Below are 56,463 nucleotides of genomic sequence, written 5' to 3' on the forward strand. Positions count from 1 at the left end.
TGGCGCCCCAGTGGCTGCGCGACCTCCCGAAGGACTTCAGTGCGCTGCTGGACAATTCGGGACTGCCCGAGGTCATCGGACCGTTCGGCCGGACGCCGGTCACCAATGTCGGCCCACCCGACCCGACGTTGCTGCAACTGCCGGTGGTCAATCAGGTCAAGCCGAGCGTCGTCAAGGTCGAGGGGACCGCGCCGAGCTGCCGGCAGGCCCTGGAGGGCAGCGGATTCGTGGTGTCGCCGGAGCGGGTGATGACCAACGCGCACGTCGTCGCGGGTACCCGGCGGCTGAGCGTGTCGTCGCCGAACGGCCAGCAACTGCCGGCGCGGGTCGTCCTGTTCGACAGCGCCAACGACATCGCCGTGCTCGACGTCCCCGGATTGACCGCTCCCGCATTGAAATTCGCCGACCAGGAGGCGCAGACCGGCGACGATGCGATCGTGCTGGGCTACCCGGAGGCCGGGCCGTTCAACGTGAGCGCGGTGCGGGTCCGTGAGGTGATCAACCTGTCCGGCCCCGACATCTACCGGGCCGGCCGGATCCTGCGTGAGGTGTACACGGTGCGCGGCCTGATCCGGCAGGGCAATTCCGGCGGTCCGATGATCAACTCCGACGGCGAGGTCGTCGGGGTGGTGTTCGGCGCGGCCGAGGACACCACAGACCAGACCGGATTCGTGTTGACCGCCAAGCAGGTTCAGTCCAACTTCACCGATTCGGAGCAGCGATCGTCGCGGGTCAGCACGCAGGAGTGCGTGCACGCCTGAGCGGTGTCAGACGGGATCGCGGGCCAGCAGTTCGAGCAGCCGCTCGTTGACCCGGTCGGGTTGCTCCTGGTGGGCGAAATGGCCGCTGCCCTCGATCTGCCAGTAGTCCATGTGATCGGCCCATCGGTGACTCGCGGCCATCAGATGGTCGAGGATGTACGGGTCGTCGCGGCCGCGGAGGGCGAGCACCGGTATGTGCAGTTGCTGGTTCATCAACTCCATGAACCGAGCCCCGTCCGGGCGGAACTGCGAGCGGAACGCCCATCGCTGGTACTCCAGGCTGCAGTGCGCGACGTACGGGATCTGGATGGCCGACCGGTTCCGCTCCACGGCCTCGGTGAAGTCGGCGGTGCCCTGCCAGCCCGCCGAAGCTCGTTCGGTGAAGTACTGCTCGATGAACACGCCGTCACGGCGGGTCAGGTGCCGCTCACCGATCCTGGGTGCCTGATTGCGCAGGAACCCGGTCAGGAATGCCGACCGCTGCCCGCGGTCGCGGAGCACCTCGCGCCGCAGCGCCCGGGGATGTGGTGAGGCGATGACCGCGATGCGATTGACGACGCGTGGATGGAGAGTCGCCGTCGCCCAGCAGACGAGGCCGCCGTCCGCGTGGCCGATGAGCGTCGCCTCGGTGTGTCCGAGTGAACGGATGAGGCCATTCGTGTCGCCGGCCAGGGTCCAGCCGTCGTAGCCGCGCGGCGGCTTGTCGGTGTCGCCGTACCCGCGCAGGTCGACGGCGACGGCTCGATAGCCGGCCTCGGTCAGCGCGGTGATCTGATGTCGCCAGCTCCACCAGAACTCGCCGAAGCCGTGCAGGAGCAGCACGAGGGGGCGGTCGAGCCACTGACCGTCGGCTTCCACCGCATGGAATCGGACGCCGTTGGCGCGGACGTCGAAGTGATGCCAGTTGCCGGGAATCCGGACGCTCGATGGGTCAGGCGGCCCCGCCAAGGGTCACCCCCGCGCGGGGTCGTGCGCTCGGGGTAGCTCCGGGTGGTCACCCGATCGCGGGGACGTGGGTGACGACGGTGACGTCGAGGGGGTCGAACCCGGGTGCTTGCCGGGCAGGACGGTCGAGACCTCCTTGACGCTCTCGATCGTCTTCTCCGGCCCGCGGATCTTGCGGAAGAGGATGTATCCGACGAAGCCCATGATCACGGTGATCAGCACCAGGATCAGGAAGACGATGAGGAACGCGAGCCACCGCGGCATCCAGTTGTCCAACAGTTCGGCGAGGAAGAAGAAGAAGAAAAAGCTCGAGTAGAGCGCCATCACCCCGGCGACGACCAGCAGCCCGGTACCGGCACCCGCCTTCTTCGCCTCGCCGACGAGTTCGGCCTTCGCCAGCGCGACCTCCGACCGGAACAGCGTGGACACGCTGGCCGAGGCGTCCTTCACCAGGTTGCCGATCGTCGGCTCGCCGTCGCGGCCGAGGGTCGGATCCGACAGCGGGATGGACGGGACGGATCCGGGGTCCTGCGTGGTCTGGCCGTGCTCGTTGCGGCTCACTGCATCCTCCGTAGCTCGGGTCTCCGGCTTATGTTGCCATGTGGGGTCACGCCAGGTGTCCCCGCATCGCCGCGATCGCCGAGACCGCGGGATCGTCGTCGCCGACGGAACGTCGGAGGATGTCGGCGGCCACCTCGCCGGGGAGCTCCACGAGGGCCTGTGCCAGGCGGCTGCGCGCCGCCGGGGGCGTCGACTCGTCGTCGAGCAGCCGCCCGAGATCGGTGGCCGTGCGGTCGGCGGTGTCGCCGGCGACGGCCAGGTCGCGCAGCAGGTCTGCGGCGTCGACGTCGTTGGTCCCGGTGACGACCATGTCGATGAGCGTCGGGACGGCCTCGGCATGCCCGCGCGCCCCGAGCGCCGTTGCCGCGCGGCCGCGCACGATGGCGTCGGGATCCGGGAGTGCCCGGCGCAGGACGTCGACCACCTCGGGACCGGCGAGTTCGGCGATCGCGGAGACGGCCCGGCGGCGTCTGTCGACGTCGTCGGACTGCAGTCCGATGGCCAGGACCTGCACACCGGCGTCGCTGCCGGATGCGGCCAGTGCCCAGGTCAGGGCGCCGGACACGTTGGGCTCCGACTCGGCCAGGACGGCGTCGGCGATGGCCTCCGGCGAGAGTGGATGACCGGACGTTGCCATGGCGGCGCGGTGGCGGACCATGGCGGAATCCGAACCGAGGTCGCTCATCAACCGCACCGACCGCAGCACGTCCGCCCAGTCGAGCGGGGTCGTCTGCCCGATGCGCTCGAGCAGCGCGAGCAGTTCCTGTTCGCGGGCGATACGCCGGCGCGAACCGTCGATGAGCTCGCCGATCAGCGATGACGGGTCGGACGATCCGGGCGTGTCCAACACCCGCCGGACCTCGGCCAGCGTCAGTCCCAGCGACCGCAGGCCCTGGACCCGGAACAGCCGGCCAATGTCGTCCGCCGAGTACTCGCGGTACCCGCCGGACGTGCGTCCGGCGGGTGTCACGAGTCCCAGTCGGTCGTAGTGCCGCAACATCCGGGTGCTGACCCCGGAGCGCTCCGCGACCTCACCGATCAGCATCGGCAGCCACCGCGGGCGCTCCCTGCAGCGACAGGACCCGCCGGGCGTGATTCACGGCCGCCGAGAAATCGCCGTCCGGATCGTCCGCCAGATGCTCGGTGGCCAGGGCATGCTCGCGCCGAGCCGCGCTCGGGCCGGACCGGGCCGCCGCGAGGGCGGGTGTCGCCGCGTCTCCGAGGGCGACGAGCGCGCGGCTGAGACTACGCTGCACGTCGCGATCTCCGCGTCCGAGTTCGCTCGCCAACTCTGTTGCGAGAGTGGGCTTCTGGTTCTCGGGAACCAGCACCACGGCGGCGCGCCAGGCGCTGCGGGCAACCTCGTCGTCGGGGTCGTGCAACAGTTCCGTCGGGATCTCGCCCCAGACGCTGCCGTCACCGATCTTCGACAGCGTGTGCAGCGCCTGACTGCGGGCCTGCGGTGCCGACGCGGTGAGCTCCCCGACCAATCGCGGGATCGTGACATCGTCACGGCACCGGGTCAGCGCCCAGGTCAGCATGTCGCGCACGAAGAAGTCCGGCTCGATGGCGCAGCGTGCCACCAGCACGTCGACGAGCGTGTCGTCCGGGTGGGTCCCGGCGGCGAGCGCCGCCTGGAGTCGTGTCGACGGTTGCGTCGCGGACAGGGCCGCGATCAGTTTCGCGTTCATCGCGATCACCTCCTCGAGACCAGTCAAGACCTTGTCACCGTGTCAAGGTCAAGGAACTCGCCGGACGAACGCGCGCCGCCCCCGCCGGGCGGAACCCGGCGGGGGCGGCGAGGTGGTGCTGTGCGCGATGTCAGGACCGGCTCAGGCCTTCCGCTGCCGGATGGCCTCGAAGACGGACGGATCGACCAGCGTCGAGGTGTCGCCGAGTTCGCGTCCTTCGGCGACGTCCTTGAGGAGGCGGCGCATGATCTTGCCCGAGCGGGTCTTCGGCAGTTCGGGCACGACGTTGATCTCGCGGGGTTTGGCGATGGGCGAGATCTCGATGGAGACCTGTTCGCGCAGTTCCTTGATCAACTGGTCGCCGGAGTCCTCGACACCTTCGCGCAGGATGACGAATGCGACGATGCCCTGTCCGGTGGTCTCGTCGGCGGCGCCGATGACGGCGGCCTCGGCGACGCCGGAGTGTCCGACGAGCGCACTCTCGACCTCGGCGGTCGAGATGCGGTGGCCCGAGATGTTCATGACGTCGTCGACGCGGCCGAGCACCCAGAGCGCGTGGTCGTCGTCGTAGCGGGCGCCGTCGCCGGCGAAGTACCAGCCCTGCTCGGCGAAGCGGGACCAGTAGGTCTCGCGGAAGCGCTCCTCGTCGCCCCAGATGCCGCGCAGCATCGACGGCCACGGCTGGTCCAGCACCAGGTAACCCTGCTCGCCTGCACCGACCGGGTTGCCCTGATCGTCGACGATGTTGGCCGAGATGCCGGGCAGCGGTGCCATGGCCGAGCCGGGTTTGGTGGTGGTCACCCCGGGCAGCGGACTGATCATGATGGCGCCGGTCTCGGTCTGCCACCAGGTGTCGACGATCGGTGCCTTGTCGCCGCCGATGACCTCGCGGTACCACTTCCAGGCCTCGGGGTTGATCGGCTCACCGACGCTGCCGAGCAGCCGCACCGACGACAGGTCGTGCGCGTCGGGGATCTCGCGGCCCCACTTCATGAAGGTGCGGACGAGTGTGGGCGCGATGTAATAGATGGTGACGCCGTACTTTTCGATGATCTCGAAGTGACGGTGCTCGTTGGGCGAGTTGGGGGTGCCCTCGTAGATGACCTCGGTGGCTCCGTTCGACAGCGGCCCGTACACGAGGTAGGAGTGTCCGGTCACCCAGCCGATGTCGGCGCCGCACCAGAAGATGTCGCGGCCCTCTTTGTGGTCGAAGACGTAGTGGAAGGTGTAGGACGCCTGGGTGAGGTAGCCGCCCGAGGAGTGCACGATGCCCTTGGGTTTGCCGGTGGTGCCGGAGGTGTAGAGCAGGAAGAGCGGGTGTTCGGCGTCGAAGGCCTCGGGTTCGTGCGTGGTCGACTGCTCGTCGACGGTGTCCTCCCACCACACGTCACGGCCGTCGACCCAGGGCAGGTCGGGATCGTGGTTGGTGCGGCGCACCACCAGGACCTTCTCGATCGATTTCGCGGCGTCGTCACCGCTGCCGAGCGCCTCGTCGACGGCGGCCTTGAGCGGGGCGGGCTTGCCGCGGCGGTATTGGCCGTCGGTGGTGATGACCAACTTCGCCTCGGCGTCATCGACACGCGAACGCAGTGCGCCGGAGGAGAATCCGGCGAACACCACCGAGTGGGTCAGGCCCAGGCGGGCGCAGGCCAGCATCGAGACGATGGCCTCGGGGACCATCGGCATGTAGATGGCCACGCGGTCACCGGCGACCAGGCCGATGGAGGCGAACCAGTTGGCGGCCTTGGACACCTCGTCCTGCAGTTGGGCGTAGGTGAGGTCGCGGGTGTCGCCGGGCTCGCCGACCCAGTGGATCGCGACCCGATCGCCCTTGCCTGCGGCGACATGGCGGTCCACGCAGTTGTAGGCGACGTTGAGCTTGCCGCCGACGAACCATTTCGCGAACGGTGCATCCGACCAGTCCAGGGTGTCGGTGAAATCGGTGGCCCAGTCCAGACGGCGCGCCTGCTCGGCCCAGAACTCCAGACGATCGGCATCGGCACGGTCATAGAGTTCGGCACCGGCGTTGGCCTGTGCGACGAACTCCTCCGACGGTGGATACCCCTGGGCGGACGACGTGGTGGCGGGAGACATCGGTCAGGTGAGCCTTTCACTATCGACGGACATAACGGCGTGACGTGCATGATTGCCGGGTTCTCATTGTGAGGGTAGTCACGTTGGAAGCCCGTTGCAGGTGCCGATCTGCCGGACTACCGCAGATCCGCGACGAATGGTCCCATGGGCACGACGAGCGGTGCAGCGCGTCCCGGCCGGTCCGGTCGCTGCGCCCGATCACTATCGTGAGGAGGCGTGAGAACTGATCCCCTCGCGCCGCTGCTCGAGCTACCCGGCGTCGCCGCCGCTGCCGACCGGGCGCGCGATGCGTTGAGCGCGGTCCATCGGCATCCGGCGAATCTGCGCGGCTGGGACAAGACGTCGACCGAGGCGTCCTGGCGGGCGGGTCGGTCGTCGGCCGCGATCGACGGTGGCAGCGTGGAGTTGCGCCGCGACGGCGACTTCGACGATCCGCTGCTGGCCGGCGCGATGCGGGTGGCCCAGGCCCTCGACGGCGATGCCCTCGATCAGCTCACCGCGGTGTTCCGGCGGGCGCCCGCGCAGGCGTTCGCGCGGCTGCACATGCTGGCCGCCGCCGACCTCGTCACCGATCCGGACGACCTCGGCCGGCCGAGCGCGCAAGAGGGCGTCGCCGGGCGCCTCGATCTGCTCGCGCAACTGATCACCGGCGCGACGTCGGTGCCCGCGCCCGTGCTCGCGGCGGTCGTGCACGGCGAACTGCTCGGCGTGGGCGCTTTCCCCACCGCGAACGGCGTCGTGGCCCGGGCGGCATCACGGCTGGTGTGCACGTCGTCGGGGCTCGACCCGCACAATCTCGGTGTGCCCGAGGTGACGTGGCTGCGCCGCCTCGACGACTACCGGACGTTGTCGGCGGGATTCGCCGAGGGGAGTCCGGACGGGGTCGGCGGATGGATCGTGCTGTGTTGCGAGGCGCTCGAGGCCGGCGCCGCCGAGGCCCGGTCCATCGCGGACGCCGCGCGAGCGGGTTAGCCGGCGGTGCAAGGACTTTCGAGCTCCCGATGAGCCCCCACAACGCACTGCGGGCGGCCTCTCGGCCAGTGAACTGGCCGGGTTGCCGCCCGCGTAGCACGGACTCAAGTTACCAAGCGTGCTTGGTGGGTTGTGTGGACCGCCTCGGCGAGGGACCGCGTGCTGGTCGGTTCGCCCCGGTGTGACCCATGTTCGAATGACGGTACCGTGCAGTCGAATCGAGCTTGTTCGGATCGATTCTTTCCGTCTGGCGAACCTTGCGGTTCGGGTTGATCGGATCGATTCGTCCGGCCCGACGGGGAACTCCTCTTGTTCCCGTCTACGGCCCGTGATGGTCACCGGTTTGTTCCGTGCCAGCCGACGATGTCGCAGGCGCACAACGCTTTTGCCTTATGCGGCTTGCTCCGCGTGGGTGCTTGCCGCCCGTGCTGGGAAGTGCTCGGCGTGGGGGTCCGTTCCTTCTCTTCCGGAGCGAACTTTGCCTTCCGAGATTCCGTAATCCCTTTTGTACACCGTGACCGCGGTCACATCAAGGGTCATTCGGACCAACATTCGGTGGTGTCGTTGTGCTCGACTCAGGCACTGCGATCGCGGTGCCGGCGGGCGAGCAGGGTGTGCACGCCCAGTCCGCTCGCAGCGGCCACGCCGGCCCCGAGCGCCAGTGCCGCGGCCATCCGCGACGACGGCGTGGGGATGCGGGTGCGCAGCGGCACGGGGCGGTTGAAGCTCAGCACCGGCCAGCCCTCGTCGGCCGCCCGCTTGCGCAGTTGCCGGTCCGGATTGACCGCCACCGGATGGCCGACCGCCGACAGCATCGGAAGGTCGGTGATGGAATCCGAGTAGGCATAACACTCGGCGAGGTCATAGCCGTGGATCTCTGCGCGGGTCGCCATCGCGGCGGCCTTGTTCGCTCCGTAGCAATAGAATTCGAGCTCGCCGGTGTAGTGGCCGTCGACGACTTTCATGTCGCTCGCATCGACATGATCGACGCCGAGCATCTCGCCGATCGGCTCCACCATCTCGCGCCCGGACGCCGAGATCAGCACGACGTCATGGCCGCGTGCCCGATGGTCGGTGATGAGGTCGGCGGCCTCGGCGAACACGAGCGGGTTGACGATGTCGTCGAGCGTTTCGTTGACGATGGTCCGGACCTGTTCGACATCCCATCCGCGACACATGTCGGTGACGTGGCGACGGAGATTCTCGACCTGATCGTGGTCGGCCGCGGTCACCAGGAACAGGAACTGGGCGTAGCTGGACTTCAGCACGGACCGCCGGTTGATGAGGCCCTCGTCGAAGAACGGACGGGAGAACGCCAGGGCGCTCGACTTCGCGATGACCGTCTTGTCGAGGTCGAAGAACGCGGCGACCCGGCGTGGCTGATCGGCCGAAGGCATCGACATCGGCCCCTTCGGCGAGGTGTCGGTCACGGAGTCAGACTACGGTCCGCGCACCCTCGGCGGTAGCCCCTCATGCAACGTCATTGCAGCGTGAATCCGCAGGCAGCGATATGAAAATGTGACCTCCGCGGCCGGTTCGTTGTGGTTGCAATGATCGAAAATCGGTGTGTATAGTCGGCCGTAACCGGTTAACCCCGGTGCCTTTCAGCCCGACCCCCGGGGCTGAAACGCGATGACCCCGGCCTCCTCCCCCCCTGGCCGGGGTCGTCCTCTGTTCAGGGCCTTTTTCGCCCACGAGCACCTGGTCTCCCGCCGAGTACGCCCGGTCGGCTGGCGTGGGTTCTGGCGGTCCCGCCAAAACCGGGACACTTGACCAAGCAGTTGCTAGGTTCCCTCGATACGGCGAAGTCGGGGAGGACTCTCATGTCGATCATTCGAAGCACAGGTGTCACCAGTCGTGCGGTCCGGGCAGGTGCGACGATCGCGATGGTCATCGCATGTGCACTGGCGGTCCTTGGTGCCGGTCCGGCGTCCGCGGCGCCCCGCGCGCCGCTGCCCGAGTCGTACAACTTCTTCTCCGGCATCCCGCCCGAGCTCGCGCACCCCGGCGGTTCTCTCCCCGGCTCCAACGACTTCACCTGCCGACCGTCGGCCCGACACCCCCGGCCGGTGGTCCTCGTCCATGGCACCGGCGGTTCGCAGCAGACCAACTGGGGAGCCTATGTCGCGATGCTCGCGAACCGCGGCTACTGCGTGTTCGCCCTGACCTACGGTGCGCTGCCGGGTGCCCCCTGGCCGGTGTCGGCCATCGGCGGCATGACCCGCATGGAGCCGAGCGCGGCTGCGCTGTCGCGGTTCGTCGACCGTGTGCTCGCGTCGACCGGCGCGAAGACCGTTGATCTGGTCGGCCACTCGCAGGGCACTTACATGCCGACCTACTACCTGAAATACCTCGGCGGGGCGCCCAAGGTCACCAAGTACGTCTCGCTGGCCCCGCTCTGGCGCGGTTCCTTCGAGGGCACGCCGTTCGTTCCGCTCGCCAAGGCGATCCTCGGCGACGCCGACATGCCGATCTGCGCCGCATGCGGACAGATGGGGGCCGGAACGCCGATGAACGCGGCGATCTGGCGCGGGGGCAGCCCGTACGTGCGGGGCATCGACTACACCAACATCTCCACCCGCTACGACGAACTCGTGGTGCCGTACACGGCCGGCCAGGTACCGGGTCGGGCCGGCGAGCAGGTACGCAACATCGTCGTCCAGGACAGTTGCCCGCAGGATCACAGCGAGCACATGGCGATCGCCGGTTCGCGGCGAGCGGCGTTCATGGTGCTCAACGCGCTGGATCCGGCGCATCCGGTCCGCGTGCCGTGCGAGTACGTGCCACCGTTCACCGGCTGAACCCACCTATCCCACCTATCCCACCTACGCCCGATCCAGCCGATTCATCCACAATCTCAACGGATTCCACAGTTTCGGTCGGCGAGCGCGGGGACATCCAGTTCGGCGACCGCACAACGCCACGATGGATACGTGGCCGATGAACTCCTCGCCCTGGTGGGCGCTGACCTGCACGACGACGTCGCCCGGTGTGCGGCGGCGGCCGGGTACCGAATCCTGACCGCACACCCGGCGAGCTGTCGACGAGAATGGCTGCGGGCGAGCGCGGTTGCCGCCGATGCCGATGCGCTCCGTGTCCTGGCCGGACTCAGTCCGCCGCGCCGCGACGGCGTCGTGATGGTCACCGACGGTGACCCGCCGCCCGAGATCTGGCGCTCGGCGATGAATCTCGGTGCGGAGAACGCGGTGTCGCTGCCCGCCGAGGAGTCGACGTTGGTCGGGCTGCTGACCGACTTCCGTTCGCCGCGCGGCAATCCCGCGGGTGCGGTCGCGGTGGTCGGCGGACACGGCGGGGCGGGTGCGACCACACTGGCCGCGGCGGTCGCCTTGACCGCCGTCGATCATGCATCGCGGGTGCTGCTGCTCGACGTCGACGAGTTCGGTGCCGGCATCGACCTCACCCTGGGCATCGAGGCGCGCGCCGGTGTGCGCTGGCAGGATCTGACGTTGGAGGGCGGCACGGTTCGCGCCGATTCCCTGCACAACGCGTTGCCGCAGTGCAATGACCGACTGTCCGTCCTCGCTCCCCGCCGCGACAGTCCGCACGCTCTGGGTGCCGACGCGGTCATCGCCGCGATGGATGCGGGCCGGGCCGGTGGCGACACCGTCGTGGTCGACCTGCCGCGCTCGGCTGGTCCGGTCACCGATGCCGTCCTGGACTCCGTGGACCTCGTCGTCATCGTCACGACGGCGACCGTGCACGGTGTCGCGTCGTCGCGGATGGTCGCGGCCCGCATGTGTGGTCGTGGGGTCATCGCCGGGCTGGCCGTCCGCGGACCGGCGCCGAGCGGACTGCGCGCGACCGAGGTGGCCACGGCCGTCGATCTGCCATTGCTCGCCGCCTACCGGTCCGACCCCGGACTGCCGGGTCGGATGGAATCCGGACGGCTCCGGGTGATGCCGCGCAGCCCACTCGGCCGGGCCGCCAGGACCATTCACCGCCGGATCGACCTGGGCGAACGGGCGGCCGCGTGACCGGCGTCCACGACGCCCTGCTCACCCGCGTCCGGGACCGGCTCGCCGCCGATGCCGCCCAACCCACCGCGGAGGTCATCGCCGACGCCATCCGGGCCGAATCGCGCGGCATGCTCGGTGACACCGATCTGCTTGCCGCCCTGCGGTTTCTGCAGACCGAGCTGATCGGGGCGGGCAAACTCGAGCATCTGCTGGCCGAGCCGGACATCGCCGACATCCTCGTCGTCGGGCCCGACCGGGTCTGGGTCGACCGCGGCAGCGGGCTGCAGCTCACCGACATCAGGTTCGACGACGAGGCCGCGGTCCGGCGCCTCGCCAGCCGACTGGCACTGAGCGCGGGCAAACGACTCGACGACGCCCAGCCGTGGGTCGACGGGCAACTCGCCGATCTCGGCCGTCGCGGCCATACCGTGCGGCTGCACGCGGTCATCCCGCCGGTCGCCACCGACGGAACCTGTATCTCGTTGCGCGTCCTGCGCACCGCCACCAGGGACTTCGACGATCTGGTGGGTTTGGGGGCGATCCCCGCGGAGACCGTCGCACCCCTGCGGGCGATGCTGCGGACCCGATTGGCGTTCCTCATCGTCGGCGGGACGGGCTCGGGCAAGACGACATTGCTCGGATCGCTGATCGGGGAGATGGGTGCGACCGAACGCATCCTCTGTGTCGAGGACGCACTGGAGCTCGACCCGCCGCACCCGCACGTCGTCCGGCTGGTCGCGCGGACGCCGAATGTCGAGGGCGCGGGGGAGGTGCCGGTGCGGGCCCTGGTGCGCCAGGCGTTGCGCATGCGGCCGGACCGGATCGTCGTCGGTGAGGTGCGCGGGGCAGAGGTCATCGATCTGCTGACCGCCCTCAACACCGGTCACGAGGGCTGTGCCGGAACACTTCACGCGAACTCGACCGCGGAGGTGCCGGCGCGGATGGAGGCACTGGCGGCGCTCGGCGGGATGGACCGCTCGGCGCTGCACAGCCAGCTCGCCGCGGCCGTGCACGTGGTCCTCGGTGTCGCGCGAACACCCGGCGGATCGCGAGGGCTGACCGAGATCGGGTTGGTCGTCCGCGGCGACGACGGCTTCGTTCGCATCCGCACGGTCTGGCTGCGATCGGTCGGATTCACCGATGCCCTCGGCGAATTCGATGCCATGCTGACCGCCCGGACGATGCGATGACGCTCGTGCTGCTCGCGGTGGCCGTCGCAGTGCACTGGTGGCCGGCCACTCGCGTCGAGCATCGGCTGACCACCTTGAATGTCTCGGTACGGTCCGCACCGTCGGTGCCGTGGACCGTGATCGGGGCATGCGCGGCGCCGGTGGTCGCGATGATCGCCGGCAGCGGTCAGGTCGCCGTCGCGGTGTCACTGGTGTGCGTCACGCTGATGTGGCGCCGCCGGCGGTCGCGGCGGACCCGCGGGCAGGAGCAGGAAGCCTCTGACCTCGCGCTGGCACTGTCGGTGATGATCGCGGAACTGTCCGTCGGTGCCCCTCCCGCACACGCATGTGCGTCGGCGGCTCGCGAGCTCGCTCGTGCACGGGCCGACTCGCCCGTGGTGGCCGGACTCGGCACGATGGCCGGCCGGGCCGAGCTCGGCGGGGAGGTCGTCGCGGAGGGGGAGGCATCCGGGCATCTCTCGTGGCGCCGGGTCGGGGTCGCCTGGCAGCTGGCCGACCGGCACGGCTTGCCGATCGTCGAGCTGCTGGAATCGGTCCGCGCAGACCTCCTCGCGCGCAAGCAGTTCGCGGCCCGAACCCGTGCCGGGCTGGCCGGCCCGCGGGCAACCGCGACCGTACTCGCGGGCCTGCCGGTCATCGGCATCCTGCTGGGGGAGCTGATGGGGGCGCATCCGCTGGGGGTCCTTCTTGGGGGCCGGCTGGGTGGGCTGCTGCTCATCATCGGCACCGCGCTGTCGATGGCCGGACTGGTCTGGGCCGATCGGATCACCGATCGTGTGGCGAACCGGTGAATGCCGCGGCGTTGATCGCCTGCACCATCATCGCTGTCGCACTGTGGGTCTGGCCGTCGTCGCGGTGGTCGCTATACCGGGTCACCGACAAGCCCGGAGCGGATGGCGACGAGGGCGGATCGTCGTCCCGCCGCCCCGACGACCCATTCGCGATCGCCGCGTCATTCGACCTGTTCGCGGTATGCCTGCGGGCCGGTCTGCCGATAGGGGGTGCGGCCGGGGTGGTCGCCGACTCGGCGCCCGTGGGCCTCGCGCAACCGCTCGCGGCGACCGCGGATCTCCTCGGCCTCGGCGCCGATCCCGAACATGCCTGGCGCACTTTCGGTCCGGCAGCGGATCGCCGTCGCCGGTCCGGTCCATCGACGGAATCCGACGTCTTCGACGCGTTGGCAACGCTCGCGCGCCGTTCGGCGAGATCCGGATCGTCGTTGGCCGGGGGGCTCGCGGAGCTCGCCGACAGCACCCGGCGTCAGGCGCACGATGATGCCCTGGCGGCAGCCGAACGTGCCGGGGTGGCGATCAGCGGGCCGCTCGGGCTCTGTTTCCTGCCGGCGTTCGTCTGCCTCGGCATCGTGCCCGTGGTGATCGGACTGGCCGGCACGGTCCTCGGCGGCTGAACCGACGATGACCGCGCCGAACCCGATGGAGCCGAATCGCCTCCGGGTGCGTCCAAGTATCAGCACACAAGTGCATTTACAGGAGGTCAGAACATCATGGTGGACAACATCTTCCGACAGCCGGTGGCGCGACTGCAGACCGCGGTGTGGCGGGCGGTCACCGACGATGAGGGCATGAGCACCGCGGAGTATGCGATCGGCACCATCGCGGCCGCCGCCTTCGGGGCCATCCTCTACACGGTGGTCACCGGCGACAACATCGTGTCCGCGCTCACCGGCATCATCGGCAAGGCGCTCAACACGTCGGTGGGCTGAGTCATCGGACTTCTCGGACGGGTCCTCGACGATGACCGGGGGATGGTCACCGTCGAGGGTGCGTATGCGATTGCCGCGATCGTCGGCACGGTGGTCATCGGTGTGGGCGCGGTGGCGGGCGCCTCGGTCCAGATCCGGTGCACCGACGCGGCCCGGGAGGCGGCGCGGCTCACCGCGATCGGTGACGAGTCGGCGCGTGCGACGGCCGCAGCGCTCGTCGGAGCCGGCGCGCGCATCACCATCACCGACAGCGGTGCGCGGATCGTCGCGGAGGTGTCGGCGGGTGTGCCGTTGCTGCCCGCCCTCGAATTGTCCGCGCGGGCGGTCGCGGCAAAGGAACCCGACGGACCCGTGGTGGTCGAGGGGGATGGCGCCGAGGCGGGCCCGGCGGACACCGTCATCGACGAACCCGACCCCGAGGAGCCGCCGTGATGCGAGCGAAACTGCGCTGCTGCGATGACCGCGGATTCGCCACGATCCTCGGAGCCTTCGTGATCGCGGCGATCGCGGCCGTTTCGGTGGTGATGCTCTACGTGGGTGCGGCCGTGCTGGCGCGTCACCGTGCGCAGTCCGCCGCGGATCTGGCCGCGCTTGCTGCGGCGCAGGACCATGTGGTCGCCGAACCGGATCCGTGTGCGACCGCCCGGCAGGTGGCCGACGCCCAGCAGGTCCGTGCACGGATCGACGGGTGTGCGGTCGACGGCGTGGACGTGGTGCTCACCGTAGAGGTACCGGTGGAGCTCGGCCCGTTCGGCGTGCATGTCGCGAAGGCCTCGGCGCGGGCGGGGCCGGTGGACTGAGCCGACACCCCGGGGAACACCGCGGTCCCGAACCTCTTCCAGTAACCGCGATCGCTGTCGTATGGTCCCTCACGTGACCGCGAATGGGACCGAGCCCCGGGTGCTCGATGAACTGGGCTACTACCTGCTGGCCGGTGCCGGCGGCGAGGGGCCGGCCGCCCTGATGGACGAGACCCGACAGGGCGAGGCCCTCGGGCTGGGTACCGCGTTCATCTCCGAACGATGGAACGTGAAGGAGGCGTCGTCACTCGTCGGGGCGGCCTGTGCGGTCAGTGAACGCATGCAGATCGCCACGGCAGCAACCAATCACAACACCCGGCATCCGCTGATCACGGCATCGTGGGCGACCACGATGCATCGATTGTCGGGCGGTCGCTTCACCCTGGGACTCGGCCGGGGAATCGCCGCCATGTACCAGGCATTCGGGGTGCCCGCGGTCACCACCGCGCAGATGGAGGACTTCGCGCAGGTGATGCGCCGACTGTGGCACGGCGAGCTGATCTTCGGCCATGACGGGCCGATCGGTTCCTATGACCTGCTCTTCCTCGATCCGGACTTCGACGAGGACATCCGACTGGCCATCGTCGCGTTCGGCCCGCAGACCCTGGCGCTCGGCGGGCGGGAGTTCGACGACGTCATCCTGCACACCTATTTCACCCCGGAGACGTTGCAGCGCAGCGTGAAGACGGTCAAGCAGGCGGCCGAGCAGGCGGGACGGGACCCCGACAGCGTGCGCGTCTGGTCGTGTTTCGCGACGGTGGGTGATCATCTGCCCGAGGAACTCCGGTTGAAGAAGACCGTCGGCCGGTTGGCCACCTATCTGCAGGGTTACGGCGACCTGCTGGTGCGCACCAACGGCTGGGATGCCGCGGTGCTGCAACGCTTCCGCGACGATCCGGTGGTGCAGTCGATACCCGGCGGAATCGACCACAAGGCCGACGCGGATCAGATCGAACACATCGCCGGGCTGATCCCCGACGAATGGCTCGAGCCGTCGGCGACCGGGTCACCCTCGCAGTGCGCTGCTCGCATCCGGCAGGAGTTCGAACTCGGGGCCGACGCCGTCATCATGCACGGCGCCTCCCCGGCCGAACTCGAGCCGGTCGTGACGGCCTACCGGGCCGGTGACTGAACCCGGCCGCCCCGTCACGCGTCGTCGCCGCCGACCACGATCCGTTCCGGGTAGACGCGGCGAGACTGCAACGGCGCGAACCAGATCTGGCCGAAATCGATCGCGTCGTCGCCCAGGTACCCGAGACCGAAGGCGTCGGTGTCCGGGGCGTCCGGCATGTAGCGGGTCGCGGCACGGACGAACGGCGTCCAGTGGACCAGTTCACCTTCGGTGAGGAACGCGCCGGCGATGGCCCGGCTGCGGAGGTGCCGAGGCGCAGTCGGTGAGAGCGGGTCGTGGTCGGCGGCCGCGAGGTAGACCTCGCCGAGGCCCGGGGTGACGTGTGGTCCGACCATCGCGCTCTGCAGATACCAGTGCGCCGTGCGGACCACCGCGGCGTGATATCCGCCGCGCTGAGCGGCGCACCAGGCGTAATGGAGATCGAGCGCATCCATCGCGGCGTCGTGATCGAAGAACACGTCGCGCTCGCCGATGGTCGCGGGCAGCGAGTCGGCGTTCTCGGTCGGCCGGGCGAGCAGGAAGTACGCGGGCCGCGCGGACGTGATCGTTCGCGAGGAGTTCTCGCGGCCGTCGGTCCGATCGTCAGTCATGACTCGAGTATTGCCGACCGAGCAGCGTGAGGACCTTGATCGCGCCGTCTTTGTCGAGCGGATCGTTACCGTTGCCACACTTCGGCGACTGCACGCACGACGGGCATCCGGCCTCGCATCGACAGCTCGACACGGCATCCCGGGTGGCGGCGATCCAGGTGGCGAAGGCGGCGAAGCCGCGGTCGGCGAACCCTGCGCCGCCCATGTAGCCGTCGTAGACGAACACGGTGGGCAGCCCGGTGTCGGGGTGCTGGTTGGTCGACAGTCCGCCGATGTCCCATCGATCGCAGGACGCGACCAGCGGCAGCAGCCCGATCGCGGCATGCTCGGCGGCGTGCAACGCGCCGGGGAACCGGCCGACGGTGACCCCCACACCCTCCAGGGATTCCGGTGTCAGCGTGTACATCACCGCGCGGGTGCTCAACGTCTGTCGCGGCATGTCGAGTTCGACGGCGTCGAGGACCTCACCCGACAGCAGGGTGCGCAGGTAGCCGACCACCTGATGGGTGACGTCGACCTCCACCAGCGCGACCGTCAGGTCCCCCAGGTCGAGACGCTGCACCACGTCGGTGACGGTGATGTCGGTGGTCTCGCGGGCCGACGTGGTCCAGTCGGGTTCCTCCGGGTGCGCCAGCGCCAACCCGTCGGTGAGGTCCAGTTCGTCGACGACGTAGGAGGCGCCCTGATGGATGTGCAGCGCGCCGGGGTGAACAGTCGACATCGCACGACCCGAGTCGACGGTGCCCAGCAATTGCGACGTCGTGGTGTCCACGATCAGGACCTGCCCACCTATCCCGCCCCGGATGTCGATGTCGGCGTGCGGTTCCACCCCCGCCGCCACATACCAGCCGGCCTTGCGGCGCTTGAGCATGCCGTCGGCGGCCAGCTTCGCAACGGTCTCGGTGGCCTGCCACTTCTCGATCTCGCTGTCCTGCAAGGGGAGCTCGGCCGCCGCGCAGAGCAGATGCGGACCCAGGATGTACGGGTTCGTCGGATCGGTGACGGTGGCCTCCACCGGACGGCCGAGCAACGCCTCCGGATGATGCACGAGATAGGTGTCGAGCGGATCGTCGCGGGCGACGAGGACGACCAGGGAATCCCCGGAAGTCCGCTGCCGTCCCGCCCGCCCGGCCTGCTGCCAGAACGAGGCGACCGTCCCCGGATAGCCGCCGACGATCACCGCGTCGAGGCCGCTGATGTCCACCCCGAGTTCGAGTGCGTTGGTGGTGGCCACACCGATCAGCTCCCCGTCGGAGATCGCACGCTCGAGCCGTCGACGATCGTCGGCGAGATAGCCGGCCCGGTAGGCGGCCACCTTGTCGACGAGATCGGGGGCGGTCTGCGAGAGCAGATGACGTGCTTGGCGCGCGGTCAGTTCCACACCCCGCCGGCTGCGCTGGAAGCAGAGGGTGCGGGCGCCCTCCACGACGAAATCGGCCAGCAGTCGGGCTGATTCGGAGCCCGCCGAGCGGCGGATCGGGGCGCCGTTCTCGCCGGTCACCACGGGCAGGAAATCCGGCTCCCACAGTGCGACGGTCCGTTCACCGCGGGGGGAGCCGTCATCGGTGACGGCGATCGCCGGCTCGCCGATCAAGCGGGTCAAGGCTTCTGCGGGTTCGGCCATCGTCGCGCTGGTGCCGATGACCGTCGGATCACCACCGGCGGACCGGGCGATCCGCAACAGGCGTTGTAGAACAAGTGCAGTGTGCGAACCGAATACGCCCCGATAGTGGTGGGCCTCGTCGACCACGATGTAGGCGAGATGTCGGAAGAAGTGTCGCCACCGCGCGTGTCCGGAGAGGATGCCGATGTGCAGCATGTCCGGATTCGTGAAGATCCATCGCGAGTGCGCCCGAGCCCACTGCCGTACCTCAACATCTGTGTCACCGTCGTACGCGCACGGTTGCAGATGGATGAACTCCCGGCGTCCGGCAGATGACCCGCCCGGCCCCGATGCCATGAGTAGCGAAGTCACCGAACGGATCTGGTCGGCACCGAGTGCCTTGGTCGGCGAGAGATAGAGCGCCGTCGCATTCGGATCCTTCGACAGCGTGGTCAGAATGGGTAATTGGTACGCCAGCGACTTTCCGGATGCGGTGCCGGTGCACAGCGCGACATGTTCTCCGCGATAAGCGGCCTCGGCCGCGACGGCCTGATGGGTCCACGGTTGCTCGACGCCGGATTCGACGAAGGCGTTCACCAGCTCGGGCGGTGCCCATTCCGGCCACTCGGTGAATGATGCTGCCCGCGAACCGATTACCGACATGTGAGTGAGGCACGACGCCTCGGCGTCGGTGCCCGCCATGCTGCGGTGAAGGAGTTCGGAACCGAATGTTGGATTCTGCATTGTTGCTCGATCAAACGCCGACGGCGTTCGCCAACGTGGACTCCGATGTTACTTCGGGATGTCGAAACGACGAAAAAAGCGAGGTTTTCGCCCAGTTTGGTTGGGGTGACTATCGCGGGCGGTCCGAACATGATTGACTAGTGGCGGTCGCAGCTTTCGTGAGGCGCCGGACATCCGGTTGCGCAGCGAGATCGTGTTTCGGCCGTGGTACTGAGGCTGGTTTGGCGGGGTTCTCCGCGGGGTCCATCGAGGTATGGCGGTCGTGACCGACCACGACACGAGACCATCGTGTCGCGTCTGTTGGAATGTCAGTAAAGGATTGCAGTAATGGCACAGGGAACTGTGAAGTGGTTCAACGCGGAAAAGGGCTTCGGCTTCATCGCGCCTGATGAGGGGTCTGATGACGTGTTCGTCCACTACTCCGAGATCCAGGGCTCGGGATTCCGGACCCTCGAGGAGAACCAGCGCGTCGAGTTCGAGGTTGGTCAGGGCACCAAGGGCCCGCAGGCCACCGGCGTCCGCGCCGTCTAGGAGTCACCTCCTGCAAGCTGCGAAGCAAGCTTGAGCGAAGCCGCTCCCGGTCACCGTCAAGGTGGCCGGGAGCGTCTTTTTTGATGCCCTCCGGGGCGCGCGCATCGACCCCGGTGACGTGTTCACACAGTAATCTCGGTGATGTGGGCCAGCTGTCGTTCTTCTCGGCGCAGATCGACCGGCCCGCGTACGACGATCTCGCGGGGCTGTTGGCCGCGCACGGCCAGGCCGTCCGATCGGATTCCGGTACGCGGGTCTCGGTGGTCGTTGACGAACTCTGGCGTGCCCGCGCACTCGTCGAGGAGATCGCGGAGACCGGCGCCGCCGCGGAGATCGCCACCTCGGAAGAGGGCAGCCCGATCGCGCGGACCGCACATTCCCACGAACTCGACGAATTGCACCGGCGGTGGTCGTCCGGAGCGGTCAAGGCGATGCCCAAGGGGTGGGTGCCCTCGCCGCGCGCACTGCGCCTGTGGGCGATCGCGGCGGGCGAACCCGACGGCGACCGCTATCTCCTGGGACTCGACGCCCACGCGCCCGACACCCACGCCGTACTCGCCACCGCACTGATGCGGGTCGGTATCGCGCCCACGCTGGTGGGGACGCGCGGCCATTCACCCTCACTGCGGATCGCCGGGAAACGTCGCCTGACCCATCTGCTCGAATACGTGGGCGAACCGCCGGCCCAGCCCGGTGCCCATGCACACTGGCCGATGGTCCCCGGCTTCTGACACACCATTCGAACGGTCGAGGTCGAGACCGGCAAGAATCCGCTGACCTGGCGTTATCCGCCGCCCGATGCGCAATTTGTCACACTGGACCTTTACGAAGGGAATCCGGATGTGCAAACAGCGCTATATATAAGGTACAAACCTCAACGAGTGACGATGTGTCCGACCAGCGAGTCCGGACCCACGGCACCAGCAGCGAAAGCGAAGTAAGGACGCCCGGTGGCCGATACCAGCACCGCATCTCCCGCGACGGGGAGCCCGATCCGACGATTGGTCATCGTCGAGTCGCCGACCAAGGCCCGCAAGATCGCGGGGTACCTGGGGTCGAACTACGTCGTGGAGTCCTCCCGCGGTCACATCCGCGACCTTCCGCGTGGCGCTGCCGACGTCCCGGCCAAGTACAAGGGCGAGTCGTGGGCCCGTCTGGGCGTGAACGTCGACGACAACTTCGAGCCCCTCTATGTCGTCTCGGCCGACAAGAAGTCCACGGTGTCCGAACTCAAGTCGCTGATGCGCGACGTCGACGAGCTCTACCTCGCCACGGACGGTGACCGCGAGGGCGAGGCGATCGCCTGGCACCTGCTGGAAACCCTGAAGCCGAAGATCCCGGTCAAGCGGATGGTCTTCCACGAGATCACCGAGCCGGCCATCCGCGCCGCCGCCGAGAACCCGCGGGACCTCGACAACGATCTCGTCGACGCGCAGGAGACCCGCCGCATCCTCGACCGCCTCTACGGCTACGAGGTCTCCCCGGTGCTGTGGAAGAAGGTCATGCCGAAGCTCTCAGCGGGCCGTGTGCAGTCGGTGGCGACCCGCATCATCGTCGACCGTGAACGTGAGCGGATGGCGTTCGTGTCGGCCGACTACTGGGACATCGCCGCGACGATGGACGCCGGCGATGCCGCCTCCCCGTCCACCTTCTCGTCCCGTCTTGTCTCGGTCGACGACGCGCGCGTCGCCACGGGACGTGACTTCGACGCCCGGGGTGTGCTGAAGAAGTCCGACGGCGTGATCGTGCTCGACGGCACCCGGGCCACCAACCTGGCGAGCGCACTCGACCGCGCCGACATGACGGTGACCTCGGTGGAGGAGAAGCCGTACACCCGCCGTCCGTACGCACCGTTCATGACGTCGACGTTGCAGCAGGAGGCGGGCCGCAAGCTGCGCTTCTCCTCGGACCGCACCATGCGGATCGCGCAACGGCTGTACGAGAACGGCTTCATCACCTACATGCGTACCGACTCGACGACACTGAGCGAGTCGGCCATCAACGCCGCCCGCGCCCAGGCCCGGGAACTGTACGGCGAGTCGTTCGTGCACCCGACGCCCCGGCAGTACAACCGCAAGGTCAAGAACGCGCAGGAAGCCCACGAGGCCATCCGTCCGTCCGGCGAGTCCTTCCGGACGCCCGGGCAGGTCGCCAACCAGCTCGAGACCGATGAGTTCCGGCTCTACGAGCTGATCTGGCAGCGCACGGTCGCGTCGCAGATGGCCGACGCCAAGGGCACCACGATGAGCCTGCGGATCTCCGGTACCGCGACGTCGGGTGAGCGTTGCACGTTCGCCGCGTCCGGCCGCACGATCACCTTCCCCGGCTTCTTGTCGGCCTACGTCGAGACCGTCGACGAGCAGGTCGGCGGACAGGCCGACGATGCGGAGAACCGGCTGCCGCTGCTGACCGAGGGGCAGTCGCTGACCGCCACCGAGCTCACCGCCGACGGCCACTCCACCAACCCGCCCGCCCGTTTCACCGAGGCGTCGCTGGTCAAGGTGCTCGAGGAGCTCGGCATCGGCCGGCCGTCGACCTATGCGTCGATCATCGGCACCATCCAGGACCGCGGCTACGTGGTCAAGAAGGGCAACGCGCTGGTCCCGTCGTGGATCGCGTTCGCCGTCGTCGGGCTGCTCGAGGCGTACTTCGAGAACCTCGTCGACTACGACTTCACCGCGTCCCTGGAGGACGACCTCGACCAGATCGCCAGCGGCAACGCGAATCGCACGCGCTGGCTGACCGAGTTCTACTTCGGCGACAGCGCCGATACCGAGGGACACGAAGGATCGGAGGCATCCGGCTCCGACATCGCGAAGCACGGCGGGCTCAAGAAGCTCGTCGGCGTCAACCTCGAGGAGATCGACGCTCGCGAGGTCAACTCGATCCGCCTCTTCGACGACGAGGAAGGCCGCCCTGTCTACGTCCGGGTCGGTCGCTACGGTCCGTATCTCGAGCGCAATGTGGCTGCCGCAGGGGCGGAGCCCGATCTGCAGCGCGCCAACCTGCCCGCCGACATCACGCCGGACGAGCTGACCCTGGCCGTCGCGGAGAAGCTGTTCGCGACACCACAGGAGGGTCGTTCGCTCGGCGTCGATCCGGTGAGCGGCCACGAGATCGTCGCCAAGGAAGGTCGATTCGGTCCGTACGTCACCGAGATCCTCCCGTCGGACGACGACGGTGACGGCAGTGCGCCCGCGACCGTGCCCGCCGGACCGACCCCGCGCGACGGTGGCGGAGCCGGTGGTGGCGCCGGTGGTGGCGCCGAGGTGGTGCCCCTCGACGACGCGCCGGCCGGTGGTGGCACGGCGACCAAGACCGCCAAGAAGACGGCGAAGAAGGCAGCCAAGAAGGCAGGTCCCAAACCACGCACCGGTTCGCTCTTCAAGGCGATGGACATCGCGTCGGTGACCCTCGAGGACGCGCTCAAGCTGCTGTCACTGCCGCGTGTCGTCGGCGTCGACCCGGAGTCGGGCGACGAGATCACCGCCCAGAACGGACGCTACGGCCCGTATCTGAAGAAGGGCACCGACTCGCGGTCGCTGACCAGCGAGGAACAGCTCTTCGACATCACGCTCGACGACGCGCTCAAGATCTACGCCGAACCCAAGCGGCGTGGCCGGCAGGCTGCGGCGCCGCCGCTGCGGGAGCTCGGTACCGACTCGGTGAGCGAGAAGCCGATGGTGATCAAGGACGGCCGATTCGGGCCGTACGTCACCGACGGCGAGACCAACGCCAGCCTGCGCAAGGGTGACGAGGTCGCGACGATCACCAACGAGCGGGCGATGGAGTTGCTCGCCGACCGGCGTGCGCGGGGGCCGGCCAAGAAGGCGGCGAAGAAGACCGCCAAGAAGGCGCCGGCCAAGAAGGCGGCAGCCAAGAAGACGGCGGCCAAGAAGACGGCGGCCAAGAAGACGACGGCGAAGAAGACGGCCGCCACGAAGACCACGGCGAAGAAGACGGCCGCGAAGAAGGCCACGGACTGAGTCGAGTTCCCGGCCGACGACCCGCCGACCGAGCTGTCCCGCTGGTCGAGTACGACCGAGCTGTCCCGCTGGTCGAGTACGACCGAGCCGTCCCGCTGGTCGAGTACGACTGAGCCGCTAGGCGAGGGAGGTATCGAGACCACTTGTGCCGCACGAGGTCTCGATACGGTACTCGCCTAGCGGCTCGCACCTACTCGACCAGCGGATAGGCAGCTCGACCAGCGGCTCGCACCTACTCGACCAGCGGACGGCTCGCACCTACTCGACCAGCGGATAGGCAGCTCGACCACCCGTGCCGGCTCACGTCCCGACAGGCTCCAGCAGCGGCCGGGCCAGCAGGGTCTCGATGCCCCGTCCGCGCAGTTCCACACCCTCGCCGATATCCCAGTTCTCGGCCTCGGCCTGCGACGCGAGGAACACGGCGCGAGCGGAGCCGAGCACACGCGTCGGCTCGTCCTTCGCGAGTTCGGTGAGGCGGGCGGCCTCGTTCACCGGATCACCGATGACGGTGTACTCGAGGCGCTCCTCCGACCCGATGTGACCGGCGATGGCCTTGCCCGCGGAGACACCGATGCCGATGTCGGTGTCGCCGAGTGTGTGATAGAGCTCGGTCCGCAGTTCCCGGGCCGACGCGAGCGCACACCCCGCGAAATCCGCGAGGTCCAGGGGCGCGCCGAAGATCGCCAGGGCGGCGTCACCCTGGAACTTGTTGACGAATCCGCCGTGGCGGCCGACGACGGCGACCACGACCCGGAAGAACTCGTTGAGCAGTTCCACCACCTCGCGCGGCGGCCGGTTCACGGCCAGCCGTGTCGAGCCGACGATGTCGACGAACAGGACGCCGACGTAGCGTTCCTCGCCACCGAGCTCGGTGCCGGTCTCGATGGCCTTGCGGGCCACGTCCTCGCCGACGTAGCGGCCGAACAGGTTGCGCAGTTGCTGCCGTTCGCGGAGGTCGGCGACCATGTCGTTGAACCCGGCCTGCAACAGGCCGAGATCGCTGCCGTCGTAGATCTTCACCGCGACGTTGAGGTTGCCGTCGCTGACCTCGCTCTGGGCGCGGCGCAGCTGCTTGATCGGGTCGTTGATGGCGGCGACGACCCGCACGATCGCGATCACGCTGAACGCGAGAGCGGCGCCCGACATCCACAGGATGGGACGCTGCAGCCCTGCCGGATCGGTCTCGATCCAGCCGAGGCGCTGCATGGTGATCAGCCCGATGATCACCGCCAGCGGCGCGACCACGCTGATCACCCAGAACACCGCGATGCGGGTGGTGACGCTCGGCGCGACCGCGACGTCGGGGTCGTTCGCCATGGCGGCCACGGTGATCGGCCGCAGGACCTTCTCGGCCTGCATGTAGGAGAGGACGCAGGTCACCAGGGCGCCGATGGCGCTGGCCATCCCGACGATGAACGCGTCCTTGTGTGACACCGCGAAATTGACGAGGGTGAACAGCACCCCGCCGATCAGCCACAGGCCGGCGTTGACCACCGACAGCAGATAGGGGAGCTTGAGGGCTCGACGTCGGGCGTTCTCGTTGTCGAGCCGGGTGCGTCTTCGATGCCACACCAGCACCGGCAACGACAGCTGGATGCTGAGGAACGCTCCGACGAGCATCGCGACCACGAGATAGACCGCAAAGATGACCTGATTGAGCGCGGTGATCTCGTCGAGGCGGATCGAATCCTCCATCGGCATGCCGAATCGGAGGAAGGCGAACGTGAACAGCGCGCCGACGACATTCGCCCGGAGCATGTCCAGGGCAAGGATCGGCCACGGTGTGTGCACCAGCCAACGGCCCAGATGCAGGCCCTTTGACCACCGAGACCGACGTTCAATCACGTAACAACGGTAGCTGGCTGCTTGCAGTAGTTGAACACATGCTGGTCCGGGCGGGGCGTCCGAACAGCGCATTAGGCTGATCGTGTGACAAATGTCTTCGATCGGCTGATCGGCCAGGACGCGGTGGCCGACGAACTCCGCACCGCCGCCCGTGCCGCCCGCGCGGTGTCCGCACGGCTCGACGAGTCGGCCGCCGGTGCGATCTCCATGTTCGGAACCACCGACGACCCGGCGTCCGACGTCGTCGACGGGCAGTCCCGTGCGGCGATGACCCACGCCTGGCTGTTCACCGGCCCGCCGGGTAGCGGCCGGTCGGTGGCGGCGACGTGTTTCGCCGCGGCACTGCAATGCCAGGCCGACGAGATCGGTTGCGGCGAGTGCCGGGCGTGCGTGACGGCGATGGCGCAGACCCACGCCGACGTGCGGCATGTCATCCCGGAGGGGCTCAGTCTGTCGGTGCGGGAGGCACGTGACGTGGTGCAGGCCGCCGCGCGACGTCCCGGCACCGGACGGTGGCAGATCGTGGTGGTGGAGGACGCGGACCGGCTGACCGAGCAGGCCGCGAACGCCCTGTTGAAGGCCGTCGAGGAGCCGGCTTCCCGGACGGTGTTCCTGCTGTGTGCGCCGTCGGTCGATCCGGAGGACATCTCGGTGACGTTGCGGTCGCGGTGCCGGCACATCGCGCTGACGACGCCAGCGGTCGCCGACATCGAGCGTGTGCTGATCGACCGGGACGGAATCGAGCCGGAGCGTGCGGCGTGGGCGGCCGGTGTCTGCGGCGGCCACGTCGGCCGGGCCCGACGTCTCGCCACCGACGAGGACGCACGTGCCCAACGCGAGAAGGCCCTCGGACTCGCGAGGGCGGCCACCCGCGATTCCACCGCCTACGCCGCCGCGGAGGCGCTCGTCCGCTCGGCCGATGAGGCCGCCAAGGCCATCAGCGCGGAACTCGACGAGGCCGAGACCGACACGATGCGGACCGCACTCGGCGCGGGCGGCACCGGCAAGGGCACCGCCCGCCCTCCCCGGGGCACGGCGGGCGCGCTGAAGGAGCTGGAGAAGCGGCAGAAGTCGCGGGCCACCCGGGTGTCGCGCGACGTCCTCGACCGCGCCCTGGTGGACCTCGCCGCGCTGTTCCGCGACGCCCTGGTGGTGTCGGTGGGCGCACAGGTCACCGCGATGCATCCGGACAAGGCGGACGACATCGTGGCGCCGATGGCCGCTTTCGCGACGCCGGAGAAACTGCTGCGCTGTGTGGAGGCGGTACTGGACTGTCGGACCGCACTCGACGTGAACGTGAAACCCAAGTTCGCCGTCGATGCGATGGTGGCGACCATCGGATTGGCGATGAACAAAGGCCGCTGACCACCCGCGGTCGACTGATTCGCGATCGTCGGTGAGGGTTACGAGTCGTTAATCCCGCAGCAACACCGGGCTCCTAACGTCACTCGACGATGACATCCGACACGCCCTCGATTCCCGATGCGCCGCGCCCGCTCGGCACCGGGATCGACATCACCGGGCTGACCAAGACCTTCACCAGTCGTTCGGTGCGGGGCGCGACCACGGTCACGGCTCTCGACGACGTGTCGCTGCAGACCTCCGAGGGCTCGTTCCTCTCGCTGCTCGGCCCGTCCGGGTGCGGAAAATCCACTGTCCTAAGGATTCTCGCCGGCCTCGAGAGCCCGACGTCGGGGACCGTGCTGATGAACGGGCAGTCTCCGCAGGATCTGCAACGCGATCACGAGTTGGGCATCGCGTTCCAGGACTCGGCTTTGCTGCCCTGGCGGTCGGTCGAGTCCAACATCAAACTGCCCCTGCAGGTCGGCCGGGTGCCCGTCGACGAGGCGCTCGTCTGTGACCTCATCGAGCTCGTCGGGCTGAAGGGATTCGAGAAGGCGAAGCCGGCGACGCTCTCCGGTGGTATGCGGCAACGGGTTTCCATCGCGCGAGCGCTCGTGGTCCGGCCCACGACATTGCTGCTCGACGAGCCCTTCGGTGCCCTCGACGACATGACCCGGCAGCGGCTCAACGTCGAACTCCTGCGGATCTGGACCGAGAAGCCGGCAACCACCCTGATGGTGACGCACGGGATCGCCGAGGCGGTGTTCCTGTCCGACGTCGTCGCCGTGATGAGTCCACGGCCCGGCCGGGTGATCGAGATGGTGCCGATCGACCTGCCGCGACCCCGGGAACCCGAGATGATGCGGACGCCGGAGTTCCATGCCATCCATGATCATCTCTCCGGACTCCTGTTCGGGCGGACGGGATCCGACGGCCCAGGGGCCGTCGCGGAGGTCGCGGGTGGATAGTGGGGGAGGCGGCCGGTGGCAGGCCGGTGTTGCGGGGATCGTGGGGTTGATCGCACTCTGGTGGATCGCCGGTGCGCTGGAGTGGTTCCACGGCACCATTCCGACGCCGGGTGCGGTGTTGTCCACGATCGCCGACACGGGCGCGACGTTCTACGTCGAGAACTTCTCGGCGACGGTCGAACTCGCGTTCCGCGGATTCCTGTGGGGTAACGGGCTGGCGGTCGCGCTGGCGATCCTGGTGGTCCTCATCCCACCGGTCGAGGGTTTGGCGACCCAATTGGCGATCATCTCGTACTGCACGCCGATCATCGCGGTCGCCCCGATCATCCAGGTCGCCTTCGCCGAGGTGCAGACGATGATCGTGTTCCTCGCGGCGATCTCGGTGTTCTTCACGACGATGATCGGCACCCTGACCGGACTGCGGTCGCCGCACAAGGGGTCGCTCGACCTCGTGCGCGTGTACGGGGGCGGACGACTCGCGCAGCTGTGGCGGGTCCGGTCGGTGTCTGCGCTGCCGAATACGTTGGCGGCACTGAAGATCGCCGCGCCCGCCGCGGTGCTCGGGGCCGTGCTCGGCGAGTTCCTGGCGATGCCGGAGAAGGGCGCGGGCCCGGCGATGATCGTCGCCCAGCAACGCGGCGACATCCCCGAGGTCTGGGCGATCGCGTTGATCAGCGGTGCGATCGCCGGCGTCGGGTATGCGGTGGTGGCGGTGATCGCGCGGTTCGCGACGCGGTGGTCCGCGGGCACGGCGGTCCTGCGATGACGGCCGCCGGACTGTGGGGGATCGCGCGCTTCCTCGGTTCGCTCGCGCTGTCCTTCGTGCTGATCCTGGTCATCTGGTGGTTGTTCCTCCTCGCCTTCCCGGACATCGGACCGATCATCGGCCGGACCCCCGCCGACGTGTTCACCTATCTGTTCACCGCTCCCGATGCGGCCACCAACCGCGCCGAGATCTGCGGCAACCTCCGGATCACGTTGCAGGACGCGGCCATCGGATTCGTCGCGGGTATGGTGGCGGCCACTCTCACCGCGGCGCTGTTCGTGATGTCGCGCCCCGCGGCGCAGACCTTCATGCCCCTCGCGATGTTGTTGCGGTCGGTGCCGCTGGTCGCGATGACGCCGCTGATCACCCTCGTCGTCGGGCGTGGCGTGGCGGTGGTCGCGGTGATGGGCGGCATCGTGGTGTTCTTTCCTGCGCTGGTGATGATCATGACCGGACTCGCCAACGCCCCCAAGCAGATCGACGACGTCATCACCGTGTATGGCGGCAGCCGGCTGACCGCGCTGCACCGATCGGCGATCCCGTCCGCGGTGCCGTCGTTGTTCAGTGCCGCCAAGGTGTCGGTCCCGGGTGCGCTCGTTGGTGCCACCGTGGCCGAATGGTTGGGCACCAACCGGGGTTTGGGTGCCACCCTGCAGCAGGCGCTGCCCGCCGCGGCCTACGACGAACTGTGGGCCTCGGTCCTGGTCATCACCGTCGCGTCCATCGTGCTGTACGCGATCGTCGGCGTCGCCGAGGCCCTGGTACTGGCCCAGATGGGCATGCAACAGAACTGATCCGGGGCCGGTCCCCAGAAACGAAAGGGAACACATGAGCAACTTCGGTCGCGCCGCCTTCGATCGGCGGTCCTTCCTGCGGTACTCGATGATGGCCGGTGGCGCCGCGGGGACACTGGGCCTGACGGGTGCGCTCGCCGCGTGCAGCAGTGGGAGCAGCGACTCCGGTGGCGGTGCGTCGTCGACCAACCCCAAGGTTCAGCTGTCGTGGCAGAAGAACATCGAATTCGCCGGTGAATACTGGGCCTTGGAGAAGGGGTACTACGAGCAGGCCGGTGTGGGTACGCCCGAACTGCTCACCGGCGGTGGTGCGGGCACCGGGGTGGAGACCGGTCTGACGTCGAACAAGGTGTGGATCGGCATGACTGCACCGCAGCTGACCGCACCGGTGATCCTGCAGGGCGCCAAGCTCATGACGGTCGCGGCAACCTTCCAGAAGAACCCCTTCTGCATCGTGTCGTCGGCGCAACGGCCCATCACCACGCCGCAGGAGATGAAGGGCAAGAAGATCGGTGTGCAGGCCTCGAACGAGAACGTCTTCAAGGCGCTGCTCACCGCCAACAACATGTCCGAGTCGGACGTCCAGAAGATCACTGTGCAGTACGACCCGACCCCGCTGACCACCGGCGATGTCGACGGGTGGGTCAGCTACGTGACCAACGAGCCGATCACGTTGGCCGCCGGCGGGTTCCCGAACACCAACTTCCTGTTCGCCGACTTCAACCTCCCGCTGGTGGCCGAGACGCTGGTGGTGCGGCAGGAGACGATCGACAACGAGCGCGACAAGGTGAAGGCCTTCCTCAAGGCCGACATCCAGGGCTGGTACGACGCCGTGGCCGACCCGGCAGGCTCGGCGCGGCTCGCGGTCACCAAGTACGGCAAGGACCTCGGGCTCGAAGAAGGGGAGCAGACCAAGGAGGCCATCGCGCAGAACGGGCTCGTGGTGTCGGCGGACACCCAGGCCAACGGCCTGCTCACGATGACCGAAGCGCTGATCGACGAGAACATCGTCGCGCTCGAGAAGGCCGGCTACTCGCTGAAACCCGAGCAGATCTTCGACATGTCGTTGATCACCGAGGTCTACGCGGAGAACCCCGGACTCAAACGCTGATTCACGGCTGGGTCCGGTCGGTCTGCGTCGCGATGTCGAGGAGATCGCGGGCGGGCCCGCGCAGGGTGATGTTGGGGGACCATACCGCGCGCAGCGGGCGGACCATGCGCAGGCCGGCGACGTCGACCCGGACGAGACGGCCGGCCGCGATGTCGTCGTCGACCGACAACCGGGACAGCACCGCTGCGCCCGGCGAGGTCAGCACGGAGGCCCGGATCGCGGTGACCGACCGGAGCTCGATCAGGGGTTCTGCCGGGGTGACCCCCGAATCACGCAGTGCCGCTTCGAAGGTCACGCGTGTTCCGGAACCGGGTTCGCGCTGGATGAGCGGTGTGGCGGCCAGTTCGTCGAGGGCGACGGTCTGACCGTTCGCCCATCGGTGGCCGGGGGCGGCGACCACCACGAGCTCATCGCGAGACACCACCGTGCTGTCGAGATCGCCTGCCGGGCCGGGGCTCTCGATGAATCCGAGATCGGCGTCGCCGCCGTGGACCGTCTCGATCACCTCGGTCGAGTTCATCGGCCGAACGGAGATCTTCACGTCGCTGCGGTGTGCGAGCGTGCTGATCCAGGTCGGTACCAGGTATTCGGCCACCGTCTTCGATGCGGCGACCACCAGTGTCGCGTGCCGGGCTCCGACGAGGCTGTCGACGCCGGTCATGAATTGCGCGGCCCGCTCGACCAATGAGTTGGCCCATTCGAGTACCGCCATCCCGTTGGGGGTGACGTCGACGCCGCCGGCCGATCGGCTGAAGATCTCGACGCCCAATTCGCGTTCGACGCCGCGCACACGGGCGCTGACCGCTTGCTGGCTGATGCCCAGGTCGCGGGACGCCGCACCCATGCTGCCGAGCCGGGCCACCGTCACCACGACGTCGAGCGCGGCGACATCGGGCAGCCGGCGGGCGACCACGCCCGCTACTTCTCGGTCCCGGAACCGCCGCCCTCGGTGTCGTCGGAGCCGGTGTCCTCGTCGTCGCCGCTGTCGCCGTCACCGCTGTCGCCATTAGCGCTGTCGCCGTCGGCGGCCTCGTCCTCCTCGCGCAGGGCGTCGTACCCGTCGACGCCCTCGAGGACCGTCAGCTCCTGGTCGATCGCGGCGGACACGGCCCTGGCTTCCTCTTTGATCTTGTTGATGAAGTCCGACATCTCTGCTCCTCTTGCCCGCCTGACGGCCGTGCGAGCGGCCGATGGTCTCGTCACCACTATAAGGACAGGTGCGTGACGCGAATCACCAGAACCACCCGACCGGATCGCCCGTGTCCGTCGGTTCTCGACCGCCCGGGGGATAGTCGAACAGGCGTACGATCGGAGGTAGTCGAAGTGAACATCTGGCGGGTGTCGTCGGCGTCTTTCGGCCAACCTCACGGTTCACGATGTCGTGACCGGGTCAGGCGGACGGCCATGGAGATCACCACCCACATCGTCAACAGCCACCCCCGAAGTCGTTTGTTCGGCAGCACCGCCGAGTACCACCGCGCGCGTCCCGGGCACTCGACGAAGCCACGTGCCGTGGTCACCGGTATTCAGGAGCAGGACGCCACCCAGGTGTCCGGCGACGTGCTGGCGGAGTGGGACATCCTCTTTCACGGCGAGATCGAGGGCGCCACGATTCCGGCGGTAGGCGACGTGCTCGCCTACCGGACAGTGCGCCGCGCACGTCATTCGCGGACGACTTCCGTCGAAGGTGATGCCCACCCGGTGGTCCTGCTGGCGGAGGACGTTCCGTTCGCCGACGCCGAATCGGTCTGGCGTCGCGTACTCGAGTCGGCCGACCTGGGCGGGACGCTGTCGGATGTCCTGGCCGAATACCGGACCGGAGAGGTCTGAGCTGCTGTTGTTGATGGAGCCGCCCAGGGGAATCGAACCCCTGACCTATTCATTACGAGTGAATTGCTCTACCGACTGAGCTAGGGCGGCATGCTGCGCAAGGCAGCGCACACGAGTGTAGCGAGCGTGGTGTCGAGGACAAAACCGAGGGCCGCCCGAACTCTCACCCCGGATAGTCGTCACCGCACGGCACCCCGACCCGGTGCGCCGGATCCAGCGAGTTGCGCACCAACGCGGCCACGGTGGGCGAGTAGACCATGCCGAGATGACCGACCTCCGACCGCGGGCACACGTCCTGCACCCGGGTGTTGACGACGTTCGGCCCCGGGGACATCAGCGAGTTCTGCCAGGGCGTGACGATCTCGTCGTAGGTCGTGGCGAGGTTGACGTAGCTTATGCCCGGGTGTCGTGGACCCCAGTCGTTCTCGCCGGGCTGACGGTCCGCAGCGGGCAGGCGGTCGGTGATGGTGCTTGTCCGCGAGTAGCCGCGGTTCGGTGCGGAGATCCCCACGATCGTGTCGATCTGCGCCGCACGACCGGGCAGTTGGCTGACCAACTGGGCGATCGCGCCGCCCTGAGAATGTCCGACGAAGTCGACGGTGCGGGCGTGCGTCGCCGCCAGCACCCGGTCGACGAAGGCGGCGACCTGCCGGGCCGACCGGTCCTTGTTCCCCAGGCCGCCGACGTTGCCGCTCCAGCTCGTCTGCCCGTAGGTGAGGCTGAAGACGCAGTAGCCGGCGTTGGCCAGGGTGGGGGCGAGATACGCGAGGTTGGCGTCCTGATTCAGTGCGGTGCCGTGCAGCAGGATCACCGGGTCGCGACCGTACCGATCGCGACAGTCGAATCGGTTCGATCCGGCCGGCGAGGTGGTGGCGGGACGGCTGAAGCCGGTGGCGATCGCCTGATTGACGTCGGTGGTCACCGGGAAGGGTGCGGCCGAGGCCGGACCGCCGATCACCGTGGCCAACGCGGCCGAGACGACCATCAGGCCACTGATCAGTCCGAGACGTCGGAGCGCATGCTGCATGAGGTCATTCTGCCCCCGGCCGCCCCCGCCCGGCAGCGGTTCAGGCGGTCGCCAGATCGGGCGCGAGTTGGGTGAGCCGCACGCTGTTGCCCGACGGATCGCGGAAACCGGCGTCGATCCCGTAGGGACGTTGCTCCGGTGTCTCGGTGAACTCGACACCGCGGGCGGCGAGTTCGTCATAGGACGCCTGACAGTCGTCGGTGGTCAGGAACACCGTGCCGGCAAACCCTTTGGCGGTCAGGGCGGCGATCTCGTCCTGCGTTCCGGCGTCGATCATCGGCGGTCCGGGAATCGCCATCAGGACGATGGACACGTCCTCCTGCCCGGGCGGCCCGACGGTCAACCAGCGGAAGCCGCCCAGCTCGTCGAAGCTGACGTCCTGCCGGATCTCCATCCCGACCTTGCGGGTCCAGAATTCGAGGGCTGCGTCCTGGTCGTGGACCCAGAGCTGTGCGCTTGCGATACGAATCATGGTGATCGCCATTCCTTTTCAGATTCTCGTGTGAAGGGGATGCTGTGGTGATCACCACGCTAGGAGCCGGCGACGTCGTCGGTCTTCTTCCCCTGTGCTGTCTTGGCCTGAGCTGTCTTGGGGAGCGTCGCTCTGGCGGCGCGGGTCGTCGGGGCGGGGCGGGTGTAGAGCCGCATCACACACGTCGGGACCGGGACGAAGGCCTTCGCCGGCGGGAACGAGGTCCGATAGGCGGTCGGTGTCTTCCCGAAGGCCTTCGTGAAGCTCGTCGTGAACGAGCCGACGCTGGACAGCCCGACCGACATGCAGATGTCGGCCACCGATCGGTCCGTGTCGCGCAGCATCGCCGCGGCCCGCTCGAGCCGGCGGGTCTGCAGGTAGGCGTGCGGTGAATCGCCGAACGTGGCTGCGAACGCCCGGGTGAAGTGTGCCCTCGACAGCCCGGCGGCGGACGCCATGTCGTCGACGGTCAGCGATTCGGCGAACCGGGCATCGACGAGGTCCTTGGCGCGCAGCAGGTGGCGCGCCGGAGGCGGACTGGGCATGGATCGATTATGCGCCGGGTGGCGACAATTCACTCCGGATCCGACTCGAGCCGGGTCAGCAGCACCCGACCCCGTGGCGACAACTCGTACCCGACGTCGAGGCTGTGGGTCAGGCCGAGCTGCTTCAGCTTTCGGACGTCGAGCTTGAAATCGGGCCGATTCCTACCCAATTCGGCGGCGAGCTCCGTCGACACGACGGCGGGGCGTCGCGCGATGACGTCCAGCGTCGCACGTGTCCACGGACCGTGAGACGAGCGCGCGTCGAATCGGGCGAGGCGCGTCAGCAGGTCGTCGATGTCGTCGTCGGACAGGGCGTCGTCCTCACGCAACGCGATCCGGGGATCGGGTCCGGCCCATCGCAGACCGACGCGGAAGACCGGGTCGTCGGTACGGCGCAGTGCGGCGATCGCCTTGTCCGGCGAGGCGAATCCGGCACGGCGCGCGTCGTCGTCGGTGATGTCCGCGGCGGCGATCTGTTCGACGGAGACGATCTCGACGACCCCGGCGGAGCTGACGAACGTGGAGCCGACCTTGACGCGCGGGATCTTCCATCGACGGAAGGCCAGGTCGATGGAGCCATCTGCCACACCACGTGCAGTCTTGGCGGGGAGGAGCACAGCGACAGGGTACCGAGGATCGCGTTCCGGTCGTAGGGTCGAGGCATGACCGGATCCACCCGAACCCCAGTCAGCGCCGCGGCCGCGACCGAGGCGATCTCCGACCCGTGGCGGGTGCTCGCCGACACCCTCTACGCCGCGTACAAGACCGGTGGCATGGTGAAGGGTGGTGAGTTCGTCGCCCGGATCATCGACGCCGCCGAAGCCGTGCAGCATCACCCCGACATCGAGTTACGTTATGGCTCAGTTCATCTCGCATTGACGACGCACAGTGCGAATGCGCTGACGGAGGCCGACGTCGCTCTCGCGAACACGATCACGGGAATCGCCGCCGACCTCGGTCTCGAGGCGTTGCCGGCACCGCCCGCCCGGTTCGAACTGGGCATCGACGCCCTCGACATCGCCGCGATCAGGCCGTTCTGGAAGGCCGTCCTGGGTTACCGCGACGAGCCCGAGGAAACGTCGGTCGACCTCGCCGATCCGGCCGGCATCCTGCCGGGAGTCTGGTTCCAGCAGATGGACGGGCCCCGACCCGAGCGCAACCGCATCCACGTCGACCTCTGGGTCCCGCACGATGTGGTCGAGGACCGGATCGCGGCCGCCCTGCAGGCCGACGGCCAGTTGCTCACCGATGAGTTCGCACCCGAATGGTGGGTCCTCGCCGACCCCGAGGGCAACGAGATCTGCCTGTGTACCTGGCAGAACCGTGACTGACCTACTGACATCGGCCCCCTCAGGTGCCGCCGAGGGGATATCCCCCGGACCGCCCTGACGGGGCCGATCTCAGCAGTGAACGGTCGGACTCAGGCCAGGCCCTCCGCGTGCGCAGCGGCGGCGACCGCGGCCGCGACGGCGGGGGCGACCCGCTGATCGAGTGGGCTCGGGACGATCCGGTCCGGCCGGATGTCATCCGAGGCGACCGAGAAGATGGCTTCTGCCGCAGCGAGTTTCATGCGCTCGGTGATACGTCGTGCGCCTGCGTCGAGAGCTCCGGCGAACACGCCCGGGAAGGCGAGCACGTTGTTGATCTGGTTCGGGAAGTCGCTGCGGCCGGTCGCGACGATCGCGGCGTGCTTCGCGGCGACGGTCGGATGGATCTCCGGGTCCGGGTTGGACAGCGCGAACACGATCGCATTGTCGGCCATCGACGCGATCAGCGACTCGTCGATCTTGCCCGCGGAGACACCGAGGAAGACGTCGGCGCCGGCCAACGCCTCGGCGGGGCCGCCGCCGAGACTGCGCGGGTTGGTCCGCTCGGCAAGTTCCTGCTTGATCTCGTTCAGGTCGTCGCGGTGGAAGCTGACGATGCCCTTGGAGTCGAGCACCACGACGTCGGTGACCCCGGCGTGACCGAGGATGTTCGCGCACGCCACACCTGCGGCGCCGGCACCCGAGATGACCACCTTGAGGTCACGCAGATCGCGATTCTGTTGGGCCATCGCACCCTTCAGGGCGGCGAGCACCACGATCGCGGTGCCGTGCTGGTCGTCGTGCATGACCGGGCAGTCGAGGGCCTCGATGACCCGTCGTTCGATCTCGAAGCAGCGCGGTGCGGAGATGTCCTCGAGGTTGACCGCGCCGAAGCTGGGACGCAGCCGGATCAGGGTCTCGACGATCTCGTCGGGGTCCGTGGTGTCCAGCACGATCGGGATCGAGTTCAGGCCGGCGAAGGTGCGGAAGAGCGCGGATTTGCCTTCCATCACCGGCAGCGACGCGCGCGGGCCGATGTCGCCGAGGCCCAGGACCGCGGTGCCGTCGCTGACCACCGCGACGAGCCGGTCGGTCCAGGTGTACTTGTTCACCAGTTCGGCTTCGTTGTCGATGGCCCTGGACACCTGCGCCACGCCGGGCGTGTAGGCGATCGACAGATCGCGCTGGGTGTCGATGGGGGAACGCAACTCCACCGAGAGCTTGCCGCCGAGATGAGCCAAGAAGATCTCTTCGTCGGTGATCGGCAACTCGGCGATCGTCGGCTCGTCTAACGGAGCTCCCGCCGTGTCGTGGGTCGGGGCGTTGTCTGCCGTGCTGGCCACTGTTCCTCCTGCGTAACCCGCATCGTCGCTGAGCGGGTATGACGGTGGCGCCACGTCGGCGGGGCGCCCGAAATCCCTGTTGTCACAACTACCGGTCCCGGCGACGCGGGTGGATGCACCCCGGTCGTGCCGCGTACCGCCGCGTCCGGATGACGGATGAACCTGGGCGCGGAACCTCGTCAGTATCCACCCGCATCAGCGGCCGGATCAAGGTGCCCCCCGATTGATCGTTCGGTTCGATAAGATACAACTTGTGTCTATGTTGGATGCCACCCGGGAATCGGCTGCTGAACGCGTATATCGCGAGGTCAAGGACCAAATCCTCACAAACGAGATCGCCGGCGGTGAGCTCATCAGTGAGGGCGATGTCGCGTCGCGATGTGCCGTCAGCCGCACTCCGGTCCGCGAGGCGTTCCTGCGTCTGGAGTCCGAGGGATGGATGCGTCTGTACCCCAAGCGGGGTGCCCTGGTGGTGCCGATCACCGATCGTGAGGCCCGCGATGTCGTCGAGGCCCGGCTGCTTCTCGAGGGCCACGCCGTGGGCTCCGTCGTCGCCGACGAGGCGGCGCGCGAGGCACTCGCCAGGGCGCTGACCGCGAACCTCGCGGCCCACGCCGCCGCCGACCCCGGGGACGTCGCCGAGTTCTCCCGGATCGACGCCGAGTTCCACCAGCTGATCGTCGCCGCCGGCGACAATCCGTTGCTCGCCGACTTCTTCACCGGCCTCGGTGAACGACATCGCCGGATGACCACGGCGAGCGTCCATCGCGACACCACCGTCGCCACCCGTATCCTGGCCGACCATCGTTCGCTGCTGTCGGCCATCCGACACGGCGACGCGGAGTCCTTCGCAACCGGGCTCGCCGAGCACCTCGCCGGCGTGCACGACCTCCGGTCGGGGGTTCGACGATGAGTGTGCAGACCGCTGAACTCACGACCCCGACACCCGATCGGCCGGGCGCGCGCTGGCTCCCGGTCTCGATGGCCGTCTTCGCGGCGGCGTGGGGTGGCAACGAGTTCACCCCGTTGCTGGTGATGTACCGACAGGACGGCGGGCTGTCCGCGGTCGCGGTGGACAGCCTGCTGTTCACCTACGTGCTGGGTATCGTGCCCGCGCTCGTGATCGGCGGTCCGCTGTCGGATCGCCTCGGGCGACGGCCGTTGATGCTGCCCGCACCGGTCTTCGCCGCGCTGGGTTCACTCCTGCTCGCCCTAGGGCCGCACTCGCTCGCGTTGCTCAGCGTCGGGCGGGTGGCCAGCGGCGTCGCGCTGGGTCTGTCGATGGCCGTCGGCGGAAGCTGGATCTCCGAGATCAGCAAGCGTGACGGCGCGGGGGCGGCGGCCGGGGCACGTCGCGCCGCGATGAGCCTGACCGCCGGTTTCGGCGTCGGCGCGGGACTCGCGGCCGTGCTCGCGCAGTGGGGTCCGTGGCCGACGGTCACCCCGTATGCGGTCAACATCGCGGTCGCCGTCGGTGCGCTGGTCTGGCTCACCCGTACGCCGGAGACCCGCGCGCGACCGGCCGAGCCCGGCCGGCTCCTCGACGACCTCCGGATCCCGGGAGTCGCGCACCGACGGTTCCTGTTCGTCGTGCTGCCCGTGGCGCCGTGGGTCTTCGGGGCCTGCGCGTCGGCATATGCCGTCATCCCGGCGCTGATGGCGGTGCGTACGTCCGGTGCGTCGATCGCGTTCGCCGGGCTGTGCTGTGTCCTCGGCCTGGCCGCCGGTTTCGGCATCCAGTCCCTGGGTCGCCGCATCGACGACCCGGACGGCGTGCGCGGGGTCGTGCTCGCGTTGACCGTCCTCGCCGCGGGCATGGCGCTCGCCGCAGCGGCCGCCGCCGCGCTGACGATCTGGCTCTCGCTGGTCGCCGCCGCCGTGCTGGGGTGCGGCTACGGCATGGCCATGATCTCGGGTCTGCTCGAGGTGCAGCGCATCGCCGGACCCGACAACCTGGCCGGCCTCACCGCGGTCTTCTACAGCGCCACCTACCTCGGGTTCGCGGTGCCGGCAGTACTCGCCTGGGTCTCGGAGACCTACGCGTCGGTGACCTATCCGATGATGTTCGGCATCGGGGTCGTCGCGGCGGCGGTGTGTCTGATCGTCGTCGTCGCCGCACACCGGATCGATCGGCGGACCGGCACCGACCGGTAACCTCATCGTGGTTCACCACGATGCGGGAGGTTTCAGGCGATGATGCTGGGGGCGTGGGTCACCGTGGTCACGGCCCTGGTTCTGGTGATACCCGGTGCGCTGGTCGGGCGTCGGATGGCCCTGCCGTGGCCGGTGGCGATCGCGGCCGGACCGCCGATCACCTTCGCCATCGTCAGCGTCTTCACCGTTCTCTACTCGGCCATCGGCTTCGAATGGAATGCCGTCACCGCCCTGCTGGCGCTGGTGATCACCCTGCTCGGCGCGTGGGCGTACGCCGCGCTGCTGCGTATCCGCCGGCTGCGCCACCTCGCCCCGGAGCCGGGTCCCGACGACGATCCGCCGCTGAGCGGCCGCGCCGCACTGCAGTTGGTGGGCGGGGTGGGCGTCGGTGCGGTGATCATCGCGATCACCTGCATCCGCCCGCTGGTCAACACCGCGTTCGCCGGGCTGAACAACATCTCCCAGGTGTGGGATTCGCTCTGGCATGCGAGCTCGCTGCGCTGGATTCACGAGACCGGGATCGGCTCGGCGCTGCGCATGGGTGAGCTGATGAACTACGACACCCACGGCTTCAACTACTACCCGAACACGTGGCACGCCCTCGGCGCCGTCCTGTTCCCCCTGACCGGGGCCAACCCGGTCGAGCTCTACAACAGCTATTCGCCTGCCGTGCTCGCCATCACCGTGCCGTTCGGGGTCGCGTCGCTGGCCTACTGGTTCGCCCGGCACCGCTTCGACACCTCCCGCTCCGCATTCCTCGCCGGGTCGGCCGCCGCGGTGTCCGCGCTGTTCCCGTCGCTGCCCTACGTCGAGATCCAGTTGACGTCGGTGCCCAACGCGGTCGGCGTCTCCATCGCGCCCATCGCCGCGGTCCTGGTGATCAGTGCGGTCCGCGACCGCCGCCGCGTCCTGCCGGCCGCTGTCGCGCTGGCCGGGGTCACCGCGACCCATCCGTCGGGCCTGATCCTCGCCGGCGTGATCGTCGGACTGTGGTGGGTGTGCGAGGGCCTGTGGCGCCCCGCGTACGGGCGCCTGCGCGATCTGGGCACCTTGGTCATCACCGGGGCGATCACGGTGGTGGGCATCGCGCCGGTCGTCCTGGGCACGATCCGCGTCGCCGACACCAACGAGCTGCCGTTCTTCGACTTCCGCGAAGAAGGGGTCGGCATGGTGAAGGGCCTGGCGCAGGCCGCCTTCAACGGCACCATCCCCCTCGAGAAGCACTACCCGTTGTGGGGTCTGATCCTGCTCACCCTCATCGGGCTCGGTGTGCTGGCGTGGATGCGCGCCTGGGCCGGTCTGGCGGGCTGGCTGGTCTTCGTGCTGGTGACCGCGAACTCGGTGGTCGCCCTGGGTGTCCTGTCCTATCCGCTCGGCGCCATCGGCGGCTATTTCTACAATTCACCGCACCGCTTGACCTTCGTGGTCGCGCTGTTCTCCGCGGCGGCGGCCGGGATCGCGCTCGGTGCGATCGCCCTCGGTGCGGCGAAGGTGTTGTCGCGCATCATCTCCCGGGAACCGTCGCCCGTCCCCGCCCGCTCGGCGCGTTGGGTGGTCCCGACGGCGTTCGCGGTGCTGCTGGTGGTCGTCGCCGGCGCGGGGGTGTGGCGCTACCCGGCGGACGCCCAGATCGCGTCCAAGGAGCGCGGCGGCAAGTACATCGGCCCCGACGACCTCGCCGCCTATCACTGGCTCGACGGGCAGCCCGGCGCCCACGACACGCTGGTCCTCAACAATCTCGATCAGGGCACCGGCTGGATCTACCCGGTCACCGGGCTCACGCCGATGTTCCCGTTCTATCGGGCCAACGAGTTCTCCCAACGACAGCGCGACCTCTACTGGGGTGTCTCGCAGATCGGTGCCGACCCGCACATCGACCAGATCGTGCGAGACATGAACGTGCACTACGTCATCGACAGCCCGCCCAGCTACTGGCCGTTCCAGAACGGGGTGCCCGACCCGGAGAACGGGGTCCAGGGCGACCCGTTCCTCGCCCTGCGTCAGCACGGTGCGCCGGGGCTCACGCCGGTGTTCCGGCAGGGCAACGTGACGATCTACCGGGTCAACGACTCGGTGCTCACTCAGGCGTCCGGGTAGCCGTCCGGGTTCTGCGACTGCCACCGCCAGGTGTCGGCGCACATGTCGTCGATGGTCTTGGTCGCGTACCAACCCAGCTCGGTGTTCGCCTTGGACGGATCCGCGTAGGAGGCGGCGATGTCGCCGGCGCGGCGGGGTGCGATCTCGTACGGGATCGGCCGGCCACTCGCCCGCTCGAATGCCCCGATCACCTGCAGCACCGAGACGCCTTGTCCGGTACCGAGATTCCAGATCGACATGGGATCCGAACCGGCGCTGATCCGGTCCAGTGCGGCGACATGTCCGGCGGCGAGGTCCTCGACGTGGATGTAGTCGCGCACGCCGGTGCCGTCGGGGGTGTCGTAATCGTCGCCGAACACCGACAGCTTCGCGCGGCGTCCGACCGCCACCTGCGCGACGAACGGCATCAGGTTGTTCGGGATACCGCTGGGGTCCTCGCCGATGTCACCGCTCGCATGGGCGCCGACCGGGTTGAAATAGCGCAGCGCGGCGATCCGCCACCGGTCGTCGCTCGCCGCGACGTCGGAGAGGATCTGCTCGATCATCACCTTGGTCCACCCGTACGGGTTGGTGGCCGATGTCGGCAGATCCTCGGTCATCGGCAGTCGCGGCCGCGCACCGTAGACAGTCGCCGACGACGAGAACACCAGGGTGCGGACGTCGTGCCTGGCCATCGCCCGCAGCAGCGAGAACGTGCTGTCCAGGTTGTTCTGGTAGTAGTCGAGCGGCTTGCTCACCGATTCGCCGACGGCCTTGAAGCCGGCGAAATGGATGACCGCGTCGATCCGGTCGTGGGCGAACAGCCGTTCGGTCTTGTCGACATCGGTGAGGTCGAACGAGTGGACCGGGATCGACGTACCGGCGAGCGCCTCCAGCCGACCGATCACGGTCGGCTTGGCGTTGCTGAAGTCATCGACCACCACGACGTCGTGACCGGCCTCGGCGAGCCGGATGACCGTATGTGAACCGATGTAGCCGGCGCCGCCGCTGACGAGTACTCGCATACCGACCACGGTATTCGCCGACGCTGATGGTTCGCCGTCGGGTAGCTGTGTGTTGTCCACCTCATGCGCACGGGATACGGTCGGCGTGTGTCGCGGGCAGACGTGGAATTCAGGTCGGGCGGGCCGAGTCGTCACCCCGGCGCCGGGAGCGGGTCGGGTCGTCCCGGCGATTCTTGTCGTGGCTGGCTCTACCTGCCGGACTCCGGGGAACCGGCGCCGATCATCGTGATGGCGCACGGTCTGGGCGCGGTCAAGGAGATGCGGCTCGACGCCTTCGCCGAGCGGTTCGCGGATGCCGGCTACGCGTGTCTGGTGTTCGACTATCGCCATTTCGGGGACAGCGACGGTGAACCGCGGCAGCTGCTCTCCATCCGCCGCCAGCTCGACGACTGGGCGGCCGCGATCGCCTACGCACGGTCGATCCCCGAGGTGGACAGTGGCCGCGTGGTGCTGTGGGGCACCTCGTTCGGTGGTGGACACGTGATGGTCGCCGGGGCCCGCGACGGGCGAGTCGCGGCGATCATCGCGCAGTGTCCGTTCACCAGTGGAGTCGCGTCCACGCTGGCGCTGGATCCGATGTCGGCGGCCAAGGTCACCGCGCGCGGGATCGTCGACCTGGTGGGGTCTGCGTTCGGGCGTGCACCGGTGATGGTCGCGCTGGCGGGCGTGGCTCACGAGCCCGCCCTGATGACCGCGCCGGATGTGGTCCCCGGCTACCTGCCGCTGGTGCCGGAGGGGCATCCGTTCACCAACGAGGTGGCCGCGCGGGTGGGCCTGGCCATCGTGGCGCACCGGCCCGGTCGTGCGCTCGAGCAGATCACCTGTCCGGTGCTGGTGTGCGTCTGCGACGACGACACCGTCGCGCCCGCTCGGCAGACGGTCCGGTACGTCCGGCGCGGCCCGACGACCCAGATGATCCGGTACCCCGAGGGGCACTTCGACATCTATGTCGGTGAGGCGTTCGAGCAGGTCGTCGCCGACCAGGTCGACTTCCTGGATCGGGTGGTGCCGCTACCGGAGTAGGAGCTCTCAGCCGATGATCTTCTCGGTGGCTGCGTAGCCCGCTTCGACGGTGTGTTTGTTCGGTTGCCACCAGTCGGGGTGGTCGCGGTACCAGGCGATGGTGGCGGCCAGTCCGGTGCGGAAGTCCACATACTGTGGGCGCCAACCGAGTTCGGTGCGTAGCCGGGTGGAGTCGATGGCGTAGCGGCGGTCGTGGCCGGGCCGGTCGGTGACGAAGTCGAACGCGTCGGTGGGTTGTGCGAGTAGATCCAGGATGGTTTCCACGACGGTGCGGTTGTCGACCTCACCGTCGGCGCCGATCAGGTAGGTCTCACCGATCTGGCCGCGGTCGATGATGGTCCAGACGGCGTCGTTGTGGTCGTCGACGTGGATCCAGTCGCGCACGTTGCGGCCGTCGCCGTAGAGACGGGGCCGTACCCCGGTGAGCACGTTGGTGATCTGGCGGGGGATGAACTTCTCGATGTGTTGGAAGGGCCCGTAGTTGTTGGAGCAGTTGGAGATCGTGGCAGCGATGCCGAACGAGCGGACCCAGGCGCGGACCAGCAGGTCGCTGCCGGCCTTGGTGGAGCTGTAGGGGCTCGACGGGTTGTAGGCGGTGTGCTCGGTGAATCGGGCCGGGTCGTCGAGGTCGAGGTCGCCGTAGACCTCGTCGGTGCTGATGTGGTGATAGCGCACGTCGTGGCGACGTACCGCCTCGAGCAGACTGTAGGTGCCGACCAGGTTGGTCTGCACGAACGCCGACGGATCGGCCAGCGAGTTGTCGTTGTGGGATTCGGCGGCGAAATGCACCACCAGATCGGTGCCGGCCACGAGCCCGTCGACCAGCTCGGCGTCGGCGATGTCGCCGGTGACCAGTTCGATGCGCTCGGCGACCGGTGCCAGCGTGGCCGGGTTGGCCGCATAGGTCAGCTTGTCGAGCACCGTGACCTGCACGTCGGGCCGCTGCGACAGCGTGCGCAACACGAAGTTCGCACCGATGAACCCGGCACCACCGGTCACCAGAACCCGCATGTCCAACCCCTTTCGCCGACGCCGCGCCTTCCACGGGCGCAGCTCAGCCTACCGTCGCCTAGTGTGTGTGCCATGCGTGGAATCATTCTCGCCGGAGGCACGGGAACCCGCCTGCATCCGATCACGCAGGGTGTGAGCAAACAGCTGGTGCCGGTGTACGACAAGCCGATGATCTACTACCCGCTCTCCACGCTCATGCTCGCGGGTATCCGTGACATCCTGATCATCACCACCCCGCACGACGCCCCGGCTTTCCAGGGTCTGCTCGGGACGGGAGAGCAGTTCGGGGTCACCATCAGCTACGTGACACAGCCGTCGCCGGACGGTTTGGCGCAGGCCTTCGTGCTGGGCGCCGACCACATCGGCGACGACTCGGTGGCGCTCGTGCTGGGCGACAACATCTTCTACGGTCCGGGGCTCGGCAGCCGGCTGCAGGGTTTCGAGAACGTCGACGGCGGAGCGATTTTCGCGTACTGGGTCGCCGACCCGTCCGCGTACGGTGTCGTCGACTTCGACGACTCCGGAACGGCGGTGGCGCTGCAGGAGAAGCCCGAGCACCCGCGCTCCAACTATGCCGTACCGGGGCTGTACTTCTACGACAACGACGTCGTCGAGATCGCCCGCAACCTGAAGCCCAGTGCCCGTGGCGAGTACGAGATCACCGACATCAACGCCCACTACCTCGAACGCGGCAAGCTCGCGGTGAAGGTCTTGCCCCGCGGCACCGCCTGGCTCGACACCGGAACGTTCGATTCGTTGCTCGACGCGGGCAATTTCGTGCGTACCGTCGAGCAGCGGCAGGGGCTGAAGATCGCGGTGCCCGAGGAGATCGCGTGGCGGCGTGGTTTCATCGACGACGACGAACTGCGCTCTCGTGCGGTGAAGCTGCGGAAGTCCGGTTACGGCGACTATCTACTGGAACTACTCGAACGCGGAAAAGGATTCTGATGCAGCTGCGCCCCTTGGTCATCGACGGAGCGTGGGAACTGACCCCGGTGCAGCACGGCGACGGCCGCGGACTGTTCGCGGAGGTCTTCAAGGGCGATCTGCTCGCCGAGGCCATCGGGCACCGGCTCGACCTCGCGCAGGTGAACCTGTCGGTGTCCGCGGCCGGTGTACTGCGCGGCGTGCACTTCGCCGATGTGCCGCCCGGGCAGGCGAAATACGTCACCTGCGCATCGGGGGCCATCCTCGACGTCATCGTCGACATCCGGGTCGGATCACACACCTTCGGCACCTACGACACCGTGCTCCTCGACGACGTCGACCGCCGCGCGGTCTACCTGTCCGAGGGCCTCGGCCACGCATTCTGTTCCCTGGCCGACGGTTCCACGGTCACCTACCTCTGCTCGACCGGCTACAACCCGACCGGCGAACACGGCATCAACCCGCTGGATCCCGAACTCGCCATCGACTGGCCGACCACGGCCCGCGACGGCACACCACTGAACTACGAACTGTCCGCCAAGGACACGGCCGCACCGGGGCTGTCGGCGGCACGTGAGTCCGGCTTGTTGCCGGTCTACGACGACGTCACGGACTATCTGCGGTCGCTGGCGACGTAACCGCTGATCGAGTGGTTCGCGGAGTGGTCTCGATACGCCGGCTCGCAAGCTCGCTGGCTACTTGACCAGCGGAGGGCGCTCGACCAGCGAACCAAGCGCCCCGACCCATCCGCTGATCGAGTGGTCCGAGGCGCCAGCCGAGGACGTATCGAGATCACCGTCACTCACGAGACTGCTTCTCCGCGTTCTGCAACGCCACCGCGCGCGCCAGGCGCGCGTACTTGATCTCGAGTTCGCGGAACCGCAGATACGTTGACACCGTGGTGAATGCGAAGGCGATGACCAGCAGGAACAGCACCAGGTCGAGTCCTCGCTGGATGCCGATCTTGTTGGCCACCCACGTCACGTCGTCCTGGCGCAGCATCGCGTAGACGCCGAACACCACAAAGGCCACGAACAGCAACTTCACGCCCGCCGACGACCGCGCCGTGCCGCGATGGATCATGAAGAACGTGACCAGGGCCACGAGTCCGAGGATGGCCAGGATCTGGAACCAGATCATCGCGCTCACTTCCTCATCCGGGTATGCAGCAGTCCGTCGGCGACGATGTTCACGCCGTTGATCAGCGACTGCCCCTTCGCCCGTGAGTAGTCGGTGTAGAGGATGGTGACCGGTTGTTCGGTCACCCGCCAGTGGTGGTGATCGATGAGCGCGACGAACTCGGACGCGTGACTCATGCCGCTCATCATCAGGTCGAGTTGGTCGGCGACGGTCTTGTTGAAGGCGCGTAACCCGTTGTGCGCGTCGGTGAGTCCCATCCGGCGGGTTCGGGGGCTGAGGAACACGATGGTGCGCAACGCCATTCGCCGCACGAACGGCACGGATTCGCTGCGGCCCTCGGCGAACCGGGTGCCGACGACGATGTCGACGGGTTCGGTGCGCAGGCGGTCGATCATCGCGACCACGTCCTCCACGCGGTGCTGGCCGTCGGCGTCGAACGTGACGAAATACTTGGCGCCCGGCTGTGCGCGGGCGTATTCGACGCCTGTCTGGATGGCCGCGCCCTGCCCCAGGTTCACCGGATGCCGCACCAGGCGGACCCCGGCCTTGATGATCTCGCCGGTCGAGTCATCGCGGCTGCCGTCATCGACGCACACGATGTTGGGGAAGGTCTTCGCGGCGTCGGACGCCACCCTCCGGATCACCTCGGCCTCGTTGAACACGGGTATCACCAGCCACACGTCATCGTTGCTGGTGGCGCCGGAGGTCATGTCGGTAACCCTAGCCGAGCACCGGGCGGCCATGACCTACCCTGGTCGCGTGCCGATCGACGTGATGATGCCGTTCTACGGTGACGTCGCGCAGTTCCGGCAGGCCGTCACCAGCGTGCTCGAACAAACCGACGGCGACCTCCGGCTCGTCGTCGTCGACGACTGCTATCCCGATCCGGAACCCCGCGAATGGCTCGCGTCGCTCACCGACCCCCGCGTCGAGTACCTGCGCAACGAGACGAATCTCGGCGTCAACGGTAATTTCCGCCGGTGCGTCGAGTTGGTGGAGGCCGACCACTTCGTGGTGATGGGCTGCGACGACGTGATGCTGCCCGACTACCTCGGCACCGTGCGTGCGCTGGCCCGGACGCATCCGGGTGCGTCGGTGATCGCACCGGGCGTGCAGGTCATCGACGATCAGGACCGGGTGGTGCGGCCGCTCGGCGACCGGATCAAGGAACTGCTGACGCCGGCCGCCCAGTCCGGGCGGCCGGTCGTGCTCGACGGTGAGGCCATGGCCACCAGCCTCTATCACGGCAACTGGACGTATTTCCCGTCGCTGCTGTGGCGCACCGGTCCCGTCCGCGAGGTCGGGTTCCGGCCCGGGCTGGAGATCGTCCTGGACCTCGCCCTGCTGGTCGACCTCGCGGCCGCCGGGGGAGCCCTGGTGCACGACCCCGCGGTGGTCTTCCACTACCGGCGGCACGAGGCATCGGTCAGTTCGGTCCAGGCCGTCGACGGTAGACGGTTCGCCGAGGAGAACGCCTTCTTCGCGGCCGAGGCCCGACGCTGCGCCGACCGCGGCTGGCCCCGGGCCGCGCGCGCCGCGCGCCTGCACGCGACGTCGCGGCTCAACCATGTTCAGTCGCGGGTGCTCGCCACCGTCGGTCGGTTGCGCCGCACCAACGCGAGCGCGTGAACGATCATCCCGACGACGGGCCCGGCGATCAGCGCGATCGCCACACGTGCCTCTACACCCACGGGTAGGAGTAGCAGCGCGATCGAGGCCCCGGTGGCCGCCCACCAACCCGCGGCGTACCAGCGGTGCGTGCCGACCGCGATCGCCGCGGCGCCGGTCACCGTCAGCAACGCGAGCGCGGTCGCCCCGAGCGTGAACGCGGCCAGCGTGGCCCCGGACAGTCGGAAGTCCGCGCCGAAGACCGTCGTCATCAGCCACGGCCCGATGAGCCACGCGGCCGCCGACCCGGCCACCCCGATCGCGGCGACCACCGCCGCCGGCGCGCGCAGCGCCGACCAGAGGTGCTGCCGTCCGTCGACGAAGCGGGTGATCAGCACACCCTGAAAGCTGTTCAGCGGCACCAGCAGGGGAGCTCGCGTGAGGGTCACCGCCAGGACCACCGCACCGACCGTCGCGGTGTCGGCGTCGTCGCCGTTGGTCGCATTGATCAACACGGGGAAGCCCATCACGAGGACCGCACTCGCGGCCGCGGCGGCCATCGCGGTCACCGTGTTGAGCGTGAGCCGTCGGGCCGCGACGTCGCCGGGTAGGCCGATCGCCCGACGCGCGGCGCTCGAGCTGAGCAGCAGCACGATCCACGACACCGAGCCGATCACGGTGATCACCAGGAATGCGGTGAGGTCGAGGCCGAGCACCACCGCCGCGATCGCGCCGGCCAGCCGGATCAGTGCGTCCACCGACAGCAGGGCGGCGAACGCACCCCACGACGCCGCCCCCGACAACGCGCCCGCGAGGTGGGCGTACACGCCGAACGATGCCACGCCCACCGACAGCAGCAGGACCGACAGCCAGCGGTGCTCGGTGAACACGTGCCCGCTCCACAGCGGTGACGTCGCCGCGACCAGGGCTGCAAGCGTCACCCCGATCAGCGCGTTGATCAGCCACGGCCGGCCCCGTGGCGGCGCATCGGAGGCCGGTGCGTGCTCGTCGATGCCCGCCCGGATCGCGCGCGTAGCCTCCTGCAGTTGACCGTTCTGCGCGCCCGTGACCATGCCGTAGGCCGCCCAGAAGACGGCGAACACCGCATAGCCCGCGGCGCCGAGATCTCGCGCGGCGAGCAGCAGGACCAGATAGCCCGACGCGGCGGCGATCACCGTGGCGACGGTGACACGTCCGATCGCCGAGTTCTTCGGCGTGGCGTCGGGCATCGTCTCGTCCGGTCCTGGTGCTCGAGGGCTCAGGACGGCCCGGGGAACGGCGGTAGCGCGGCGGTGAACAGCCACTCGTCCCACAGCGGGCCCAACGACATCGTGGAGAAGTTGGCGGCCAGGGCGATGAAATCCTCGGTGGTGACCGACCCGTAGCGATACTTGTCGGTCCACCGACGCAGCAGCGCGAAGAAGTTGCCGTCCCCGATCGCCAGCCGGAGGGCATGCAGGGTCAGCGCGCCACGCTTGTAGACCCAGTCGTCGAACATGTGGCGCGGTCCCGGATCGGTGAGTGTCGTGCGCACCGGATGGGTGGCCAGCTTGTCGTAGTACGTGCGCGCCCACTCGGACGCGCTCTTGCCGCCCGACCGTTGGCTCCACAACCATTCGGCATAGCAGGCGAACCCCTCGTGCAGCCAGATGTCGCGCCAGCGCGACAGGGTGACGGAGTTGCCGAACCACTGATGCGCCAGTTCGTGGGCGACGAGGCGTTCGGCGCTGCGGCTGCCGTCGCAGTGGTTGGCGCCGAACGTGGAGAAGCTCTGTGCCTCGATCGGGATGTCGAGCTCGTCGTCGGTGACCACCACGGTGTAGGTGGGGAACGGATAGGGCCCGAACATCTCCACGAAGACGTCGATCATCTCCATCTGCCGGCCGAAGTCGATGTCGAAGGTGCGCATCAGTCGTGCGGGCAGGACGGCGTCGACCGGAAACGGCTTGGTGGCCAACGACTTCTTCTTGTACATGCCGATCTGGACCGAGGCCAGGTACGTCGGCATCGGTTCGATCTGCTGGTAGACCCAGGTGGTCTGCGCGGCGCGGGTCCGCTTGGACTCGAGGATGCCGTTGGCGAGCGCGTAGTACGGGCTGTCGGTGGTGATCGCGATCCGGTACGGCGCCTTGGCGCTCGGGTGGTCGTCGCACGGGAACCACGACGCGGCGCCGTTGGGCTGGTTGGCGCACAGCGCGCCGTCGGTGAGTTCCTCCCAGCCGACCTCACCCCAGGGGCCGCGGATCGGGCGCGGCGATCCGGTGTAGCGGATCACGATCGTCATCGCGCCACCGGGCGGGATGGGTGACTCGGGCGTGATCGACAGCTTCCGGCTGCGGTGCGAATGGCGGGCGCGCTTGTCGTTGACCGTCACCCGCGACACCGACATCGTCGACGCGAGGTCGAGCGTGAACCGCTGCAGATGGATGAACGACGTCGCGGTCAGGGTCGCGACGCCGGCCAGGCGGTTGGGCGAGACCTTGTATTCGAGGTCGAGGTCGTAGCGCGAGATGCGGTAGCCGAGATTGCCGTTGTCCGGCAGGTAGGGGTCGAGAGCATCGAGCGGGGCACCGAGATGGGGCTGACGTGGACCTTTGGCCGACTTACCCGGCACTGACTCTCCTGTCTGCTCGAATAGCGGCCTGTTTGAGAAGCGGTGCTGTGGGGAAAAGTTGGTGCAGCGTCTCGCCGCGCGTTTTCCCACACGGTCCCCATGCCGTCGCGGACACTTAGGTTACCTGCCGCACCCGAGGTGCACCCGACGGTGAGGTCATGAGACGCTGAGAGGCAGGGAACCGGACCGCAGTCCGGTTCATTGGAGTCGGGACGGAAGGGGAGATCATGTTCGGCGTACGCAGTGTGACGTTTTTCTTGGCACGACTGATTCTCGGATACATCTTCATCATGCACGGCTGGCAGAAGCTCCACACCAACGGAATCAGCAATGTGGAGAAGGGTTTCGACGCGATGGGCATCCCGGCGCCCAACCTGGCCGCGCAGTACGCGACCTGGGTCGAGTTCGTCGGCGGCATCCTGCTGATTCTCGGTCTGTTGCTGCCGATCGTGTCGATCCTGTTGATCGCGGACATGATCGGCGCGATCGTCTACGCGCACTGGGATGCGGGATTCTGGACGGCCGACGGTGGGTACGAGTTGCCGCTCGCGCTGATCGCCGGCCTGCTGGCCGTCGGCTTCGCACAGGCCGGCAATGCGGCGGCCGATCACTACGTGTTCCGGCGGCGCCGCCGGGGCGCGGTGGTCGAGTAGGTCGGGATCGAGTAGACCGAAGACCGGTTGGCGTCTGTGCCGAATCCGGCACAGACGCCAACCGTCGACCTCATCCGTTCCAGGGGGCGATCGGGTTGCCCTGCCAGCGGGTGTGCGCGGGCACCACGTCGCCGCGCATCACCAGCGATGCCGGGCCCACGGTCGCGCTCTCACCGAGGCCGGCCGCCGGTAGTGCCACACAATGCGGGCCGAGCGTGGAACCGGCATCGAGCCGCACCTCGTCGATCGCCATCACCCGGTCGTGGAAGAGATGGGTCTGCACCACGCAACCCCGCTGCACCGTTGCCCCGTCGCCGAGCGTGACGAGGTCGGCCTCGGGCAGCCAGTACGTCTCGCACCAGACACCCCTGCCGATGTGCGCGCCCAGCATGCGCAGCCAGAGGTTCAGGATCGGCGTGCCGGTCGCGGCATTGGCGAACCAGGGCGCCGCCACGGTCTCGACGAACGCGTCGGACAGCTCGTTGCGCCACACGAACGAACTCCACAACGGGTGCTCGGAGATCCGGATCCGCCCGACCACCAGCCATTTCGCCGCCGCCGCGATACAGCAGGCCGCAGCGCCGGCGACCAGCAGCAGCAATCCGCTGACCAGGGCCGCCACCCAGTAGTGCGCGTGCTGCGCGATGTACTGCAGACCGATCAGCATGAACAGGCCGAGCCCGAACGACACCATCACCGGGATGATCCGCAACGTCTCGACGACCGACCGCGCGACCTTGAGCCGCGTCGACGGATCGAAGGTGCGGGACGTGTCGGTGGCTGCCGCGGTGCGCCGCAAGCGAACCGGCGGGCTGCCCAGCCAGCTCGACCCCGACTTCGCGCGATCCGGCGTGGCCGAGAGCACCGCGACGAGACTGTTCTTGGGGACCTTGCGGCCGGGGCCCGTCATCCCGGAGTTGCCGAGAAAGGATCGCTTGCCGATCTTCGCCTCGTCGATGTGCATCCATCCGCCGCCGAGCTCGTAGGACGCGACCATCGTGTCGTCGGCGAGGAACGCGCCGTCGCCGATGGTGGTGAACTTCGGCAGGACCAACGCGGTCGAGATCTCGGTGCCCGTGCCCACCTTGACCCCGAGGATGCGGAACCACCACGGCGTCAACAGGCTGGCGTAGAGCGGGAACAGGTAGGTGCGGGCGGCGTCGAGGAGACGCTCGGTCATCCACACCTGCCAGCCGACGCGGGAGCGCACCGGGTGATAGCCCTTGGTCAGCCCGATCGACAGCAGCCGCACGAGCACAGCGGTGATGACCGCGAACACCAGCAGGCTGGTGAGGGTGGCCGCCGGCAGCAGGGCCAGGCAACGCAGTGCGACGCTGCGCAACCGGTCGGCGTGGATGGCCCATGACCCCATCACCGCGAGGCCGGCCGCCAGTGCGATCAGCGGGATCGCGGCCAGCAGTAGCGACGACACCCCGTAGATCGACACCCAGCCACTGCCGCGTGGGGGTCGATGATCCGGCCAGGGATGATCGGCCTTGCGAACCTTCACCGCGGGCGAGCCGGCCCAGTGCTGGCCCGATTTCACGCGGCCGCGGACCGCCGAGCCGGGTGCGACCTCGGCGTCGCGACCCACCACGGCGCCGGGCAGCAGCGTCGACCGCGCACCGATCGAGGCGCCGCGTTTGATCACGATCTCACCGATGTGGACGACGTCGCCGTCGATCCACCAGCCGGTGAGATCGACCTCGGGTTCCACCGACGCGCCCTCGCCGATGGTGAGGAATCCGGTGACCGGCGGAATCGTGTGCATGTCGACGCCACGGCCGATCTTCGCGCCGAGTGCCCGTCCGAGGTGGATCATCCACGGCGCACCGGACAGATTCGATGCGCCGCTCGCCTCGAGCAGTCGTTCGGCGACCCAGAGCCGGATGTGCGTACCGCCGCCGCGGGGATAGTCGCCCGGCGTGACGCCCGCAAGGAGCACCCGGGCACCCGTCGCGGCGATCAGCATGCGTCCCGGCGGGGTGATGAACAGCACGAACGCGACCAGCAGCACCCACCAGTTCACCGAGACGAGCCAGGGCACCTGCCGATTCGTGCTGTCGGCGACGGCGACCGCGATGTTGTTCACCACACCGAGCCACGTCGCCCACTGCAGGCCGGTGAGCGTGGTCAACGGCACCGACAACAGGATCTGCGCCAGGCCGGCCCGGCGCGGGGTCGGTGTGACCTCGCGGGGCGTGACCACCGTCGACGGCTTCCGCGCGTCGAGCATCTCGGCCAGCGAGCCGAGCCGCGGATGGTCGTACAGATCGGCGACGGTGATCTCCGGGTACCGCGCGCGTAGCGCGGTCACCAACTGGGCGGCCGCGAGCGATCCGCCGCCCTCGGCGAAGAAGTCGGCGCCCGAGTTGGTGATGGTCACGCCGAGGACGTCGGTCCAGCACTGCGCCACCCACACCTCGGTGTCGGTGAGATCGACGTCATCGTCGTCGGTGGCCGTGTTTGCGCCGGGCAGCGGCCACGGCAGGGCGTTGCGGTCGACCTTGCCGGAGGTGCGGGTCGGCAGTTCGTCGACGAGCGCGAGGCGGGGCACCATCGGTGCGGGCAATTGGGCCACCAGGGTGGCGTGGGCCTGCGCGACGTCGAAGTCGGGGTGTGGGGACACCAGGTAACCGACCAGCAGGCTGTTGCCTGCCGCCGATTTGCGGACCGCGGCCGCCGCACCGCTCACCCCCGGGAGTTGTTGCAGCGCATTGTCGATCTCGCCGAGCTCGATCCGGCGACCACCGACCTTGACCTGGTCGTCGGCGCGGCCCTGGAAGAGCAGGCCTGCCGGGTCGAGCCGGACCAGGTCCCCGCTGCGGTACGCGCGATCCCATCCCAGGGTCGGCATGGGCGCGTACTTCTCGGCGTCCTTGGCCGCGTCGAGATAGCGGGCGAGCCCGACACCACCGATGACGAGTTCGCCGACCTCGCCCTCCGCGACGGGTCGGCTGTCGGTGCCGACGACCGCGAGATCCCAACCGGGCAGCGGTAATCCGATGCGAACCGGTCCCTTGCCGTCGAGGGGGGCGGCGCACGCGACCACCGTCGCCTCGGTGGGGCCGTAGGTGTTCCACACCTCCCGCCCCTCGACGGCGAGCCGCTCGGCGAGCTCCGGCGGGCAGGCCTCACCGCCGAAGATCAACAGCCGCACCGCTTCCAGGGCCTCCGGTGGCCAGAGGGACGCCAACGTCGGGACCGTGGACACCACGGTGATGTCGCGCTGCACCAGCCATGGTCCGAGATCCATGCCGCTGCGCACCAGCGAGCGTGGCGCGGGGACCAGGCACGCCCCGTAGCGCCACGCCAGCCACATCTCCTCACACGAGGCATCGAAGGCGACCGAGAGGCCGGCGAGGACGCGGTCGCCCGGACCGAGCGGATCGTCGACCAGGAACATCCGCGCCTCGGCGTCGACGAAGGCCGCCGCGTTGCGATGCGTGACCGCGACGCCCTTGGGGGTACCGGTGGACCCGGACGTGAAGATGATCCAGGCGTCGTCGTCGACGGTCGGACGCGATGCCGGCGTTGCATCGGCGGTGTCAGGGAGAGCCTGCAGGCCACCGGGTCCCACGATCGCGTCCACCCGCGCCTCGCCGAACACCAGTTCGGCCCGCTCGTCGGGATCGTCGGCATCCACCGGGACGTACGCCGCGCCCGCATACAACGTGGACAGGATCGCCACGTACAGGTCACGGCTGCCCGACGGCATGCGGATCCCGACACGCCCTCCCCGGCGGACACCGGCCGCGGCGAGTCGTTCTGCGCCGCGTCGGACCAGCGCGAGCAACTGGACGTAGGTGAGAGCCAGGTCACCATCGTCGATCGCGATGGCATCGGGGTACGCCGCGGCGCTCGCATCGAGCACGTCGCACAGGGTGCGCGGGGCGCTGGCCTGCGACGACAGGAGGAATTGGGGAGGAATGACCACGGTCACGACCATCGATTCGGCACGAAGGGGGAAATATAGTCGACGCAACCGACAGCTGTCTGTGACGCAGGTGAACATTCAGTGGCGCGAGTCTCCGCGGTGCCGGCCGGTGAGCTTGCGCGCGAAACCCCGCAGAACACGGGCATCAGCGGGGTCCACCCGTGTAGTTTTCGCACTGACGTATCTCAGCACGGACGGCGGACGGATGTGGCATGCCCGCGCGTGTCCCGCGCCGACTGTCACCAGATGACGAGGATTGAGCAATGCCGATTGTGCACCACCGCAAACCGAGTCTCCTGTCCTATCCGATGTGGCTCGGGACCCGTGCCCTACTGCGCCCGACCCTGTCGCTCTGGCCGCTCACCAGGTCGGGGATGGCGGGTCTGTTCCTGATCGACCGCGCCCTCGCGATCGGGCCGAAGCCGAGCGGTGTGGTCCGGGAACAGATGACCCTCGCCGGGCGCCCGGTGGAGCTCATCATGCCGTCCGGACCGTCGCGCCGCGACTCCGAGACCGCGGTCCTCTACCTCCATGGCGGTGCGTTCGTGGTGTGCGGTCTCGGTTCGCACCGGTCGATCGCCAGCCGGCTCGCCCGCTCCACCGAACTCCCGGTCTTCACGCTCGAGTACCGGCAGCTGCCGTCGTCGGGGGTGGGCACGTCGGTGGCCGATGCGGTCGACGCCTACCGCGAACTCGTGGGAGAGCGCGGGTACCGGCGGGTCATCGTCGCCGGTGACTCGGCCGGGGGATTCCTGGCCGGCAAGGTGGTGGAGGCCGCCGCCCGCGAGGGCCTGCCGCGGCCGACCGCGATGATCGGCATCTCGCCGCTTCTCGATCTCGATGTCGGCACCAACCCGGACCGCTCCAGCCGGTCCGATGCCTATATCCCGCAGAGCAAGATGGCGCAGCTCGCCGGCCTGTTCGGTCGTGGGCCCATCCCGTTCACCGGGGTGCGACGCATCGTGCAGATCGCCGACGCCGACTTCCCGCCGACGGTGATCATCACCGCGGAGGGCGAGATGCTCGAGGCCGACGCCATCGAGCTGATCGAGACGCTCGACGAAGCCGGGGTCGACGCCGTCGGGCACAGCTACGCTTGGCAGGTGCACGCGTTTCCGGTGCTCACGACCCGGCATCCGGAAACCCTGCACGCGATCGAGGTGACCGCGGCATTCGTTGCCCAAGCCATACGAGAGGCGAAGGACGCTGACGAGCGGAAGGACCAGCGGGCCGGCTGAGCCCGGACCGCGCGGGGACACGACCAGAGACGACACGACCAGAGACGGCGCGACCAACGACGACGCGTCCGAGGACGGGCCACTGCCCGTGCCGGGCGGCGTCGATGCCCGGTTCACGCTCGCCGCCGAACGCACCGTGTTGGCCTGGGTGCGCACCGCGCTCGGATTCATGGCCGCCGGGGTGGCCGTCGTCTACGTCGCCGGTGACATCGAACATCCGATACTCGAGACAGCCCTGGGGCTCATCATGGTGGCCCTGGGATGCGTCATCGCACTGCTCGGTGCGTGGCGCTGGCGGCAGACCAGCCTGGCGCTGCGCGAGGGTGGCGAGATGCCGGGGCCCGCTCACGTCACATTCCTGATCGTTGGGATAGTGGTGGTGGCCGTGGCGATAGCCGTGGTGAT

General features: G+C 68.5%; 54 protein-coding genes and 1 tRNA gene (2 of these 55 running past the window's edge). 31 read left to right on the top strand and 24 right to left on the bottom strand.

Annotated elements, in window-relative coordinates; genetic code table 11:
* Positions 1-761, top strand: the 3' portion of a protein-coding gene (locus D7316_RS19905) for a MarP family serine protease (protein WP_124709794.1). It extends 439 nt beyond the left edge of the window; only the last 761 of its 1,200 coding nucleotides appear in the window; its start codon lies off the left edge, out of view; its stop codon occupies positions 759-761.
* A gap of 6 nt (positions 762-767) precedes the next feature.
* Here D7316_RS19905 and D7316_RS19910 read toward each other — a convergent pair whose 3' ends face one another.
* The 5 genes from D7316_RS19910 to acs form a co-directional block, all read right to left on the bottom strand.
* On the bottom strand, positions 768-1,709 hold the full coding sequence (locus D7316_RS19910; protein WP_124709795.1) for an alpha/beta fold hydrolase: 942 nt from the start codon (positions 1,707-1,709) through the stop codon (positions 768-770).
* Between the two features lie 3 nt (positions 1,710-1,712).
* Complete coding sequence (locus D7316_RS19915; protein WP_124709796.1) at positions 1,713-2,267, bottom strand: phage holin family protein; 555 nt, start codon at positions 2,265-2,267, stop codon at positions 1,713-1,715.
* A gap of 46 nt (positions 2,268-2,313) precedes the next feature.
* Positions 2,314-3,312 (bottom strand): HEAT repeat domain-containing protein, encoded by a 999-nt coding sequence (locus D7316_RS19920; RefSeq protein WP_124709797.1) that lies wholly within the window; start codon positions 3,310-3,312, stop codon positions 2,314-2,316.
* Complete coding sequence (locus tag D7316_RS19925) at positions 3,299-3,958, bottom strand: HEAT repeat domain-containing protein (RefSeq protein ID WP_124709798.1); 660 nt, start codon at positions 3,956-3,958, stop codon at positions 3,299-3,301. Before D7316_RS19925 ends, D7316_RS19920 begins: the two co-directional genes overlap by 14 nt.
* Positions 3,959-4,099: 141 nt before the next feature.
* Positions 4,100-6,052, bottom strand: a complete 1,953-nt coding sequence (gene acs, locus D7316_RS19930; protein WP_124709799.1) for an acetate--CoA ligase — start codon at positions 6,050-6,052, stop codon at positions 4,100-4,102.
* Positions 6,053-6,268: 216 nt separating this feature from the next.
* On the opposite strand from acs, the gene D7316_RS19935 reads away from it, so the two are divergent.
* Positions 6,269-7,024, top strand: coding sequence for a Fic family protein (locus tag D7316_RS19935; RefSeq protein ID WP_124709800.1), 756 nt, complete (start codon positions 6,269-6,271; stop codon positions 7,022-7,024).
* Between the two features lie 575 nt (positions 7,025-7,599).
* On the opposite strand, the gene D7316_RS19940 is transcribed toward D7316_RS19935, so the two are convergent.
* A complete protein-coding gene (locus D7316_RS19940; protein WP_408610075.1) occupies positions 7,600-8,421 on the bottom strand; it encodes an HAD family hydrolase in 822 nt (273 codons plus the stop codon).
* Positions 8,422-8,847: 426 nt separating this feature from the next.
* Here D7316_RS19940 and D7316_RS19945 point away from each other — a divergent pair, with 426 nt between their 5' ends.
* From D7316_RS19945 to D7316_RS19980, 9 genes are all read left to right on the top strand, one after another.
* Positions 8,848-9,825, top strand: coding sequence for an esterase/lipase family protein (locus tag D7316_RS19945; RefSeq protein ID WP_124709801.1), 978 nt, complete (start codon positions 8,848-8,850; stop codon positions 9,823-9,825).
* A 132-nt stretch (positions 9,826-9,957) separates the two neighbouring features.
* Positions 9,958-11,019, top strand: coding sequence for a septum site-determining protein Ssd (ssd, locus tag D7316_RS19950; RefSeq protein ID WP_124709802.1), 1,062 nt, complete (start codon positions 9,958-9,960; stop codon positions 11,017-11,019).
* The gene (locus D7316_RS19955; RefSeq protein ID WP_124709803.1) at positions 11,016-12,191 is read left to right on the top strand and encodes a TadA family conjugal transfer-associated ATPase; all 1,176 of its coding nucleotides are present in this window, start codon (positions 11,016-11,018) and stop codon (positions 12,189-12,191) included. Before ssd ends, D7316_RS19955 begins: the two co-directional genes overlap by 4 nt.
* Entirely contained in the window at positions 12,188-12,982 is a 795-nt protein-coding gene (locus tag D7316_RS27280; RefSeq protein WP_197718273.1) for a type II secretion system F family protein, read from the top strand. Before D7316_RS19955 ends, D7316_RS27280 begins: the two co-directional genes overlap by 4 nt.
* A complete protein-coding gene (locus tag D7316_RS27285; RefSeq protein WP_197718274.1) occupies positions 12,979-13,599 on the top strand; it encodes a type II secretion system F family protein in 621 nt (206 codons plus the stop codon). Before D7316_RS27280 ends, D7316_RS27285 begins: the two co-directional genes overlap by 4 nt.
* A 96-nt stretch (positions 13,600-13,695) precedes the next feature.
* Complete coding sequence (locus tag D7316_RS19965; protein ID WP_124709805.1) at positions 13,696-13,914, top strand: DUF4244 domain-containing protein; 219 nt, start codon at positions 13,696-13,698, stop codon at positions 13,912-13,914.
* Between the two features lie 42 nt (positions 13,915-13,956).
* The gene (locus D7316_RS19970; protein ID WP_232016991.1) at positions 13,957-14,346 is read left to right on the top strand and encodes a TadE family type IV pilus minor pilin; all 390 of its coding nucleotides are present in this window, start codon (positions 13,957-13,959) and stop codon (positions 14,344-14,346) included.
* Positions 14,346-14,714, top strand: coding sequence for an Rv3654c family TadE-like protein (locus D7316_RS19975; protein ID WP_124711459.1), 369 nt, complete (start codon positions 14,346-14,348; stop codon positions 14,712-14,714). Before D7316_RS19970 ends, D7316_RS19975 begins: the two co-directional genes overlap by 1 nt.
* A gap of 73 nt (positions 14,715-14,787) precedes the next feature.
* Positions 14,788-15,846, top strand: coding sequence for a TIGR03857 family LLM class F420-dependent oxidoreductase (locus tag D7316_RS19980; protein WP_232016992.1), 1,059 nt, complete (start codon positions 14,788-14,790; stop codon positions 15,844-15,846).
* Positions 15,847-15,860: 14 nt separating this feature from the next.
* Here D7316_RS19980 and D7316_RS19985 read toward each other — a convergent pair whose 3' ends face one another.
* Positions 15,861-16,436, bottom strand: a complete 576-nt coding sequence (locus tag D7316_RS19985; RefSeq protein ID WP_124709807.1) for a hypothetical protein — start codon at positions 16,434-16,436, stop codon at positions 15,861-15,863.
* Positions 16,429-18,783 (bottom strand): DEAD/DEAH box helicase, encoded by a 2,355-nt coding sequence (locus tag D7316_RS19990; RefSeq protein ID WP_124709808.1) that lies wholly within the window; start codon positions 18,781-18,783, stop codon positions 16,429-16,431. The genes D7316_RS19985 and D7316_RS19990 overlap by 8 nt, the downstream gene beginning before the upstream one ends.
* Before the next feature lie 327 nt (positions 18,784-19,110).
* Between D7316_RS19990 and D7316_RS19995 the strand changes: the two genes are divergently transcribed.
* The 3 genes from D7316_RS19995 (at position 19,111) to topA (ending at position 23,300) form a co-directional block, all read left to right on the top strand.
* Complete coding sequence (locus D7316_RS19995) at positions 19,111-19,314, top strand: cold-shock protein (protein WP_004022110.1); 204 nt, start codon at positions 19,111-19,113, stop codon at positions 19,312-19,314.
* 143 nt (positions 19,315-19,457) lie between these two features.
* Positions 19,458-20,045, top strand: a complete 588-nt coding sequence (locus D7316_RS20000; protein ID WP_124709809.1) for a hypothetical protein — start codon at positions 19,458-19,460, stop codon at positions 20,043-20,045.
* A 219-nt stretch (positions 20,046-20,264) separates the two neighbouring features.
* On the top strand, positions 20,265-23,300 hold the full coding sequence (topA, locus tag D7316_RS20005) for a type I DNA topoisomerase (RefSeq protein ID WP_124709810.1): 3,036 nt from the start codon (positions 20,265-20,267) through the stop codon (positions 23,298-23,300).
* Between the two features lie 300 nt (positions 23,301-23,600).
* Here topA and D7316_RS20010 read toward each other — a convergent pair whose 3' ends face one another.
* A complete protein-coding gene (locus D7316_RS20010) occupies positions 23,601-25,058 on the bottom strand; it encodes an adenylate/guanylate cyclase domain-containing protein (RefSeq protein WP_232017209.1) in 1,458 nt (485 codons plus the stop codon).
* 171 nt (positions 25,059-25,229) lie between these two features.
* Between D7316_RS20010 and D7316_RS20015 the strand changes: the two genes are divergently transcribed.
* The 5 genes from D7316_RS20015 (at position 25,230) to D7316_RS20035 (ending at position 30,128) form a co-directional block, all read left to right on the top strand.
* Complete coding sequence (locus tag D7316_RS20015) at positions 25,230-26,510, top strand: DNA polymerase III subunit delta' (protein ID WP_124709811.1); 1,281 nt, start codon at positions 25,230-25,232, stop codon at positions 26,508-26,510.
* An 89-nt stretch (positions 26,511-26,599) separates the two neighbouring features.
* Entirely contained in the window at positions 26,600-27,457 is an 858-nt protein-coding gene (locus tag D7316_RS20020; RefSeq protein WP_124709812.1) for an ABC transporter ATP-binding protein, read from the top strand.
* Complete coding sequence (locus D7316_RS20025; protein ID WP_232016993.1) at positions 27,450-28,223, top strand: ABC transporter permease; 774 nt, start codon at positions 27,450-27,452, stop codon at positions 28,221-28,223. Before D7316_RS20020 ends, D7316_RS20025 begins: the two co-directional genes overlap by 8 nt.
* Complete coding sequence (locus D7316_RS20030) at positions 28,220-29,017, top strand: ABC transporter permease (RefSeq protein WP_124709814.1); 798 nt, start codon at positions 28,220-28,222, stop codon at positions 29,015-29,017. The genes D7316_RS20025 and D7316_RS20030 overlap by 4 nt, the downstream gene beginning before the upstream one ends.
* Before the next feature lie 34 nt (positions 29,018-29,051).
* Positions 29,052-30,128: an ABC transporter substrate-binding protein gene (locus tag D7316_RS20035; protein WP_124709815.1), complete on the top strand. Its 1,077-nt coding sequence runs from the start codon at positions 29,052-29,054 to the stop codon at positions 30,126-30,128.
* Position 30,129: 1 nt separating this feature from the next.
* On the opposite strand, the gene D7316_RS20040 is transcribed toward D7316_RS20035, so the two are convergent.
* Together D7316_RS20040 and D7316_RS20045 are read right to left on the bottom strand one after the other, a co-directional pair.
* Positions 30,130-31,041, bottom strand: coding sequence for a LysR family transcriptional regulator (locus tag D7316_RS20040; protein ID WP_124709816.1), 912 nt, complete (start codon positions 31,039-31,041; stop codon positions 30,130-30,132).
* Positions 31,042-31,046: 5 nt separating this feature from the next.
* A complete protein-coding gene (locus D7316_RS20045) occupies positions 31,047-31,277 on the bottom strand; it encodes a hypothetical protein (RefSeq protein WP_124709817.1) in 231 nt (76 codons plus the stop codon).
* Between the two features lie 255 nt (positions 31,278-31,532).
* Between D7316_RS20045 and D7316_RS20050 the strand changes: the two genes are divergently transcribed.
* A complete protein-coding gene (locus D7316_RS20050; protein ID WP_124709818.1) occupies positions 31,533-31,958 on the top strand; it encodes a hypothetical protein in 426 nt (141 codons plus the stop codon).
* Between the two features lie 14 nt (positions 31,959-31,972).
* Here the strand turns inward: D7316_RS20050 and D7316_RS20055 are convergent.
* From D7316_RS20055 to D7316_RS20075, 5 genes are all read right to left on the bottom strand, one after another.
* A tRNA-Thr gene (locus D7316_RS20055) sits at positions 31,973-32,048 on the bottom strand.
* A 73-nt stretch (positions 32,049-32,121) separates the two neighbouring features.
* Positions 32,122-32,943, bottom strand: coding sequence for an esterase/lipase family protein (locus D7316_RS20060; RefSeq protein ID WP_408610076.1), 822 nt, complete (start codon positions 32,941-32,943; stop codon positions 32,122-32,124).
* Positions 32,944-33,025: 82 nt separating this feature from the next.
* Entirely contained in the window at positions 33,026-33,457 is a 432-nt protein-coding gene (locus tag D7316_RS20065) for a VOC family protein (RefSeq protein WP_124709820.1), read from the bottom strand.
* Between the two features lie 59 nt (positions 33,458-33,516).
* Positions 33,517-34,002, bottom strand: coding sequence for a helix-turn-helix domain-containing protein (locus tag D7316_RS20070; RefSeq protein WP_124709821.1), 486 nt, complete (start codon positions 34,000-34,002; stop codon positions 33,517-33,519).
* Between the two features lie 29 nt (positions 34,003-34,031).
* On the bottom strand, positions 34,032-34,619 hold the full coding sequence (locus tag D7316_RS20075; RefSeq protein WP_124709822.1) for a hypothetical protein: 588 nt from the start codon (positions 34,617-34,619) through the stop codon (positions 34,032-34,034).
* A 45-nt stretch (positions 34,620-34,664) separates the two neighbouring features.
* On the opposite strand from D7316_RS20075, the gene D7316_RS20080 reads away from it, so the two are divergent.
* Positions 34,665-35,333 (top strand): VOC family protein, encoded by a 669-nt coding sequence (locus tag D7316_RS20080; protein ID WP_124709823.1) that lies wholly within the window; start codon positions 34,665-34,667, stop codon positions 35,331-35,333.
* Between the two features lie 89 nt (positions 35,334-35,422).
* Here D7316_RS20080 and D7316_RS20085 read toward each other — a convergent pair whose 3' ends face one another.
* Complete coding sequence (locus tag D7316_RS20085) at positions 35,423-36,652, bottom strand: NAD(P)-dependent malic enzyme (RefSeq protein WP_124709824.1); 1,230 nt, start codon at positions 36,650-36,652, stop codon at positions 35,423-35,425.
* 259 nt (positions 36,653-36,911) lie between these two features.
* Between D7316_RS20085 and D7316_RS20090 the strand changes: the two genes are divergently transcribed.
* The 3 genes from D7316_RS20090 to D7316_RS20100 are packed head-to-tail and all read left to right on the top strand — an operon-like array spanning position 36,912 to position 40,903.
* Positions 36,912-37,565, top strand: coding sequence for a GntR family transcriptional regulator (locus D7316_RS20090; protein WP_124711461.1), 654 nt, complete (start codon positions 36,912-36,914; stop codon positions 37,563-37,565).
* Positions 37,562-38,806 (top strand): MFS transporter, encoded by a 1,245-nt coding sequence (locus tag D7316_RS20095; protein WP_124709825.1) that lies wholly within the window; start codon positions 37,562-37,564, stop codon positions 38,804-38,806. Before D7316_RS20090 ends, D7316_RS20095 begins: the two co-directional genes overlap by 4 nt.
* A 39-nt stretch (positions 38,807-38,845) precedes the next feature.
* Positions 38,846-40,903, top strand: a complete 2,058-nt coding sequence (locus tag D7316_RS20100; protein WP_124709826.1) for a DUF6541 family protein — start codon at positions 38,846-38,848, stop codon at positions 40,901-40,903.
* Here D7316_RS20100 and galE read toward each other — a convergent pair.
* Complete coding sequence (gene galE, locus D7316_RS20105; protein WP_124709827.1) at positions 40,888-41,907, bottom strand: UDP-glucose 4-epimerase GalE; 1,020 nt, start codon at positions 41,905-41,907, stop codon at positions 40,888-40,890. The two genes, D7316_RS20100 and galE, sit on opposite strands and share 16 nt — an antisense overlap.
* 87 nt (positions 41,908-41,994) lie before the next feature.
* On the opposite strand from galE, the gene D7316_RS20110 reads away from it, so the two are divergent.
* Positions 41,995-42,930, top strand: coding sequence for an alpha/beta hydrolase (locus tag D7316_RS20110; RefSeq protein ID WP_269462505.1), 936 nt, complete (start codon positions 41,995-41,997; stop codon positions 42,928-42,930).
* Between the two features lie 6 nt (positions 42,931-42,936).
* Here D7316_RS20110 and rfbB read toward each other — a convergent pair whose 3' ends face one another.
* A complete protein-coding gene (gene rfbB / locus D7316_RS20115; protein ID WP_124709829.1) occupies positions 42,937-43,941 on the bottom strand; it encodes a dTDP-glucose 4,6-dehydratase in 1,005 nt (334 codons plus the stop codon).
* Positions 43,942-44,013: 72 nt separating this feature from the next.
* Here rfbB and rfbA point away from each other — a divergent pair, with 72 nt between their 5' ends.
* Positions 44,014-44,889, top strand: a complete 876-nt coding sequence (gene rfbA, locus D7316_RS20120) for a glucose-1-phosphate thymidylyltransferase RfbA (RefSeq protein WP_124709830.1) — start codon at positions 44,014-44,016, stop codon at positions 44,887-44,889.
* Positions 44,889-45,506 (top strand): dTDP-4-dehydrorhamnose 3,5-epimerase family protein, encoded by a 618-nt coding sequence (locus tag D7316_RS20125; protein ID WP_124709831.1) that lies wholly within the window; start codon positions 44,889-44,891, stop codon positions 45,504-45,506. Before rfbA ends, D7316_RS20125 begins: the two co-directional genes overlap by 1 nt.
* A 160-nt stretch (positions 45,507-45,666) precedes the next feature.
* On the opposite strand, the gene D7316_RS20130 is transcribed toward D7316_RS20125, so the two are convergent.
* Positions 45,667-46,008, bottom strand: a complete 342-nt coding sequence (locus D7316_RS20130; protein WP_124711462.1) for a DUF2304 domain-containing protein — start codon at positions 46,006-46,008, stop codon at positions 45,667-45,669.
* Between the two features lie 5 nt (positions 46,009-46,013).
* Positions 46,014-46,718, bottom strand: a complete 705-nt coding sequence (locus D7316_RS20135; protein ID WP_124709832.1) for a glycosyltransferase family 2 protein — start codon at positions 46,716-46,718, stop codon at positions 46,014-46,016.
* Between the two features lie 49 nt (positions 46,719-46,767).
* Here D7316_RS20135 and D7316_RS20140 point away from each other — a divergent pair, with 49 nt between their 5' ends.
* On the top strand, positions 46,768-47,637 hold the full coding sequence (locus D7316_RS20140; protein ID WP_124709833.1) for a glycosyltransferase family 2 protein: 870 nt from the start codon (positions 46,768-46,770) through the stop codon (positions 47,635-47,637).
* Here the strand turns inward: D7316_RS20140 and D7316_RS20145 are convergent.
* The gene (locus D7316_RS20145) at positions 47,580-48,845 is read right to left on the bottom strand and encodes a polysaccharide biosynthesis protein (RefSeq protein WP_124709834.1); all 1,266 of its coding nucleotides are present in this window, start codon (positions 48,843-48,845) and stop codon (positions 47,580-47,582) included. The two genes, D7316_RS20140 and D7316_RS20145, sit on opposite strands and share 58 nt — an antisense overlap.
* A 29-nt stretch (positions 48,846-48,874) precedes the next feature.
* Positions 48,875-50,230: a M1 family metallopeptidase gene (locus D7316_RS20150; RefSeq protein ID WP_124709835.1), complete on the bottom strand. Its 1,356-nt coding sequence runs from the start codon at positions 50,228-50,230 to the stop codon at positions 48,875-48,877.
* A gap of 227 nt (positions 50,231-50,457) precedes the next feature.
* Here D7316_RS20150 and D7316_RS20155 point away from each other — a divergent pair, with 227 nt between their 5' ends.
* Positions 50,458-50,883, top strand: coding sequence for a DoxX family protein (locus tag D7316_RS20155; RefSeq protein ID WP_124709836.1), 426 nt, complete (start codon positions 50,458-50,460; stop codon positions 50,881-50,883).
* A gap of 70 nt (positions 50,884-50,953) precedes the next feature.
* On the opposite strand, the gene D7316_RS20160 is transcribed toward D7316_RS20155, so the two are convergent.
* Entirely contained in the window at positions 50,954-54,832 is a 3,879-nt protein-coding gene (locus tag D7316_RS20160) for a Pls/PosA family non-ribosomal peptide synthetase (protein WP_124709837.1), read from the bottom strand.
* 251 nt (positions 54,833-55,083) lie between these two features.
* Here D7316_RS20160 and D7316_RS20165 point away from each other — a divergent pair, with 251 nt between their 5' ends.
* Positions 55,084-56,058 carry an alpha/beta hydrolase gene (locus tag D7316_RS20165; RefSeq protein WP_124709838.1) on the top strand — a complete coding sequence of 325 codons (975 nt, stop codon included), beginning with the start codon at positions 55,084-55,086 and terminating at the stop codon, positions 56,056-56,058.
* Between the two features lie 88 nt (positions 56,059-56,146).
* A protein-coding gene (locus D7316_RS20170) for a YidH family protein (protein WP_232016994.1) crosses the window boundary here: on the top strand, positions 56,147-56,463 show its 5' portion. Its footprint extends 16 nt past the window's final position; the window shows 317 of its 333 coding nt (coding positions 1-317); its start codon is at positions 56,147-56,149; the stop codon falls past the right edge of the window.

The sequence above is a fragment of the Gordonia insulae genome (genome assembly GCF_003855095.1).
Taxonomy (GTDB): domain Bacteria; phylum Actinomycetota; class Actinomycetes; order Mycobacteriales; family Mycobacteriaceae; genus Gordonia; species Gordonia insulae.

Coding starts and splice junctions, on each gene's coding strand:
- D7316_RS19920 (WP_124709797.1), bottom strand. CDS start 3,312: ATGCTGATCGGTGAGGTCGCGGAGCGCTCCGGGGTCAGCACCCGGATG.
- D7316_RS19925 (WP_124709798.1), bottom strand. CDS start 3,958: ATGAACGCGAAACTGATCGCGGCCCTGTCCGCGACGCAACCGTCGACA.
- acs (WP_124709799.1), bottom strand. CDS start 6,052: ATGTCTCCCGCCACCACGTCGTCCGCCCAGGGGTATCCACCGTCGGAG.
- D7316_RS19940 (WP_408610075.1), bottom strand. CDS start 8,421: ATGCCTTCGGCCGATCAGCCACGCCGGGTCGCCGCGTTCTTCGACCTC.
- D7316_RS19945 (WP_124709801.1), top strand. CDS start 8,848: ATGTCGATCATTCGAAGCACAGGTGTCACCAGTCGTGCGGTCCGGGCA.
- D7316_RS27280 (WP_197718273.1), top strand. CDS start 12,188: ATGACGCTCGTGCTGCTCGCGGTGGCCGTCGCAGTGCACTGGTGGCCG.
- D7316_RS19965 (WP_124709805.1), top strand. CDS start 13,696: ATGGTGGACAACATCTTCCGACAGCCGGTGGCGCGACTGCAGACCGCG.
- D7316_RS19970 (WP_232016991.1), top strand. CDS start 13,957: ATGGTCACCGTCGAGGGTGCGTATGCGATTGCCGCGATCGTCGGCACG.
- D7316_RS19975 (WP_124711459.1), top strand. CDS start 14,346: ATGCGAGCGAAACTGCGCTGCTGCGATGACCGCGGATTCGCCACGATC.
- D7316_RS19985 (WP_124709807.1), bottom strand. CDS start 16,436: ATGACTGACGATCGGACCGACGGCCGCGAGAACTCCTCGCGAACGATC.
- D7316_RS19990 (WP_124709808.1), bottom strand. CDS start 18,783: ATGCAGAATCCAACATTCGGTTCCGAACTCCTTCACCGCAGCATGGCG.
- D7316_RS19995 (WP_004022110.1), top strand. CDS start 19,111: ATGGCACAGGGAACTGTGAAGTGGTTCAACGCGGAAAAGGGCTTCGGC.
- D7316_RS20010 (WP_232017209.1), bottom strand. CDS start 25,058: ATGCTCCGGGCGAATGTCGTCGGCGCGCTGTTCACGTTCGCCTTCCTC.
- D7316_RS20020 (WP_124709812.1), top strand. CDS start 26,600: ATGACATCCGACACGCCCTCGATTCCCGATGCGCCGCGCCCGCTCGGC.
- D7316_RS20030 (WP_124709814.1), top strand. CDS start 28,220: ATGACGGCCGCCGGACTGTGGGGGATCGCGCGCTTCCTCGGTTCGCTC.
- D7316_RS20035 (WP_124709815.1), top strand. CDS start 29,052: ATGAGCAACTTCGGTCGCGCCGCCTTCGATCGGCGGTCCTTCCTGCGG.
- D7316_RS20045 (WP_124709817.1), bottom strand. CDS start 31,277: ATGTCGGACTTCATCAACAAGATCAAAGAGGAAGCCAGGGCCGTGTCC.
- D7316_RS20050 (WP_124709818.1), top strand. CDS start 31,533: ATGGAGATCACCACCCACATCGTCAACAGCCACCCCCGAAGTCGTTTG.
- D7316_RS20060 (WP_408610076.1), bottom strand. CDS start 32,943: ATGGTCGTCTCGGCCGCGTTGGCCACGGTGATCGGCGGTCCGGCCTCG.
- D7316_RS20065 (WP_124709820.1), bottom strand. CDS start 33,457: ATGATTCGTATCGCAAGCGCACAGCTCTGGGTCCACGACCAGGACGCA.
- D7316_RS20070 (WP_124709821.1), bottom strand. CDS start 34,002: ATGCCCAGTCCGCCTCCGGCGCGCCACCTGCTGCGCGCCAAGGACCTC.
- D7316_RS20080 (WP_124709823.1), top strand. CDS start 34,665: ATGACCGGATCCACCCGAACCCCAGTCAGCGCCGCGGCCGCGACCGAG.
- D7316_RS20090 (WP_124711461.1), top strand. CDS start 36,912: ATGTTGGATGCCACCCGGGAATCGGCTGCTGAACGCGTATATCGCGAG.
- D7316_RS20095 (WP_124709825.1), top strand. CDS start 37,562: ATGAGTGTGCAGACCGCTGAACTCACGACCCCGACACCCGATCGGCCG.
- D7316_RS20100 (WP_124709826.1), top strand. CDS start 38,846: ATGATGCTGGGGGCGTGGGTCACCGTGGTCACGGCCCTGGTTCTGGTG.
- galE (WP_124709827.1), bottom strand. CDS start 41,907: ATGCGAGTACTCGTCAGCGGCGGCGCCGGCTACATCGGTTCACATACG.
- rfbB (WP_124709829.1), bottom strand. CDS start 43,941: ATGCGGGTTCTGGTGACCGGTGGTGCCGGGTTCATCGGTGCGAACTTC.
- rfbA (WP_124709830.1), top strand. CDS start 44,014: ATGCGTGGAATCATTCTCGCCGGAGGCACGGGAACCCGCCTGCATCCG.
- D7316_RS20125 (WP_124709831.1), top strand. CDS start 44,889: ATGCAGCTGCGCCCCTTGGTCATCGACGGAGCGTGGGAACTGACCCCG.
- D7316_RS20130 (WP_124711462.1), bottom strand. CDS start 46,008: ATGATCTGGTTCCAGATCCTGGCCATCCTCGGACTCGTGGCCCTGGTC.
- D7316_RS20135 (WP_124709832.1), bottom strand. CDS start 46,718: ATGACCTCCGGCGCCACCAGCAACGATGACGTGTGGCTGGTGATACCC.
- D7316_RS20145 (WP_124709834.1), bottom strand. CDS start 48,845: ATGCCCGACGCCACGCCGAAGAACTCGGCGATCGGACGTGTCACCGTC.
- D7316_RS20155 (WP_124709836.1), top strand. CDS start 50,458: ATGTTCGGCGTACGCAGTGTGACGTTTTTCTTGGCACGACTGATTCTC.
- D7316_RS20160 (WP_124709837.1), bottom strand. CDS start 54,832: ATGGTCGTGACCGTGGTCATTCCTCCCCAATTCCTCCTGTCGTCGCAG.
- D7316_RS20165 (WP_124709838.1), top strand. CDS start 55,084: ATGCCGATTGTGCACCACCGCAAACCGAGTCTCCTGTCCTATCCGATG.